Raw genomic sequence first — 57,533 nt, 5'->3', positions numbered from 1 at the left:
ACTGGCCAGCACCCGGTAGCCGTCCGTCATATCGGAGACGGTGAGCAGCAGGTCCGGATCGACGGCCAGGCACAGCGCACTGGTGAGTTTGCGGTCTTGCCCGCCATCGGGTTTGAGCGCGGTCTCCAGCGCGGACAGCAATTGATCGAGCCGCCCGCCGCTGGCGAGCGAGGACGCCAGATCGTCATCGGTGAGCATGGCGGACCCCTGCACGGACCCCGTCGCACCGGCGACCAGGCGCGGCCGGTCGGCCAGCGGCCACAGCATGGTGGTGGCGACCGGCGGCGCGTCCGGGACGGCCGGAACCGTCGGCGTGACAGTGCGTTTCATCGGGTCCGGGGTGGCGATGGGGACACCGAGCACGGGCAGCAGGAAGCGCGCGTCGTCCAGTCGCGCCTGACCGCCGTAACTGGGCGCGCCGTTGACGTTCAGCAGCAGCGGATAGATGCCGGGCGCGGTGATATCGATCGAGGAGATCCCGCTGGGCAATTCGGGCGCTGAGCGCAGTGCGACCGTGAGGCTGAACTGCTTTCGCTGTCCGGTGTCCAAACGGTCTGCGACATCCTGGAATTCGCCGGTGACGTCGAAGCTGTTCTGGTCCAGTCGCAGCGTCGACCGCAGGCCGCTCGGGTTGGTGACAGCGGCGGCGCGCTGAATGCGCACGCTGACATCGTCGACCGGCCGGTCACCGATATTGGTGATGGTGCCGGACACCACGAAATAGGGGTCGCTGCTGGCGGTGATCGCCGTCGGCGTCACCGAATCCAGGGACAGTTTCAGGAATTTCGGTCCGGTCGGCGCCGCGCCGGAGCCGCTGCCGGACGGCTGTGCCGTCGCAGCGGACGGACATACCGTCAGCACGGCGACCACCACCGCGACGAACGACAGGATCCAGCGGTGCAGCGCCGCGGTGTCTTGCCCAGGACGCCCAGACCCCGCACGCGTCATTGTCTGCCGTTCTCCATCCGGTCGATCAGCCGGTTCGCGACCTCCGCCAGCCTCCGTTCGTCAGCGTAGGCGAGCCGGGAATCGAGTTCGCTCAAGGGAACCCAGGCCACCTTGGTGACTTCGACATCGGCATCGGAGAGTTCGCCGTCGAGAAATCGCATCAGATAGTGGTGCACGGTCTTGTGTACCCGCCGGCCCTCGGTCACGAACCAGTAGTCGATACTGCCCAGTTCGGCGACCACACTGCCATTGATGCCGGTCTCCTCGGCAACCTCACGGATAGCGGTCTGCTCAGCGGTTTCGCCCTCTTCGATATGCCCCTTGGGTAGCGACCACAGCAACCGCCCGCGCCGATCGGTCCGCCCGATCAGTGCGGCACACCGCTTCTCACGCGGCCCGTCCAACCCGTCGACGACAAGCCCACCGGCAGAGGTCTCCCGCACCGTGCGCATGCGAGGTTTCGCCGCACTACCGGCCGAACCACGGCGCCGGGGCTGGCGGCGTCGACTGTTCGCGCGATCGGCCGGAGACACGGCGCCAGTCTATAGGGGTGCACTCTCTCCGCCGCTCCGCGACTCTGCACCGGGATACGTATCTGACGTGAGGGCTGATTTCGTGCCGTACGGGTAACTCACCGGGTACGGGCTGACCCCGCCAACCACCGAACCGCAGGCCTGGCGCGAGAGTCCGGACGCACCTGGGTGCCCGCAAGAGTCGCGGGGAGGCGGGGTTGCGTACTCCACTAAGCTCGGATTTCGTGGTTTCGCCGAAGTCCGAGGAAGCAAGCAGCGTGGATCGTCGTACCCGATTGCTGGCCTCGGCGGCGATCACCGTGGGACGGCTGTCGGAGGTTCTGACCCCGCTGGGTGAGTTGTTCGCCCAGCACGGTCACGAGCTGTATCTGGTGGGTGGCACGGTGCGTGACGCCGTGCTGGGCCGGTTGGGTACCGATCTGGATTTCACCACCGATGCCCGGCCCGAGGCGGTGCAGGAATTGATGCGCGGCTGGGCCGATCATCTGTGGGATACCGGCGGGCTGGCGTTCGGCACGGTGAGTGCCGCCAAGGACGGTCAGCAGCTGGAGATCACCACGTTCCGCGCCGACAATTACGACCGCGTCTCCCGCAATCCGGAGGTCACCTTCGGCGATACGCTCGAGGCCGATCTGGTGCGCCGCGATTTCCGCGTGAATGCCATGGCCGTGCGTATCGGCGAGCTCGGTGAGCTGGAGTTCGTGGATCCGCTGAACGGTATGGCGGATCTGCTCGAGGGTGTGCTCGATACGCCTGCGCTGCCGCAGGATTCGTTCCAGGACGATCCGCTGCGCATGCTGCGCGGCGCCCGTTTCGTCTCGCAGCTGGGTTTCCGGCTGGCGCCGCGCGTGCGCGACGCCATTGCCGAGATGGCCCCGGAGATCGACCGCATCACCGCCGAGCGGGTGCACACCGAGCTGGACAAGCTGATCGCCGGCGATCATCCGACCGAGGGCATCGACATCATGGTCGAGACCGGATTGGCCGAGCGCGTGCTGCCGGAACTGCCCGCCATGAAGCTGGAGATCGACGAGCACCACCAGCACAAGGACGTCTACGAGCATTCGCTGACGGTGCTGCGCCAGGCCATCGACCAGGAGGAGGGCGATCCGGATCTGGTGCTGCGCTGGGCCGCCCTGCTGCACGACATCGGCAAGCCGCCCACCAAGAAGAACGAGCCCGGCGGCGGCGTGAGCTTCCACCACCACGAGGTGGTCGGCGCGAAAATGGTGCGAAAGCGCATGCGCGCCTTGAAGTATCCGAAGCAGTTCACCGAGGATGTCGCGCGCCTGGTCTACCTGCACCTGCGCTTCCACGGTTACGGCAAGGGCCAGTGGACCGATTCGGCCGTCCGCCGCTACGTCACCGACGGCGCCGAACTCCTCCCCCGCCTGCACAAACTCGTCCGCGCCGACTGCACCACCCGCAACAAGCGCCGCGCCGCCCAACTCCGCTCCACCTACGACGATCTGGAAGCCCGCATCGTCGTCCTCCAGGAGCAGGAGGACCTCGACCGCGTCCGCCCCGACCTCGACGGCAACGCCATCATGGAATTGCTCGGCATCCAGCCCGGCCCCGACGTCGGCAAGGCCTGGAAATTCCTCAAAGAACTCCGCCTCGACCGCGGCCCCCTCCCCCGGGATGAGGCGGAGGCAGCCCTGGTCGAGTGGTGGCAATCCCAGTCCTGAACCGCAGACGAACCCCCGTAATCCCGCGCCAGGATGACGAATGCGGTCAGAAGATGATCAGTGTGGTTCCGGCGACGATGGCCGAGCGGATCTGCGCCAGGTCGAACGACCCGGCCAATCCGGGTAGGTCGGCGGCGAAGCAGACATGCTGGCCGACCCGCTGCGTGCTGATGATCCGCGCCTGACTGGGCAGGTCCGCCAGCGGAATCGGCTTCAGCCTCGTCATCCGCCGCGGTGCGCGCATTCCGCGCCAGTGCGCGCTCTGCACGGCGATGGTCAGCACATTGTCGGTGATATCGGCGTCGACCAGCGCCCGCACCCGCCTGCGCCGATGCCGCGCCAGAATGAGCCCGTCCGGCCCGGGCGACAATTCCCAGTCCCGCTGCCAGCTGTTGAGCCAGTCCAGCAGCGCCGCAAGGGAAATCACCCCGGTGACGTCGAGTTGCTGTGCCCGCAGTTTGGTCGGCACCCCCGGCACCAGCCGCACCCCGTGTGCGATGACGGTGAGCTCCTCGACCCGGTGCTGATTCCAATACAGCTCGGTGAGAACGGTTTTGGTCTGAAAATGCGCTCCCCGCCGCCGCACCTTGAGCGTGTGCAGCGTGGCCCGCAGATCGTGTCCGAGGAAGGTGGCGCTCACCTCCTGCCCGCCGAACTGACTGAGAATGCCCTCGGACAGCAGTGTCATGAGCACATCGGGCATGAGCGCGGTGACCGTCCCGACCCCGAAATCGGTGACGGGTTCGATCCAGGCGGTGGTGAAGCTCGCCCACTGATCGACCCAGGTCTGGTCGAACAGGCGTTTTCCCAGGTCCATGCCCAGGTCCACCGCCCGCAAAGGTGACCAGGCCTTCGGATCGAAATAGGTGGCCATGATTTTTCGAGCGTACCGACCACCGACGACATCTCCGGATTCTCCGAGGTGACTCGAGTCACTTCTACAATCGGACCCATGACGGTGGACCTGAACAGCGATCTGGGCGAGGGCTTCGGCGCGTACCGCATGGGTGACGATGCGGCCATGCTCGAGGTGGTCACCAGCGCCAATATCGCGTGCGGTTTCCACGCCGGCGATCCGTCGATCATGCGCCGCACCTGCGCGCTCGCCGTCGAGCGGGGTGTCCGCATCGGCGCGCACATCGGTTACCGGGACCTGCCGGGCTTCGGCCGCCGCGCCCTCGCCGTTCCCGCCGCCGAGCTGCGCGACGAAACCCTCTACCAAATAGGCAGTCTCGACGCCTTCGCCCGTGCCGCCGGTGACCGCGTCCGCTATGTGAAACCGCACGGCGCGCTCTATCACGCCGCCGCCGCGGACCGCACCCTCGCGGACGCGATCGTCGCGGCCCTCCGCGAATTCGATTCCAGCCTGGCCCTATTGGGCCCCGCCGCCACCGAAATGGAGCAGGCCGCCCGAGCCGCCGGTACCCCCTTCCTCGGCGAGGGCTTCGCCGACCGCGCCTACACCCCCGACGGCCTGCTCGCCCCCCGCACCGTCCCCGGCGCCGTCCTGCACGAGGACGAAGCAGTGGCCCAAGCCCTTTCGATAGCCCGCACCGGCAAAGCCCGCACCCTGGACGGCGACACCGTAGCCGTCTCCGCCGCCAGCATCTGCGTCCACGGCGACTCCCCCGCCGCCGTACACATGGCCCACCGCATCCGCACCGCCCTCGAAGAAGACGGCATCCCGCTGCGGGCCTTCACATGAGCGGCCGGCCATGACCACCGCCGACCCGACCTGTCGTATCCGGGCCACCGCGGGGGCGGTCGGTATTACATTGGAGGCCTTCGCGCGGGAGGCCCGTTATGACTGATTCGGCGTCCGAGTCGCTCGCCGGCGAGGTTCGCTCGGCGGGTGATTGTGCGCTGCTGGTGATTCCGCCACAGCGCGGCATGGTTCGGGAGTTGGTCGCGGCACTGCACACGCGGCCCGCGGGTGTGGTGGATGTGCTTCCCGCTGCGGCGACGGTGTTGGTGACGCTCTCTGCTCCTGCCGCTGCGGAACCGGTGCGGCAGCAATTGAATTCGCTGCTAGCCCGCTTGGAATCCGAGGCGCGGGTGGCGGCGGGGGCGCGCCGGTTGCCGGGCTGGTTGCCGGATGATCGTCCGGACGATGCGGTGGGCGGCAATGGTTTCCGCGACGAACCCGTCGAGATCCCCGTCCGCTACGACGGTGTGGATCTGCCCGATGTCGCGCGCCTGCTCGGCCTGACTCCGGCCGAGGTGATCGCCGAGCACACCGGCATCGTATGGCGTTGCGCCTTCGTGGGATTCGCCCCCGGCTTCGGCTATCTGGAATCCCCCGACGCCCGCCTGACGGTCCCCCGCCGCACCCAGTCCCGCACCGCGATTCCGCCCGGCGCGGTCGCCCTGGCGGGCGGCTATTCGGCGGTGTACCCGCGCCGCAGCCCCGGCGGCTGGCAGCTCATCGGCACCACGGATATCTCCATGTGGGATGTCGATCGCGATCCGCCCGCCGCGATCCGCACCGGCACCCGCGTGCGATTCGTCGATGTCGAGGAGCGGGGATGAGGATGTGGATCGGCCTGTCTGCCTGCGAGTTTCACCAGTTCCGGGTGACCGTGCGCGGCGGCCTGCCGCTCCGCGGCGCACACCGGCACTCGCATCCCGCCGGCAGCGGTGATCTTCCGTGATCCGGGTCGAGCGGGTCGGCCCGCTGGCGACCATCCAGGATCTGGGCCGCCCCGGCTGGTTCGATTCCGGTGTCGGTATCGCGGGCGCGGCGGATCGCGCCTCCCTGCGGTTGGCGAACCGACTGGTCGGAAACCCTGAGGGCGCAGCCGGAATCGAGGCTTTGTTCGGTGGCCTGGAACTGCTCGCGCAACGCCATCTCACGGTGGCGGTGACGGGCGCGTCCGCACCCGCGACCGTGGACGGCCGTCCGGTCGGCGCGGCGAGCGTGCTGGAAATCGAAGAGGGCCAGCGACTTCGGCTCGGCTGGGCTTTGTCCGGTTTACGAAGCTACGTGGCAGTACGCGGCGGAATAGACGTTCCACCCGTGCTGGGTTCCCGCAGCCGCGACACCATGTCCGGCATCGGCCCCGCGCCGCTTCGCCCGGGAGATGTACTGCCCGTGGGCCTTCCGCCTCGCGTCCATCCGATCGTGGACGTGGCCCCGGTCGCCGCACCGCTCGCGGGCAGGCTCACCATCCGTGTCCTGCCCGGCCCGCGCGACGACTGGTTCGCCAACGCCCCGGCCCTGTACGAGGGCGAATGGACCGTATCCTCCGATACCGACCGCGTCGGCGCCCGCCTCGACCGCCGCACCGGCCCGCCGCTGCAACGCGGCATATCCGGCGAATTGCCCACGGAGGGTATGGCTCTGGGCTCCATCCAGGTCCCGCCGAGCGGTCAGCCCGTGGTCTTCCTGGCCGATCACCCGATCACCGGCGGCTATCCGGTGATCGGCGTGGTGCTCGACGCCGATGTCGATGCGGTCGCCCAGGCCCGCCCGGGTCAGCCCCTGCGCTTCCGCCGCGTCATTTCAGCGACGCGTGCATGAGATACACGTTGTAGCTGTTCCAGGCCGACATGGTGAAGTACAGATCCTTACCGGTCGACCACGGGTGCATGAAGCCGCCGTACGCCGTCGGATAGTCCTCGATATCGATGAGCTTGACCGGATCCGTCCAGGTCCCCTGCGGTTCCGCGGCGGTCCGCAGCACGATCTGATGCCGCTGCAGGTCCAGGTACACCATCTGCCACTGCCCGGTGTCCTGGTCGTAGCGCAGCGACAGTTCGCTGGCGGTGCCGGAAACGATTGGGGTGGCGAGCAATTCGTTGGCCCCGTCGGCGGGGACCCAGTTGCCGTTGGTCCAGTACTGGTAGGCGGTCTTGTTCAGCACCTGCGCGGCGGGCACCCGGGCGAGTCCGATAACGCCCATGCGCCCGTTGGGCGTTCCGAACATGTACACGTAGTCCCCGTGCGGCACCATGGTCGCGACCTGGAAGCGGCCGAGCCCGAACAGGTTGTCCCAGTGCGCCCATTGGGATTTGGTCCAGGTGCTGCCATTGTCGTCGGACCAGGCGATACCGCCGTTGTTGGTCCACCACATGCCGGGGATCTTGCTCCACCGATTGACCGACATGTAGGTCAGGTACTGGCGGTTGCCGACGGCGAAGCCCGAGGTGGGGATGGTGGTGACCTCGAAGTTCTTGATCTTGCGGCTGTCCAGGATCTCGGCGGCGTGGCAGCGGCTGTCCTGCACGAAATTATCGAGGACCAGCCCGTTCGAGAGATCGTGATTGCTGCTGTAGGCCAGGGTGTTGCTGCGCCAGTCCTGATCGCCGGTCCCCGCGCCGATCGGGCTCCAGCCCTTGCCGAAGGTGTCGCCGAAGACGACGGAGACCTGGCCGGGCTTGTTCTCCCAGATCAGGCCGAGATCGGTGCCGTCCACCGACCAGCGGTTATCGGTGCGGTTGACCGACCCGTGCCCGGTGATCTGATTGACCAGCCGCACCGATTGCACATCGCGCGGGGTGATCGCGGCGGCCACGGGCGCGGCGGCGGGCGGCTGCACATCCACGGCCGGCGGGGCCTGCGGTTCGGGCGGTTCGCCGCCCGGCACCGGAATCGGAATGGGTTCGGTCTCCGGTTGCAGTTCGATCTGCGGCGCCGGTCGCGGTGCGTCGCCCCCGGCGTTCGGGGTGGTGGTCGGCGGTGCGCCGCTGCTGGAGACGTCGGGTTCGCCGGGTGTGGCGGGCTCACCGGTCGGATTGCCCTCCGGCGGTGTGGTTTCCGCCGGTTTGGGGCTGCTGCGGACATCCGGGCAGGGCGCCGCGCACGGATCCTCGGGCAGCGCCACCGGTTCGATACGGGTCTTGTCCGGCTTGGGCCCGGGCACCGGCACCGTCGTGATCTGCGGTACCGGAACCTGGATGCGAATGGTCGGATCGGGCTGCGGCTGGGGCTGCTCGGTGGCGGGCGGGGCTTCACGCGCCAGCGGGTCGAATCCCGTTTCCCCGCAACTGTTCATGGGCGGCGGCGCCCACGGCTCGATCGCACCAGCGGGCGCCGCGGGCAGCAGGATCGCACCCACGGTCAGCGCACCCGACAGGATCAGGACATCGGTCGGACGGAATCCCATGCGGTGTGTGTCTCCTCGTCCGGGCCGGGCGAGATCGAATGGCCCCCACCGTAACCCGCCGGGCCGTGGCCCGAGCTCAGCGAAACCGGTTGTCGGCCGGTTGTGATCGAGCCGATATTAGCGCTATGGCGGCAATCCCACAGCAGTACACCCCGGCCGCGGCGATCACCACGGCCGGCGACCGGCCGTCCGCCGGTATCCACAGCGCGGTGCCCGCCAGCGCCAGCACATAGGTGATATTGAAGATGGTGTCCTGCAAGGCGAATACCTGTCCGCGATGCAGGTCGTCGATCTCGATCTGCATGGCCGCGTCGCCGGTGAGTTTGATGGTCTGTCCCGCCAGTCCGAGCAGGAAGGCGGCCGCCAGCAGCAGCAGTTCGGCGCGGCGCTCATCCGTCCCGGTGGCGAGGGTTATGGGCGTGACCAGCGTGATCTGCACCACGATGGCGGTGATCAGCCCGACCACGATGGTGCGTGCCCGCCCGAGCCGCGGAATGAGCACGGGCGCAACCACCGCCGCGGCCAGCATGCCCGCGCCGGTCGCGGTGATGGCCGCGCTGAATTTCGCGATGTGGTGCCCGGTCCCCGCGCCGCGCCTGAGCACCAGCACCATCAGCAGCGTGTCGGCGCCGAACACCATGCGGTGCGCGCCGATGCCGATCATGGCCGTGGTGACCTCCCGCGACCGCCAGGCCGCGGTAGCCCCCGATCGCAAACCCGCAGCAATCGCCCGCAGTGAGCTTTCCCGGTTCGGTTCACCACTGCGGTCATCGGGATCCGGGCCGAGCGCGTGGCGGCGGAATCCGGCCGCCGCAAACGCACCGGCGATCGATCCACAGGCACTGAGCGCGACCGCCACGGCGGAGGCGAAGTCCCCCGCCCCGATCACCGTGATGATTGCGAAGGCCACCCCCGCCCCGAGAATGGCGCAGGCGGACGCGATGGTCGCGAGAATCGAGTTCATGGCCACGAGCCGCTGCTGTGCGAGCACCCGCGGCAGCGACGCCGACACGCCCGCCCCGACGAATCGCGACACCCCGACCACGGACAGCGCGAGCAGCAGGATCGGCGTATCCCGCAACCCGCTCAGCAGGCTCACCGCGGTCAGCGCGATGAGCACGCCGCGCAGCACATTGGCGACGAGCAGGACCGTGCGCCGGTCCCAGCGGTCCAGCAGCGCCCCCGCATACGGCCCGATGATCGAATACGGCAGCAGCAGCGCCGCGAACCCACCCGCGATGGCCAGCGGATCCGTCTCCCGCTCGGGATTGAACAGAATCGCCCCGGACAGCGCCGCCTGGAACATGCCGTCGCCGAATTGCCCGGCAAGCCGCACGGTACTCAGCCGCAGCGCACCCGGACTCTCCGCCAGGGCGCCGCGTATCGACGCCACCGCGCTCCGCACGCCCCTGCGCGGTGCGGCCGCAAGGTCCGGTGGCACTGCAAGCTCGGGTGCGGCCGCAAGGTCCGGTGGGACTGCAAGCTCCGGTGGGGTCGCAAGGTCTGGCTCGGCCGCGAGGTCCCGAGGGGTTGCAAGGTCCCGAGGGTCTGCGGGATGCGGTGCGCCTGAGAGGTGCGGTGTGCGCGGTGCGGCTGCGGACTGCGAGCTATCCGCCGGTGTGTTGTCTTGTGCGTGTCGAGTCTCGGGTTCGCTCACCTGGCGGGGTGGGTGGTGACGAGCGCGAAGACGGCCGCGCGCATATCGTCCGCCATGGGCAGGTTGTCCAGACTGTCGGCGTCAATCCACTGGAATTGATCGTGTTCGCCGGGGGCGAGCAACACTTCCCCGGGTTCGGTATCGACCACGAAGCTGTATTTCCGCACTCGCGATTTGGTGCGGGTGGCGTAGTCGAATCCGCCGAGTACGTCCGTGATGCGCTGGATACGCAGGCCTGTCTCCTCGAAGAGTTCTCGTTCGACGCATTCGGCGAAGCTCTCCCCGGATTCGACGCCGCCGCCCGGGAGTTCGTACATGCCGCCGTGATAATCGTCCGCGACACGCCGCACGACCAGTAGTTTTCCATTCCGGAACACGGCCGCCGCCACCACGAAGTGGTTGATCCCCTCGGCATTGGCCTGTTGTCGGAGTTCGCGTTCGATGCCCGCGAGTACGTCGGGTCGCATCCCCCTGGTCTCCCTCCGGTTTCACTGCGGCACATCATGATACGGTCGCCGACCGAACCCTGTCGGCGGGGTGCTCGTTATCTTGTATTAGCGAAGTGCCTGGTCGGTGGCGTGCAGAGCGGCGTTGCTCGCACGTTAGAATATTTACCGGGAGTTCAGGTTGGGTCGCGGAATGTGCCTCTACTCTGGATTCTGATCGGTGCGCGCCGGTGAGAGGAGTACGGCGGTGTCCACGCTCACGACACCACAGATCCATGTCCATCGTGGCGGTGACCGCATGAAAACGCGTGTGGCGTGGCTGGATTCGAAGCATTCGTTCTCCTTCGGGGAACATTACGATCCCGACAACACTCATCACGGCTTATTGCTCGTGAACAACGAAGACATCGTGCTGCCCGGTGAGGGATTCGAAACGCATCCGCATCGGGATATGGAGATCATCACCTGGGTACTGAGCGGCAGCCTGGTGCATCAGGATTCGCTCGGGCACAACGGGGTGATCTATCCCGGTCTCGCGCAGCGGATGAGTGCGGGTGCGGGCATCCTGCATTCGGAGAAGAACGATTCGTGGCGGTTCAGCGCCGGCCCCGAACACGATGAACCGGTGCATTTCGTCCAGATGTGGGTGGTTCCGGACGAGCCCGGCCTGGATCCCGGCTATCAGCAGCTGGAGATCGACGACGAGCTGGCCGGCGGCGCTCTGGTGACGGTGGCCTCGGGCCTGCCGCGCTATCGCGATCGCACGGCCATCGGCATCGGCAGCAGTCATTCCGCACTGCACGTGGCCCGCATGCCGGGTCTCGGCGAGGCGCCGGAGGTTCGCCTACCGGAAGCCCCTTACCTGCATGTATTCATTGCGCGCGGTGAGGTCGAGCTGGAGGGTGTCGGGACGCTGTACGAGGGTGACGCGGTGCGGCTGGCGCGCAGCGGTGGTCAGCGGGTGACCGCGAGCCTGCCGTCGGAAATTTTGGTGTGGGAGATGCACGCGCGTCTGGGCGGGCAATAGCATCTCGTATAAGACCAGGATTCCGGGCGAACCGGGCGCGTTAACGGCCGGTTCTCCTGTCGGCGATACCGGGAGCAGCACCGACGAAAGGCCCGCCCATGTCGCAGTACCCGCCTCCGGGCAATAACCCGCCCCCCGGCAATTACGGCCAGTACCCCGGGCAGCCGCCCGGCAATTATCCGCCGCCCGGCGGTCAGCAGTACTGGCAGGAGTCCCCGAAGAGCAAGGGCCTGGCCATCACCGCGATGATCCTGGGCATTCTCGCGCTGCTCAGCTCGTGGACGGTGCTCGGCGGCATCGGCTTCGGCCTCTTCGCCGTCATCCTCGGCGTGATCGCGCTGATGAAGGCGCGCAAGGGCACCAGCGGCGGCTCCGGAATGGCCCTCACCGGCCTCATTCTCGGCCTGCTGAGCCTGATCATCGGCATTGTCGTCGGTGTGATCGGCTGGACCTTCTTCAAGGACAACGGCGGCAGCGACTTCGTCTCCTGCGTCCGGGATGCGAAGAACGACCAGTCCAAGATCGATCAGTGTGAGCAGGACTGGAATCAGAAGATCGAGAACAAGTACAGCATCACGCTGACACCGGCCCCCACGAACTGACCGAGAGTCCGTGCCGGGCAGGCACGCTCAGCGCTGCACCGGCCGGCACTCGCGGGTGGCGGCGACGACCTCCGCGAGTTCCGGCCGAAAGTCACTGTCCGGCGGGCAAACCCAGGATCGGTAGCCGGTGTGCTCGTCCGTGGGTGACGGCAGCACGATGTGGCTACCGGGCAGCGCGACCGCCGCGCAGTCCCGGAACAGGTCGGAGAACAGGGCGATATCGAGGTACGAGTCGTCGGTCGGCCCGGTCAGGAAGGTCCACCGGCCGGACCGCGGATGTCCGATGACGGGGCCGCAGCGTTTACGGGCCTGCAGGTGGTCCCGCACGCGCGCGCCGAAGTCGGCGGGCATGGTGACGGCGCCGACCGAACCGATTTCGAGCATGATCCGGCCCAGCGCCGAGTCGACGATCCCGTAGAGGCCGTGCTCCTTGCGGTAGCACCGGCAACGGGCCAGCGCCTCCTGGGTGGCGGTGTACGAGGACGGGTCCAGCGCGCTCATGGCGAACCTCCTGCTACCGACCCTATTCTCCCGCAATCAGTATGACAATAGTCACACGCCGGTGACTTTCAGGCGTAGCATCAGCAGGCATGGCACCCGTCTCGCCCACCGTCGCCCGGTGGGAGTTGGTTCTCCGGCTACGGGAGCTGCGTGAGCAGCGCGGCTTCGATTCGGCGACCTTCGCCAAACGGGTCGGCTTCACGCCGGCCAATTGGTCGCATGTGGAAAAGGGCCGCAGGGTCCTCACGGCCAGCACCATCGAACCGGTGCTGACGCTGCTCGAGGTGGACGGTGAGGAACACGAGGAATTGCTCGAACTCCTGGCCGCCAGCAAGGAACGCGGTTGGTGGGCCAAGGCTTCCGCGCTCATCGGCCCCGAACTGCAGCGCTACTACGGTATGGAATTCGGTGCGGACAGCATCCGCAGTTACGACAGTCTCGTGGTCCCCGGCCTCCTGCAGACCGAGGAGTACACCCGGGCGCTCATCAGCGCCGATGTCATGATCCGCCCGGTGCAGGTGGAACAGCTTGTGGCCGTGCGCATGCGCCGGCAGGAGCGGTTGCGCGATGCCGATCACCTGGAACTCACCGCCGTCATCGGCGAGGCGACGCTGCTGCAGCAGATCGGCGGGCCGAAAGTCCTGCGCGGGCAACTGGAGCATCTGGCGATGCTGTTCGACGAGCTGGATTCGCTGACGGTGCGGGTGATTCCGTTCGCCGCCCCGCGGGGCGCCATGCTGGGCGGCGCCAGTTTCCATCTGCTGGATTTCACTTCGGAATCGCTGCCCACCTTCGGCTGGGCCGAGAGTGCGGTTTTCGGTGGGCCGGTGGAGGATCCCGATCAGATTCGCGATCTGGGTTTTGCATTTGTGCGTGCACTCGACCAATCTCTCAGTCGTGCAGAATCTTTGGACATGATCAAGAGTTATTCGCAAGGGTAGGAGACACATGCGAGACGGTAAAATGCTGCCCATGTTAAATACCGCGCAGTATCGGCCGGATTCCACCGACTGGTTCACCTCTACCCGGACCAATAACGGAAATCAGTGTGTAGAGGTCCGTTTCGATGGTGATGCGGTGCTGATCCGTGACAGCAAGTTCCGGCGCAACCCGGCGCATCGCGGCCAGGCCGAGCCCATCATCACCGTCACCGCCGCCGACTGGATGGCCTTCCTCGCCACGGTGCCGGGTCGCCATACCGGTTCCACCGCTCTCGTCGCGTACCCGTCCCCCCACGGCGGGGCCACGCTGGTTCACGGTGAGACCTCGCTGGTCTACACGCCCGGTGAGTGGGCCGCCTTCGCCGCCGGAGTCCGCGACGGCGAGTTCGACCGGATCGCACTCACCGCCTGAGCGTTCTGTTCCCGTGCTGTGTGTTCCCCGTGAAACCACGCACGGCTCCGGCTCCTCCGAACGGAAATCGGCATACTGGGGAGCGTGACTTCGCAGCTGAACAATCCCTCCGGTATCGACCTGACCTTCCGTAACGAGGGCGTGCGGGTGCAGGACGACCTGTTCGCGCACGTCAATGGTGATTGGCTGGATAAATACGACATACCGTCGGACAGGGCGGTGGACGGTGCGTTCCGCAAGCTCTACGACCAGGCGGAGCTGGACGTGCAGCGGATCATCCAGGAGGCGGCTGCCTCCGATGCCGCGCCCGGCAGCGAGGGCCGCAAGGTCGGTGACCTGTACAACAGCTATATGGACGAGGCCGCCATCGCGGCCGCCGGTCTGACCCCGATCGCGGACGAGCTGGCCGCGATCGCCCAGGTGCGCGACCGCAGTGAATTCGCCGCCCTCATCGGTCGCCTGCAGCGCCACGGCGTCGGTGGCCCGATCGCCTTCTACGTCGACACCGACGACAAGGATTCGAACCGCTACCTGGTGCACACCAGCCAGTCCGGCATCGGCCTGCCGGATGAGTCGTACTACCACAAGGACGAATACGCCGAGATCCGCGACAAGTACGTCGCGCACATCCGCCGCATGTTCGAGCTGGCCGGCGTGGACTACGACGCGCAGCGCGTCTTCGACCTGGAGCAGAAGCTGGCCGCCGGGCACTGGGATGTGGTGCGCCGCCGTGATGCTGAAAAGAGCTACAACCTCACCACTTTCGATGCGCTGGCCGCCGAGCACCCCGAATTCGACTGGACCGCCTGGACTTCCGCGATCGCCGAGGGCGTCGACCGTTCCGGTAGCGAGCTCTTCGCCGAATTGGTGGTGCGCCAGCCGGACTACCTGCGTACTTTCGCGCAGACCTGGGCGCTGGAGTCCCTGGACGACTGGAAGGCCTGGGCGGCATGGCGTGTCGTGAAGGCCCGCGCCTCCTATCTGACCGATGACCTGGTCGAGGCGAGCTTCGACTTCTACGGCCGCACCCTCACCGGCGCCCCGGAGAACCGCGAGCGCTGGAAGCGCGGCGTGTCCCTGGTGCAGGATCTGCTGGGCGAGGCGGTCGGCAAACTGTATGTGGAGCGCCACTTCCCGCCGGCCGCGAAGGCGCGCATGGTCGAGCTGGTGCAGAACCTGCAGGAGGCCTACCGCCGCAATATCTCCGATCTGGAGTGGATGGGCGCCGACACCCGGCAGGCCGCGCTCACCAAGCTGGAGAAGTTCACCCCGAAGATCGGCTACCCGGACGAGTGGCGCGACTACTCGGCGATCGTTGTCGACCCGGCCGATCTGGTGGGCAACTACCGCCAGGGGTACGCCGCCGAGAACGACCGCGACCTGAACAAGCTCGGCGGCCCGGTGGATCGCGCCGAATGGTTCATGACGCCGCAGACGGTGAATGCCTACTACAACCCCGGCATGAACGAAATCGTCTTCCCCGCAGCGATTCTGCAGCCTCCGTTCTTCGATATGAATGCGGACGACGCCGCCAACTACGGCGGTATCGGTGCGGTCATCGGCCACGAGATCGGCCACGGCTTCGACGATCAGGGTTCGAAGTACGACGGCGACGGAAATATGATCGACTGGTGGACCGAATCCGATCGCAGTGAATTCGGTAAGCGCACAAAGGCTCTCATCGATCAGTACAACCAGTTCTCCCCGAAGGACCTGTCGGACGACCACAAGGTCAACGGCGAGTTCACCATCGGCGAGAACATCGGCGACCTGGGCGGCCTGACCATCGCCCTGGAGGCGTACCGGATCTCCCTGGAGGGCAAGGACTCCCCGACCCTCGACGGGCTCACCGGTCTGCAGCGCGTCTTCTTCGGCTGGGCGCAGGTCTGGCGCACCAAGGCTCGCCCCGAGGAGGCCATCCGCCGCCTGGCCGTCGACCCGCACTCCCCGCCGGAGTTCCGCTGCAACGGCGTCGTCCGCAATCTCGACAGCTTCCACGAGGCTTTCGATGTGAAGCCGGGCGACGAGCTCTACCTGGATCCCGCGGAGCGCGTGAAGATCTGGTGACCGCAGCCGTCTATCTGATCACCGGCATCCAGGCCGCCGGGAAATCGACTGTCGCACAGGCGCTGGCGGAGCGACTGCCCCGCTCAGCGCATGTGCGCGGTGACGCCTTCCGCCGTTTTGTAGTGAACGGCCGCGAGGACATGCGTCCGGACCCACCGGAGCAGGCGCTAGAACAGCTGCGCCTGCGCCACCGGCTGGCCGCCCGGACCGCCGACGCCTACGCCGACGCGGGCTTCACCGCCGTCGTCCAGGACGTGGTGCTGGGCGACTTCCTCCCGTACTTCGTCGACCAGATCCGCACGCGCCCAAGATATGTAGTGGTCCTGGCCCCGAGCCCCGACGCGGTCGCCGCCCGAGAAGCCGGCCGGACCAAGAAGGCGTACGGCCCCTTCACCGTCGCAGACCTGGACACCGGATTGCGCACCACCACCCCACGCCTCGGATTATGGCTGGACAGCGCGGATCTCACCGTCGACCAGACGGTGGACGCAATCCTCGAGCAGTCGCACCCCCTGCCCTAGTGGGACTCCCCTAGAGCGAAGTCGAGCCTGGCATAAGCATTACCCGCCATCTCCCCAAAAGCCGACTTCCAGGGCCCAACCCCACCCCGAACCTGCTCCTTCACAAGGTCGAGCTGTGATTGCGAGACAAGGACGCCAGGACGAACGAACGCCGATGCAGGTGCGGCTGGAGTAGTGGTCGCGGCGGGCGCGCACGCAGCCAGCAGTAGAGGCACAGTGGCCGCCAGAGTGCGCCCGAGAAGTCGCAAGCTACCGCCGGAGCGCCGATCCCCAGGAGCTGACCTTGTCGACTCAGACACATACCAGCGCATCGTTCCGTGTTCTGTTCTCGAGAACGGCACCACAGCCGGTCGACTCCGCCGGTACCGCACAGCCCCTCCCAACTCCGGAAGGTTAACCGGGTACGGCTCCCCACGTGCCCAGCACGGCCATCTCGGGCTTTGCCCGCACCCCCTGCCAGATCAACCCTGCTCGGGAGGCAAGAAACCCAGGTGCACCGACCGTTTCGGCATAGAAGCCGTCGGCTCCCGAGAATTGAACAGCGGGTGTCTCAGCGGCACAGCGGTTATCGGGTTTGTGCCGTGTGGACGCCTGCTGTGCGGCCGTCGAGAAGGCGTGTGTGGTGCCCGCTCCGGGTGGATTCGAGGCCGAGACAGCCGGTGCACCTGGGTTGCTTGGGTCGAGGGGTGGTGTTGGGTCTGGGTGCGGGCAGGGCCCGAGATGGCTGTGCTGGTGGCGTCGGGTGGGGTACCCGGTTGACCTTCCGCGGTCACGAGGGAATCTGCGGTACCAGCCGGAGGACTGGTTGTGGTCCGGTTTCAGAGACAAAACGCGAAAAGACGAAGACCCGAAAGACCAAGGGCGCCTGGAGACAAGGGAACGAAGAACAAGAGCCTGAAAACCCGGGCTGGCAACGTTCATGGTGTTCGGGGGGATCGGCGCTGAGGGTAGTAACGGGGTAGTGCGAGGTTCCGGGCGGGCGGTGGGCGATGGCACGGGGGTGCAGGGTGATTCGGCCCGACTGTCGCATCGGCAGGATCAACGCGATGGTCTCTGCGGTGTGAAGCCTGCTGCGCGGGTGGGGTTCCGGGTGGGGGGTGGACTCACGGGGGCGCGAGCTACGCCTGCTGCTGGTCCATCCGGTGCGGGTCCTGCTCTGCTCGTTCGCCGCTCGAGGCCCACTGCCCGTGCAACCTTGGTGGGCAACGGCTTGTAGCACCGCCAGGATCAACCTGACGGTGTCTACAAGGGGGTGTGGTCCGCTATTCGCGGGTGGGGGTGGTTTTGCGGGCATCGAGCCATACCCGCCGTCGCTCGCGTTGGAGTCGTTCCCGGGCCCGGATTTCGCTCAGGGCACCGGCCATCAGCTCACCGGTGTGGTGCAGGTGATTGACCTGCGGGGTGCCGGTGGGGTCGATGTGGGGTGGGGCGATCCACCCGGTCCGGCCCGGAAAATCCGTATCCTCGCCCATGACAATGGTTTTCCAACCACCGGGCCCGTCGTGGATCATGGCGTGGCACCCATCGCACGCGAGGGTCAGGTTGTCGATATCGGTGGGCCCGCCCTCGGCCCACCCGGTGACATGATGGGCCGCCGACACGCTCGCGGGCGCGCTGCACCCGGGTCGGGTGCAACCCTTGTCGGAGGCGATGAGCGCCAGTCGTTGTGCGGGCGTGGCCAACCGGTCCCGACCGCGCCCCAAATACAGGGGCAGCCCGGCCTTGTTCAACACCACCAACAAGGGTCGGGTTCCGGCCGCCAGTTCCAGGGCTTGCGGGATGGTCAGGGTGCCCCCGGTCGCGGTGGTCGCGATCCCCGTACCACGCTCGAGGTCCTCCACACGCATGACGATGATCGCTTCCACGGGCAGCCCGCGGTGGGAGCCGAGTTTGGGGCGGTCGAGCTGAAACCGCAGCACCGCCAGCAACGCATCATGGTTGCGTTGCGCCGCCGAGCGGGTATCACGCTCGGCCGCAGCCTTCAACTTTGTCCGGTCGAGGGTGCGGTCGGCGACCTTCGGGCTGTCCGGATCGGCGGGGTTGCACATGCCCGGGCGGGCGAATTTGGCCAGCAACGGTTCCAGGACTTCCCGCAACGGCTCGGTGATCTCCCCGATCAACGGGGACATCCCATCGGCACGTTTACGACCGAGGGTCAGCCCGCGCATCCGTTCGCGGTCTTTGTCCTGGGTGAGGGTGCCGTCGGGGTCGATGTTCGCCAGGATGACCTCCCCGAGATCGACCAGCTTGTCCGGGCTGCCGGTGCGGGCGTAGGTGGTCAAAACATCCTGGGCCAGGTCTTTCTGACCGGGGTCGGCGGCACAGGGGATGCGCTTGAGGACCTGCGCGATCCGCCGCACGTGATCGACGGAGATGTCCCCGGCCCGTTGGGCTTCGGCAACATACGCCAGTTCCGGTTCCAGCTCGCCCCCGAGCGCCGGTTGCGGGCTCAGTTGCTTGGCGGCGTTGACCCGCGAGGCCGCGTCCGCGTGGCTCAACCGCAGGGTTTGTTCGAGGAATTTGATCGGGGATGCTGATCCGGCGCGGGCGGCGAGGGAGCGGGTGCAGGTTTCGGTGACGAAGCGGTGCTTGACGGCTTCGAGTTTGCGCATGCTGGTTTCGACCTCACGCATGAGGGCGATGAATTCCTCGTCCAGCAGTGGTGTGAGGGAGGCGTCGAGGAGGTTTTCCACGGCGGTATCGAGTGCGTGTGCACTCGATACGATGGTGGTTTCTCCCCCCGGATTCATACCTCTATTCTACCGCTGGAAAACAGACCACAACAGGCGAAAACCATTGTGATATAAGGCTATTCAGAATCCCGATTTGTCCGTTATCGAATTCGCAGTTCGCTCGACGCGTCGAAAAAGAACACCTCTTCTTGCTTGGGCGCAAGTCGCAACTCATCACCCAGTGCAACCTGGAACCGGCGATCTACTCGCGCAACGATTCTGCCGGTGCGACTGGACCATTCATCGTTCACACCGTGTGAATAGAGGAATGACTCCGATCCCAACTCCTCGAGCAACTCGACCTCGACGGCCAGTGAATTCTCCGGATCGGTGGTTACCTCCCATGATTCCGGGCGAATCCCCACCACGACACGGTCCCCTGACACACTGTGCGGCACCGGAATTCGTAGATCGTTCAACTCGGCAACACCGTCCCGCACCGGCGCGGTGAGTAAATTCATCCCGGGCGACCCGATGAACCCGGCGACAAACGTATTCACCGGATCGTCGTAAAGCTCACGCGGAGCGGCGATCTGCTGCAACTTGCCGTCCTTCAGCACCGCGACCCGATGCCCCATGGTCATCGCCTCGACCTGATCATGCGTGACGTACACCGTGGTCGTTCCGAGCCGCTTCTGCAACGCCGCGATCTGCGACCGCGTACTCACCCGAAGTTTGGCATCCAGATTCGACAGCGGTTCGTCCATGCAGAACACCTGCGGGCGCCGAACGATGGCTCGCCCCATGGCAACTCGCTGTCGCTGCCCGCCGGAGAGTTTCGCGGGCTTGCGGTCCAGGAGCTCCTCGAGCTCCAGCATCGCCGCCGCCTCTTTGACTCGAACCAGGGTGTCGGACTTGCTCATCCCGGCATTGCGCAGCGCGAATCCCATATTGTCCGCGACTGTCATATTCGGGTAGAGCGCATAGCTCTGGAACACCATGGCCACGTCCCGGGCGCGCGGCGGCAGCCCGGTCACCTCGGCACCGCCGATGCGAATGTGCCCGGAAGACACCGCTTCCAGGCCCGCCAGCATGCGCAGACTGGTGGATTTGCCGCAGCCGGACGGTCCGACGAGTACCAGGAATTCGCCGTCGGCGATATCCAGGTTCAGGTCTGCCACCGCGGGGCCGGGCGCACCCGGATAACTGAGGGACACGCCCTCGAACTGCACAGTCGCCATGCCGGCGGGTCTCCTGACTGATTACTTGGGCAGCTTGGGGGTGATCTGCCGGTCGATGATGGTCTGCAGCTGGGTGGTGATATCCGCGAAAGCCGCTGTCACATCCCGGTTCTGCAGGCCGATCTGCTCCAGGCCGGTGCCGATGATCTGGTCGCCGCCGGGCACGAAGACGCGGCCGAAGTCCTGCGACTTGGTCAGTGCCAGCTGGTCGATGGCGGTCTTGGAGTTGGGGTTCTTCGCCAGGAAGTCCTGCTCGGTCGGATCCTGCAGCGCCGACTTGCGGACCGGCATGTACCCGGTGGCCTGCGAGAAGTACGAGGTATTCGTGGCATTGGTGATGAACTCGATGAATTTGAGCGCATTCTCCTTGCGCGCGTCCGAGATTCGGGACGGGATGGCCAGGCCCGCGCCGCCGGTGGTCGCACCGGGGCCGCTCGGATGCGGGAGGAACGCCGTGCCGAATTCCAGTTTGCCCGCGGCGTTCTGCTTGACGCCCTTCAGGTCACCGGTCGACGCGATGGCCGAGCCGACCACACCGGTGCCGAAGTCGGTGACGATCTGCGAGCGGATGCTCGCGTACTTCTTCACATTGATCATGTCGCTGAAGAACTTCCCCGAGGCGATCGACTTGGGGTCGTTGAACTTCAGCTTCCAGTCGTCGGAGTAGCCGCCGCCGAAGGTCCACATCGGTCCCTGGAACGTCCAGCCCAGGTAGTTCACGGCGTCGCCCCAGCCGTGCGCCCACTTGTCACCGCCCATGACCTGCTGGATCTTCGGACCCCACTCGTCGAATTCCTGCCAGCTGTTCGGGCCGCGGTCGGGCAGACCGGCCTTGGACCAGACATCCTTGTTGTAGTAGAAGATCTGGGTCGAGCGGGCGTACGGCAGCGCGTAATGCTTGCCGTTGAACAGGTAGTCCGCGGCCAGCGTGTCCACGTAGTCGTCGAGTTTCACACCGGCGGAACCGAAGTGGCTGTCCAGCGGCTCGAGGGTGCCGTTCAGCGCATAGTTGAACCACCAGACATCCGACAGCACAACCACATCCGGCAAGTCCCCGCCGGACAGCGCCGCGTTGAACTTCTGCGACACCTCTTCATAGTTCTTGCCGGCGTCGATCAGCTTGACCTTCAGATCCGGGTACTTGGCCTGGAACCTGTTGATCAGTTCGTTCTCCTGATCCTTGGACGTGCCGGGGTGGTTGGACCAGAAGGTGATGGTGTTCGAGTCACCGCCCTGCTTGCTGCTGCTGCCGGTTCCGGCACAGGCGGTGAGCGCGAGCCCGGCGGCGGTCGCACCGGTGAGACCCAGGAACCCGCGTCGCGACAGGGCGCGGCGGGCCATGGATTCGGCAGAGGTTCGTGCTTCCGACACGGGAATCTCCTTCTGGGACTTAACCCTTGACCGCACCGGAGGTGAGGCCCTTGATCATGTGACGCTGTAGCGCGAGGAAAACGATGAGAATGGGGAGCATGGTGAGCAGGGTTCCGGCCATGACCGGACCCCAATTGGTGACGCTGGGGTTCTCGGTGTTCTGCAGCAGCGTGAGCCCGACCGGCAGCGTCGCGACCCGCGAGTCGTCCGCCATGAGGAACGGCCACAGGTATTCGTTCCACTCGTTCACCATCGTGACCACCGCGAACGCCACCATGGTCGGCCCGGACATGGGCAGCACCACCCGAGTCAGCAGCCGCCACCAGCCGGCGCCGTCCATGCGCGCGGCCTCGATGACCTCGGCGGGCAGTGACAGGAAGTGGTTGCGCATGAGGAAGGTGCCGAAGGCGACCCCGCACAGCGGAACGATGATGCCCTGCAGCGTGTTTCGCCAGCCCAGCTGCGCGATGAGCGCGTAGTTGGAGATGACGGTGATCTGATTCGGCACCATGAGCGCCGCGATGATCACCAGGAACAGCACCGTCTTACCCGGAAACCGCAGGAACACCAGGCCGTACGCGCTGAGCACGCCCAGCACGAACTTCACCGCCGAGATGATGGCGGTGACGATGATCGAGTTCCGCAGGAACGTCGTGAACGGCAGGGTCGTGGTGGCGTCCCGGTAATTCTCCGGATGCCAGCTGTGCGGCCAGTACACCGCCGGATTCGTGTAGATGTCCGGCCGCGCCTTGAACGAGGTGATGAAGATGTAGAACAGCGGCACGCCGACGACGATCAGCACGCACACCATGGCGGCATAGCCGAAAATCGTTGCCCAGCGGGCATTGTCGAGATCCTTGGTCGTCGCCCCGAGCCGCTTCACTGTTCGCCCCGATCCATGATGCGCACCTGTACGAGCGTCACGATCAGCAGCACCACGAACATGATGGTGGCGACCGTCGCGCCGTATCCGGCCCGGAAATTCCGGAACGATTCCTGATAGACCTGGAACACCATGGTGGTGGTGCCGGTGCCGAGCGGCCCGCCGCGCGTCATCACATTGATGATGTCGAAGACCTGCAGCGAATTGAGCAGCACGGTGATGGACAGGAAGAATGTGGTGGGGCGCAATTGCGGCAGCAGCACCCGGGTGAAGGTCGTCCACCGGCTCGCGCCGTCGATCTCGGCCGCCTCCATCAGATCGGCCCGAACCCCTTGCAGCGCCGCCAGATAGATGACGAACGTATAGCCCAGGTTCTTCCAGATGTAGGTGACCGTGATCATGAACATGGCCCAGTGCGGGTCCTGGTAGAAGTCCGGGATGCTGTGCACCCCGACCTTGTGCAGCAGGTCCTGCACCATGCCGATGCTGGGAGCGAAGAGGAAGCGGAAGGCCACGCCGATGGCCGCGCCGGAGATGACGAACGGCGCGAAGACCGCGGACCGGACCACATTGCGGCCGAACAGCTTCCGGTCCAGCAGCAGGGCGAGTGCCAAACCCAGCACCATACTGCCGATGACGGCGGCCAGCGTGAATACCACGGTGTTGCCTACGATTTGCCAAGAATCGTGGCGGCCCCACCACTCGCGATAGTTGCCCAGGCCGACGAAGGTGGAGGTGGTATCGGAGATATTCCAGTCGAAGAACGACAGCCGAATATTGTCGATCAGCGGCCGGTACACAAAAACCGACAGCAGCACCAGGTTTGGCGCGACGAGCACGGTGAAGAGCGCATAGTCCTGCCAGGGTCTGCCGCGCCAGCCACGTCCCGGGGGCTGCGGTAGTACTCGTTCAGGACTCGACTTCACCCGCGCAGCGTGCCGGTTGCGGTCGACTAGCCGGTAACGATTAGATGCTGGGCGGTTGAATAGTCGGCGCACAGGCGCAACCGACTGTTCACCGGACGCACCCGCTGGTGGCGCGGACATGCGCCGAATCGTACGGTGGCACAGGACCTTTCATGTGAGTAATGGCACCGAGGCGACAATCTGGACAATTAGGACGTGACATCCCCGATATGTCGACCTCACTCCCGCGCGCACGCGACGGCAGCCGACGTCACCCCGCACCCACCCCACCGGCCTCGTCATCCCGGCATGCTTGTGGCCGGGATCCACAGAGACGGCTGGTCGGACTGACCTCACCTGTGGTGAAGAACTACGCCCCGGCGCTCCAGGCATACTGACCACCGTGCAGTTCGGGATACTCGGATCCATTGAAGTGCGGCGGTCCGATGGAACCCCGATCGCTGTAGGCGGCCCGCAGGTGCGGTCGCTGCTGGCCCTATTGCTCCTCGATGCCGGGCGGCTCGTCAGCCGCGAGCGATTGATCGACGGCCTCTACGGTGAAGATCCGCCGGGCGATGCGGCACATGCCCTGCAGTCGCAGGTATCCCGCCTGCGCCGTGCGCTGCGGAACGGCTCGAGCGCACAGGAATTCGTTGAATCCTCATCTGCCGGGTATCGGCTCGCGGTGGACCCGCAGGTGGTGGACGTGCACCGCTTCGCCAAGTTGGCCGAGGACGGGCGGAATGCGCTGCGCGACCGGGATGCCGCTGCCGCAGTCACCTTGTTCGATGCGGCGATGACGCTCTGGCGAGGTCCCGCTCTGGCGGATGTCTTGGACTCTCCGTTCGCCGAAGTACAGGCGGCGCGGTTGAACGAGGCCCGCCTGGAAGTCCTGGCCGATCGCGCCGAAGCAGCCCTGACGCTGGGCGACCATCACGCGGTGGTATCCACACTGCCGGAGTTGGTCGCCCTGCATCCGCTGCGGGAGCGGTTGCGCGCCTTGCTCATGCGCGCGCTGTACGCGGCGGGCCGACAGGCGGACGCGCTCGAATCGTTCGAGCAGGGACGGCTGCTGCTCGCCGATGAACTGGGCGCCGATCCGGGCGCCGAGCTGGCCGAAGCACACCTCGCGATCCTGCGGGCCGATGCCGCGCCCACCGCTGCCCTGGGCCGGCTACCCGCGCAGTTCACCAGCTTCGTCGGCCGCGAATCGGAACTGGCACAGCTGATTCCGCTGCTGGCCCAGTCACGGCTGGTGACGCTGATCGGCCCGGGTGGCACCGGCAAAACCCGGCTCGCGCTGGAGGCAGGCGCCGGAGTCCGCGGTGACCGCTGCCTGGTCGAACTGGCCGCCCTCACCGACGGCGCACAGCTCGCCCCCGCTGTCATCGCGGCCCTGGGCGGAAGGGACGCAACCCAATCCGGCCACCGCGACCCCGAGGCCCAACTGCTCGCCCTCCTCACCGACCGTCCCCTGCTGCTCATCCTCGACAATTGCGAGCACCTGGTGCTCGACACCGCCCGCCTGGCCCACCGTCTCCTGCTCTCCTGCCCCGCCCTGCGCATCCTGGCCACCAGCCGAGAACCCTTGAGCATCACCGGCGAAACCGTCTTCCGGGTCCCCCAACTCCCGGTCCCCGCCCCCGAAGCCCGCCTGGCCGGCCAACTCCGCAGCCCCGCCGTCCGCCTCTTCGCCGACCGCGCCGCCGCGGCCCGCCCCGGCTTCACCGTCGACGCCGGCACCATCACCGCCGTAGCCCGCATCTGCACCCGCCTCGACGGCCTCCCCCTGGCCATCGAACTGGCCGCCGCCCGCCTGCGCACCCTCGGCCTCGACGACATCGACGCCCGCCTGGACAACCGCTTCCGCCTCCTGTCCCGAGGTGACCGCACCGCCGACCCCCGCCACCAAACCCTCCAAGCCGTAGTCGCCTGGAGCTGGGACCTCCTCGATCCCCCCGAACAACAACTGGCCCAACGCTTGGCAGTCATCTCCGGCGGCGCCACCCTCGCCGCAGTCACCCGAATCTGCGGCTCTCTCGATCCAACCGGCCATCCCGCTTCCGCGGCCGGTCGGCTGACCGCACCTCCGGCGCATCTGTCGTACGACGCCGACTGGCCCGAAGCCGACGAACTGCTCCCAGCACTGGTCGAAAAATCCCTGGTAACAGTGGTCGACGGCCGCTACCGCATGCTCGAGACCATCCGCGAGTTCGCCCTCCGCCACCTCATCGAATCCGGCGACCACACAACCCTTCTCCGAGCCCACGCCGAGTACTACACCGCCCTGGCCGAACAAGCCGACCCAGCCCTACGCGGCCCCGACCAGCTCACCTGGCTCTCCCACCTCACCGCCGATCACGACAACCTCCAAGCCGCCCTGCACTGGGCAGTTCCCGCCGATCCCCCACTGGCCCTGCGCCTCATCGCCGCACAGGCCTGGTACTGGTGGCTCACCGGCCGCCCTGGCTCCGCCCCGGAACTGGCAAACGTCCTCCTCACCCGCCTCGATTCGCCCCTCGCCAGCCGGATGGATTCAATCGCTACTGCCGAGGAGTACGCCCTGTGTGTCGCGGTCGCCGCTCGCGGGGGCGCGTTGACAGCGCCGCCGATCGAGGACCACGCTCCGCACGCTGAGCAGGCCGGTACCTCTGGTGGTCGCGCGGCGGGAACCACGGCGGTCGAGCGGGCGGCGGCAGGGATAGCCGCACAGGCGGGGCCGCTGCGGCGACCACATGCGGTGCTCCTACTGGCGCTGGCGGGTGGGTTGATGCCCGGTGATCCGGCAGAATTGGTGTTCGGACCCGGTGTCTGGCCGCAGGCTTTTCAGCGGCTGGGGACCGGCCTCGGGCTGCTCATGTCCGGGCACGCTATCGAAGCCGAGCCCGAATTCCGTGTCGCGCTGGCCGGTTTCCGCCGCACCGGTGATCGGTGGGCGATTGCCGCCACGTTGGACAAACTTGCCGCCGTCGCCGATCTGCGCGGCGATCGGGCTGCCTCGCTGGCTCTGATCGATGAGGCAATCACGCTCGGTACCGAGCTGGGGATGGTTGCAGATGCTGCTGACCTGCTGAATCGGCGCGGCGATATCCATGCGCGCAATGCGGATTCGGAGCAGGAGTGCGAAGCCGCTCGGGCGGACTATGAGCGCGCGGCTGAGCTGTCCCGGTCTATCGGCGCAACAGATATGCGCGCCAATGCCTTATGCGGATTGGGTGATATCGCACGCCGCACTGATCAGGACGTGGCGCGGGCGCGATACGAGGCGGCGCTGGCGCTGCCGGGCGATGATTCGTTCGGCTCGGTGGAGGCGCGTGCTCGCGCGCTGATCGGTCTCGGTTGGCTGGCGATCACCGAAACGAGGCAGGTGCAGGCGGTTTCGAGCCACCGCGAGGCGTTGGCGCTTGCGCTCGGGAGCAGTCTGTCGCCCATTGCAGCGGGTGCTGTCGAGGGCTTGGCAGGTGCGGCTCTGGTCGCCGGGGACACGGAACGGGCGGCGACCCTGCTGGGTGCGGCAGAGGCTTTGCGCGGCGTGGCTCTTGCCGGCGCTCCCGAAGCGGCGGATGTGGCGGTGGATGCCCGGAAGGCCCTGGGCGGAGTACTTTTCGATGCCGCCTACCGCCGCGGCGTCGCATTGTCACCGGATCAGGTGCTCGCCCTGGTCGGCAGCTGCGAACTTTAGCTGCCACACCCTGGATCCGCGGAGAGCGCTCTAGCTCTCCCAGGTGGGGATCGGCGTATAGCCCCAGTTCAGCGCCCGGCTCACCACCCGGTGAGCGGCGGTGAGCCGATGGTGAGTGGTTGGTGAGGGGTGCGGCAGATGCTTCTCTCATGACAACGAAGCAGCAGTTCACCAGCAAGACCGTCCTCATCTCCGGCGCCAGCGTCGCGGGCCCCGCTCTCGCCTACTGGCTGCACCGCTACGGCTTCTCCGTGACGGTGGTGGAGGAAGCTCCGGCTCTGCGCGAAGGCGGCTACAAGGTCGACATTCGCGGCACCGCAATGGAGGTCGTCAAGCGCATGGGCCTGCTGCCGGAGATCGAGCGCGCCTCCACCGCCATGCGCGGCGGCGACTGGGTCGACGCGTCGGGCAAGACCCTGGCCACCCTCGGCCCGGACCTGATCGGGCTGCGCGGCCCCGGCGACGACGAGGTGCTGCGCGGCGATCTCGCCCGAATCCTGTTCGACGCCACCAAGAACGATGTGCAGTACCTGTTCGGCGACTCGATCGTCGATCTGACCGAGGAGGCCGACGGCGTCTCGGTGCGCTTCCGGCACGCCGCACCCCGCGTGTTCGACCTGGTGATCGGCGCCGACGGTATGCATTCCACGGTGCGCCGCAGCACTTTCGGCCCGGAGGCGCAGTTCGCCAAGCACACCGGCATGGCCGCCTGCGTGATCTCGGTGCCCAACTACCTGAACCTCGACCACTGGGAGCTGGTGCACCCGACACCCGGGCAGATCGTGCAGGTGTACAGCACGCAGCAGCATTCGGCGAAGGCGCAGTTCATCTTCCGCGCCCCGGAAGCCCTGCCCGAGCGCGGCGATATTGCCGCCCAGCAGCGAGTGGTCGCCGAGGCCTTCGCCGATGCCGGCTGGGAGACGCAGAACCTGTTGCGCCTCATGACGCAATCACCGGATTTCTACTTCGACTCGGTCAGCCAGATCCACCTCGAGCGCTGGTCCAAGGGCCGTATCGCCCTGGTCGGCGATGCCGCCTACAGCCCGTCCCCGCTCTCGGGCCAGGGCACCAGCATGGCCCTGGTCGGCGCGTATGTCCTTGCCGGAGAGCTGAATGCCGCCCACGGCGACCACACCATCGCTTTCGACAACTACCAGACCCGCATGACCGAATACGTCGACCTGAACCTCAACCTCGGCTGGAACAACGCCAACCAGATGGTCGCCGCCGACAAACGCGGCCTCAAGATCCAGACCACCGCCCTGCGCGTCATGCGCCGCCTCCCCTGGAAGGGCATGGCCCTGCGCTCCATCATGAAGCCCCTCAACCACGCCTCCAACGGAATCACGCTCGCGCAGTACGCCCCCACCACCCAGCACCTCGCCTGAGTGTCGGCGCGATGCCGCCCGCCGGCCTCGACCGCACGGCACCCCTGTGTCCCGCCGCGCACTTACAGGTCTGCCGCGCAAGGAATCTGCGGCAATCCGGTGAGCGGCCCACCGAATAAGTGCGCGACGGGCCGTTTGAAGACGTGGCCCGGCCGGTGGGACAGCTACATCCCCCCCGAAACAACCGCAGGCCCCGCCCATTATGGGCGGGGCCTGCGAAAGTTCTTGCTGGGCTAGGACTTCCCCTAGTTCCAGTCGCCCCAGCCGTCGCTGGTGCTGAAGGTGCCGCCGCTGGTGTTCTTCACAACCACCGGATCACCCTTCTTCACATTGTCGAAGTACCACTTCGCATCGTCGGTGCTGACATTGAGGCAGCCGTGCGAGCTGTTGGAGTAGCCCTGCTGCGCGACGCTCCACGGGGCGGCGTGAATGAAGATGCCGCTGTTGGACATACGGGTGGCGTACTCGACCTCGAGCTTGTAGCCCTGCGGATCGGTCGTCGGCACACCGTAGGTCGAGGAATCCATGATCATCTTGCGATTGCGCTCGCTGACGATGTAGGTGCCGTTGGGGGTCTCGTGCCCGGTCTTGCCCATGGAGGTGGGCATGGTCTTCACGACCTCGCCATTGCGGGTGACCACGATCTGGTGGGTGTTGTCGTCCGCGGTCGCGATGAACTCGTCGCCGATCTCGTAGGCGACCTTGGTGCCGCCGCCCTCGACGGTGACCTTGGTGCCCGACGGCCAGAAGTCCTCGGGCCGCCAGCGAACCTGCTTATCGCCCATCCAGTAGAAGTGACCGTCCACCTTGTTGGTCGAGGTGATCCGGATCGCCTTCTCCGCACCGGCGTGATCGCTGACCGGATCCTTGAAGTTGATGATGACCGGCTGCGCGACGCCGACCACGTCCCCGTCGCCGGGGCTGATGTTCGGGGCCGCGAAATTGGCCGGCGGCAGCGGCGAATTGGCGCCGGGCGCGGTCGGCAGATCGCCGGGCGCCGGCTGCGGCATGACAGCGGAGGGCACACCCGGAATCTCCGGGCCGCCCGGCCATAGCGGGGTCGCTGAGGCGGGCGCTGCCACCACGGCTCCGGTCGCCGCAATGACGGCGAGGGAAATCAGTCCGTACCGGGTGATGCGCACAGCTCTCGGTCCTCTCGATCCTCGTTCAACACGCAGATTGCGGGCGCAGTCCGCCCGCTGTAGGTCCCAACCCCGCATCCATTACTACCGTGCGAGCAGAGGCATTCCAATTGGCTTGTGGCAGTTATTCATACCGACCCCCTGGTGTGGTTCAGGTCACTCCACTGTCCACGGGCGAATTGCTGGCGCATTAGCGCCGTTCGCATCGGCGATTCCCGAAACAGGTCGCGGGTGTGTCCGGCGGCTATGCACCCGCATACTCAAACCTGGATGTGAGGCAAATCACTGGAGTCGCATCAGGCTTCGAGGGTCTCGAAGGTAATGGCCGCATGCGGACCGGTCGCAATATTGTGCGGCACGGTCCACGGCACCCGGCCGCGCGCGAAGCGTGGCGACAGCCGCAACCGCACAGCACCGAGCACCGTGGCCAGCACGATCCGCAATTCGAAATCGGCCAGCGACGCACCGACACAGCGCCGGTGCCCGCCGCCGAACGGTGCGAACTCGAACGGACCGTAGCGGCGTTCGAGAAACCGCTCGGGATGGAATCGCTGTGGCTCGCTCCACACTTCGGGGTCGGTGTGCAGCAGCTGTACCGACAGCCCCATGGTGTCCCCCGCCACCAGCGCGGTGCCGCGGAACACGAAATCACCGGTGAGCCTGCGCAATACGATCGGCACCGGTGGATGCAGGCGCAGCGTCTCCTGGCACACCGCATCCAGATACGGCAGTTTCGCGACCTCGATCGGATCGAGATCCGGTCCGGCAGCAGCGAGTTCGGCGCGCAATCGCGCGAGTGTCTCCGGCGACCGGTGCAGCCGGTACAACGCCCACACCAGCACGGTCGCCGTGGTTTCGTGCCCGGCCACCAGCAGGGTGCGCAATTGTTCGCGCAGGTCGGCGTCGGTCATGGCACTGCCGTCCTCGTACCGGGCGTCCAGCAGCATGCCGAGCAGATCCTGGCCGGCGACCGCGCCACCGCTGTCCATCGCGCGTCGCCGCGCCACCTCGGTATCGATCAAGCCGTCGAGCCGATCCCGTGCGGCCAGGAAGCGCTCCCAGCCCGACAATCCGAACACAGTGCGCCGCAATGCCGGAACAGCGAACAGCGGTGTGCCGAACGAGGTCAGGAATTCCGTTGTAGCCGAAGTGTATTCGGTCAGCAGCTCGGGCTCGTCGATCCCGAAGACCGCCGCCAGAATCACCCGTAATGTCATGGCGCGCGCCGCATCCCGGGCATCGATCCGGGCGCCCGCCCGCCAGGCCCGCCCGGTGCGCGCACCCGCCAGCTCGGCCCGCGCCGTATCCCGAATGACAGTGCCGTAGGCATTGATTCGATTCCGGTGGAACGCGGGCACCAGCACCGCGCGCTCCTGCCGATGTCGTTCGCCCCGCGCCAGAATGAGCGAGGCCGGTCCGACCATCGGTTCGATGGGGTTCGGCAGTGGCGGCGCCAGCAGTTCGACCGGCGCCCGGAACAATTCGCGCGCACCCTCGGGCGTGCCGGTGAAGACGACCGAGCCGAAGGACGGGAAGCGCATCAGAAAGGGATCGCCGTGCCGCTCGACCCGGCGGCGGAAGTACCGCTCGAGATCGGCGCCGGCGGCCAGGGCATGCAGCAGCACCAGCCGAGGTTGGTGCAGCGCCTCGGGACCGACCGGTTGGGCGGCGGTACTCATGCTCTCCTATACGTATTCACTACTACCCGGGTTCGACTCGAACCCTGTGTGCGGGCTGTGAGTCGACGGTGTCCGATACGTCGTGTATGCATGGCAAGACTCAAAGCTTGGTGTACCTCAAATTTAGGACAAGTTCGTGTTGCGTCAGCAGATCTCCGCCCGGATCGCCGTCCCGGCCCTCTCCGCCGCCGCCCTGCTGCTCGCAGCCTGCGGTTCCACCATTTCCGGCAGCCCGGTAGCGGCTCCCCCCGGACTGGACTCGGCCATCTCGACGACCAAGGCGCCCGGCACCACGCCGAAGCCCACCGGTAAGCCGGGCCCCAGCGGCAAACCCTCCACTCCGCCCGCCGACCGCGGCGGCGATACCGACTTCCAGGCGAGCATCGGCGACTGCGTGAAACTCGGTGGCACCACCGACAATGCCACCATCAAGCACGCCACCTGTGGAAGCAAGGACTCCAACTACAAGGTGGTCGCCAAGGCGCCCACCAATTCCCAGTGCCCCAGCGACGTCGACCAGGCGTACTACGAGACCCTCTCCGGCGTCGAGACCGGCGCGATCTGCCTCGACATCGACTGGGTCGTCGGCGACTGCCTCGATCTGGGCACCAAGGGCAGCGGTGACGACCCCAAGCGGATCGACTGCACCACCCGCGGCGCGGCCGACGGGGTCAAGGTGCTCTCGATCCTGAAGAACAGCGACAGCGTCGACGACTGCAATGTCGGCAACCAGGGCTATGTATACGACGAGCGCAAACTCGTCGTCTGCGTCACCACCCTCTGAGGCCGCTCCCCCCGAGAACTGCGAAGCCCGGCCGGACGTGTTGTCCGGCCGGGCTTCTCGTCGTTCCGACGGAGCGGAGGCAATCTATACAGGGTTGTATCCGGAGCCGATCTGGCCGCGTCCGTTCAGGTCTCCCATGATCGAGGACATATTCGTCCCGACCTCGGGGCCGAAGCAGGCGAGGGCCAGGTAGGCGTTCACCATGCCGACAAGGGTGGTGCCGACGACGACCGGAGCCCCGGAATCGCCCTCCACCACACACATCTGACTCCACGTCTCGACATTGGTCGCGAAGACGTCACCCCACGAGAGGCCACAGGTATTACCGGTGGTCCGTCCCTCTTTGCACACGATCATCGGGAAGTTCGGCGGCCCGCCGATTCCGGTGATAGCCACATTGCCGATGCGATTCACCGGAATGACCCGATCCGGGAAGAACTCGATGACCGCGTAATCCAGATCGTGATTGGAGTACACGAACTTCCCGATCTGCCCTGCGCCGCGATCCTTTTCGGCGAACACCTGAGCCCCGGGGTCACCACAATGTCCCGCGGTGATGCCGACCAGCCGCCCGGCCCCGTCGTGACCGATGGTGGTCACGGTGCACTCGAACATGTCATCGATGACGATGCCGGAGCCACCACCGATGACTGCCGGTGCGGGATCGGCGTTCGCAGCCCCGGCGCCGAACATTGCGGTGCTCACGGCAAAAGCGAAGACGCCGGCCATACCGGCGAGTTTCCTGATCATGTCCCTCCAGACGTCGGAAGCCGCTCGAAAAAAGCTGCGGAACACATCCTGTCAGTATTCGTCCCGCGAGGCTGCTTGTACTGCCACATGTTGCGCAGCCGTGTCCTGCGCGCGTTGCACAGTGATACCGAGTTGGATGCAGTTATGGGATTTATGCATAACTCGGCCGGATTTCCGATAAATTCTCTCCCATTAATTCTTACCCAATGGGGCTTCACTTCAACCGAAACGTCTCTGCCCATACTCAGAAATTAGAACAAGTTCTAGATGTCTGCCTGGTTCTTTGGGTTGTGAACCAACCGTGATGTGCCTGTTCACAACTGTTCAGAGAAAGTGATCCGCCTCTATGACCGGAACCACAACGCCTGGTGTGTTTTTCCTAACTCCGTAGTAAGGTGCGTCAAGCAAACAGTCGCCGGTGGCGGGTAACCCGGCGTCGAGAGGGGTAGTCAGAGTGCAGTTGACGAAGAGTCTGGACGGGCAGGGGAGCCCAACGGAGTCAAGGGTTAATGCCGCCGTCGGCTGGGCCAAGGGGTATTGGGAGGACCATCCCAAACGGTCGCTCGAGACCGGCGGACGGATGATGGCGATGGGAGTCGCCGCCGTTGTCGAACTGTTCGTGGCGATCTTCCGGAAACGCTTCCCTTACGCGGAGTTCGTCAGGCAGTGCGCCTTCATGGCGAATGTCGCGGCGGCACCCACACTGCTGGTTGCCATTCCGATCGGTGTCATCGTCTCCATTCAGGTCGGCTCGGTCGCCGGACAGGTCGGAGCGACCTCCTTCATCGGCGCGGCCAACGGCCTCGGCATCATTCAGCAGGGTGCGCCACTGGTCACCTCGCTCATGATCGCCGGCGCGGTCGGCTCCGCCATTTGCGCCGATCTCGGCTCGCGCACCATTCGTGAAGAGATCGACGCCATGCGTGTCATGGGCGTGGACCCGCTGCGCCGCCTGGTCGCCCCCCGCCTCGGCGCCGCCATGCTGGTCTCCGTACTACTGTGCGGCTTCGTGGTTTTCGTCGGCTTCCTGACCGGCTACGTCTTCAATATCTTCGCCCAGGGCGGCACCCCCGGCTCCTACGTCGGCACCTTCGCCTCGTTCGCGATCACCACTGATCTTTTTGTGGCGCTGCTGAAGTCGCTCATCTTCGGCCTGCTCGCGGCGATCATCGCCTGCGACGCCGGCCTGAATGCCCGCGGCGGCCCCGGTGGCGTCGCCAACTCGGTGAACACCGCCGTGGTCATGTCCGCCGTCATGCTCTTCGGCGTCAACCTGATCCTCACTCAGGTCTACAACTCCCTCTTCCCACCACAGATGGTCTGAGAGTCGTGTCAGCAACGTATGTTCCGCCGCTGCTGCGGCCGTTCCAACGGATCAAGGGCGTCGCCACGTCGCCGCGCGACTTCATTGCGCGCATCGGTCACCAGGTCTTCTTCTTCCTGCGCTCCCTCGGCTCCATGCCGATGGCGTTCAAGCAGTACCCCAAGGAAGTCTGGCGACTGCTGTCCGATGTCACCTGGGGCAACGGCAATCTCATCGTCGGCGGCGGCACTATCGGCGTGGTGCTCATCCTGTCGGCGTTCGGCGGTATGACCGTCGCCATCCAGGGCTACACCTCGCTGAACCTGCTCGGCCTGAGCCCGCTCACCGGCGCCATCTCGGCATTCGCCACCACGCGTGAGCTCGGCCCCATGCTCGCCACCCTCGCCTTCGCGGCGCAGGCGGGCTGCCGGTTCACCGCACAGCTGGGCGCCATGCGCATCTCCGAGGAGATCGACGCACTGGAATCGGTTGCCATCCGGCCGCTTCCGTACCTGGTGAGCACCCGGATGATCGCGGCCATGATCGCGATCGTGCCGCTGTACTGCCTGGCCCTGCCGTTCGCGTACATCTCCTGCTCGCTGACCGTGCAGTTGATCGGCGGCACCGCGTCCGGGACATTCGAGCACTACTTCTATCAGTTCCTGGTACCGGTCGATGTGCTGTACTCACTGCTGAAGGCGATCATTTTCGTCGCGATCACCACGTTCATCCAGTGCTACTACGGGTTTTTCGCCTCGGGCGGCCCGGAGGGCGTGGGTGTCGCGGCCGGTCGCGCCATCAAGTACTGCATTATCGCGGTGGTCTTCGCGGACCTGTTCATCACCTTGGCCATCTGGGGCGTCAACCCCGGAATCCGGATCTCGGGATAGGGGGCGAACACCATGATCATCGATCCGAGCGGGCGCGGCCCGACCATGCGGCAGTTGCTCATCGCCGGCGTTTCCGGGCTCATCGTCTTCGCGATCATCCTGGGTTTCCTGATGGCGCGATACAAGGGCTACTTCGTCGAGAAGGTCAATGTCACCGCGAATCTCACCACCACCGGTGACGGCTTGCCCTCCAATGCGGACGTGAAGTTCCGCGGCATCCTCGTCGGAGCGGTCAAGGATGTGTCCGTAGCCGACCAGGGTGCGGCGCAGGAGGTGCACATCGAGATGAAGCCGGAGTACACCTCCGGCATCCCCGCGAATGTGACCGCGCGCGTGGTGCCCTCGAACCTGTTCGCCGTCACCTCCGTCGAACTCGTCTACAACGGGGCCGATTCCGCGCATCTGAAGGAGGGTTCGCAGATCGCCGAGGACCGCTCCGAGGGCACCATCGCGCTGCAGGACACGCTCACCACGGTGCGCAATATCTTCACCAAGATCGATCCGGTGCAGTTCGGCCGGGTGCTGGGCACGCTCTCCTATGCGCTCGACGGCAGCGGCCGCGCGCCCGGCTCCACCATTGTGCGGGTCGACGACTGGCTGCAGGGTGTGCGCGGCGCGGTCCCCGATCTCGGTGCGACGCTGACTGATTTCTCCAATTCGTTCCACGCGCTCAACCAGTCCGCACCGGAACTGATGAGCGTGCTGGCCGATTCGGTGAAGACGGCGCAGACCATCTCCGATCGCCGCGCCGATCTGGTCGCGCTCATCACCGGGGCCAGCGGCACCGTGGACAAGGTCAATTCGCTGTTCGCCCGAAACCCCAACCTGGGCAAGGACGTCACCACGGGCACCAGCGCCCTGTTCGGTGCGCTCTCGGACGATCCGTCCTCCATTCCGCAGGCGATCGCGAACCTCAATACCTCCATCCACAAGCTGAACTCGACCTTCAACTGGGGTCCGCAGCGTCAGATGGCCTGGAATATGGGCATCACCTTCACGCCGTACAAGCCGTACACCCGTGACGACTGCCCGCGCTACGGCGACCTCGCCGGACCCAGCTGCGCCACCGCACCGCTGGTCTCCGATCCCGGCACCCTGCCGGAGGCGATGCGGCCCAAGGCCCTCGATTCGGCGGCCGGTCTGCCGAAACTGCCCGCGCCGCCGGGCTTCCCGACCATTCCGGGCCTGAACACCGCCGAATCACTGCTGCCGGATCCGAAGCCGGAGCAGCCGGGCAATCCGTTCGCGGGCACCCCGCTGCAGGGACTGTTCCCGAACCTGTTCCCCGCCGCGCCCGCCCCGGCCGTTCCCGCCGCCCCGGCTCCGGCCGCTCCTGCCGCGCTGTCCGTCCAGCCGGCGGCGGCGCCGCAGCAGGCCGCGCCGATCGCCTTCACCGGCGACGATGCGGTCACCGCGATACTGGGCCGTCGTCCGACAGCGGCCGAATACCTGCTGCTGAGCTCGATCCTGAGGGGTGGAACGTTGCAAGTTTCCGAAAGCGGGGCGGCTAAGTGAGCATTCGCAAGCCGCTGATCGGGTTCGGCATCTTCGCCATCGTGGCCGTCCTGGTGACCGCGGTCATCTGGAACACGCTGGCGCGCACCGTCAACGGACCCACCAATACCTACTCGGCCACCTTCACCGATGTGCTCGGCCTGCGGGCGGGCGATGACGTCCGCATGGCCGGCGTGCGCGTCGGCAAGGTGGAGAAGATCGAACTGGACAAGAAGAACCAGGCGCTGGTCACCTTCATCGTGCAGAACGATCAGACGCTGTACGGCGATACCAAGGCGCTGGTCCGCTACCAGAACCTGATCGGCCAGCGCTATGTCGCACTGGCCCCGGACACCAAGCCGGGCGGTACGCACACCCCGTTGAAGAACAAGGGTGCGATCCCGGTGGAGCGCACCGAGCCGTCCTTCGATATCTCCGCACTGCTCAACGGTTTCCAGCCGCTGTTCCAGGTGCTGCAACCGCAGCAGGTCAACGATCTCTCCAACACCTTCATCCAGGCGCTGCAGGGTGACGGAGTCTCGCTGAGCGGCTTCATCACTCAGGCCGCTGCGCTGGCCAGCGACTTCCAGCGGCGCGATGCCATCCTCTCCGATGTCATCACCAACCTGTCCGGCGTGATGTCGGGTCTGGCCAAGCGCGGTGATGAACTCGAGACCCTGGTGACCCAGACCCGCTCGCTGATCGGCGGGCTCTACGCACAGGGGCAGTCCCTGCAGACCTCCACCGTGCAGATCGCCGATGCGACAACCTCTCTGGTCTCCATGATGAGTCAGATCCAGCCGAAACTGCTGCTGGCGCAGTCCTCCACCACGGACGCGCTGACCCTGCTGCTCGCCAATGGCGCCAAGCTCGATCAGGCGGCGGTAGACCTGCCCGGCATCCTCAGCGATCTCGGCAAGTTCAGCCAGAACGGCGCCTACGGCAATGCCTACCTGTGCAGCCTGGATGTCTCGCTGTACGGAGTCCTCTTCCCGCGCGGTCTGTTCGACCAGATCGGCGGCAACTCTCACTCGGCGGTGTGCCGTCCATGACGAAACTCAAAGCTCGTTTCAGCGCCAACCGTAATTTCTGGCTCGGCCTGTTCGGCGCCGGTCTGATCATCGCGCTGCTGCTCGGTTCCACCGCGTACCGATCACTCGGCATCGGCGAGAACAGCATCAAGGCGGAATTCGTGCAGACCGCCGGCATCAAGACCGGTGACAAGGTGGCCATCTCCGGCGTTTCGGTCGGCACCGTCTCCGGCGCCGAGCTCGAGGGCGACCACGTACTGGTCACCCTCTCGGTCAAGGACTCGGTGAAGTTCGGTCCGGACGCGCACGCGACGATCAAGATGGCGACCCTGCTGGGCGCGCGCTTCGTCGATCTGGTGCCGGGCGACGGCTCCGGGCTCAAGGGCAATCGAATCCCCAAGTCCAATACCGCCGTTCCCTACAACCTGGCCGATGTGGTGCAGGAGGGCACACCGAAGTTCGAGGAACTCGACACCAAGAAGCTGGCGGATTCGCTGAATCTGATCAACCAGCAGATGGGTGACAGCCCGCAGCTCACGGTGCAGGCGCTCGATTCCGTCGGTGCGCTGGCCAAAACCCTGAACGATCGCAAGGATTCGGTCGACAAGCTGCTCAAGGACATGGACCGGGTCACCAAGATCCTCGGGGACAACAGCAACAGTGTGCTGCTGGTGATCACCCAGGGTCAGGCCATCGCCAATCGGGTGATGGAGCGCCAGGGCCTGCTGCGTACGCTGCTCGACAATGTCGCGACCCTGAGCCGGCAGCTGCAGCAGATCGGCGCGGACAACAACAATCAGTTCGGCCCGATGCTGGGGCAGCTGAACACCATGGCCGACGGTCTGCAGAAGAACAAGGACAACTTGGATCGACTGCTGTCGATCATGCCGGTGTCCGTGCGGACGTTCAACAATGTCCTGGGTAACGGCAACTACGGCGATGTCGCGCTGCCGTGGCTGTTCCCGGACAACTGGTTGTGCGGCGTACAGGTGAACGAGGGGTGCCATCAATGACAATCGCAGCCAGGATCACCAAGCTGGCCATGATCGGTGCGGCCGCGCTTGCTGTGGGTAGTTGCTCCCTCGTGCCGCTCGGGGTGAAGGATGCCGTCGGGCAGACCCAGCACTTCACCGCCGATTTCGAGAATATCGCGGGCATGTTCGAGGGAAACCCGATCACCGTGCTCGGTCTCGACGTCGGCAAGGTCGACAAGATCGTGCCGAAGGGTCAGTACGTCGAGGTGCATATGACCGTCGACGGGGGCGTGAAGATCCCGAAAAACGCGATCGCGGCGCTGATTTCGCCCTCCATCGTGACCGACCGGCATATCGAGCTCACGCCGCGCTACACCGGCGGTGACGTGCTGAAGGACGGTTCGCACCTGACCATCCAGCAGACCAAGACCCCGGTCGAGCTGGACACGATGATCAAGACCATCGACACCTTCGCCGCGGCGCTCAAGCCGACGCCGGGGCAGGACGGCATCGGCCCGCTGTCGGGCCGGGTGCTGTACCCGATGCTGAACGGCAACGGCGAGAAGATGCGCGACACCCTCAATGCGCTCTCCGGTGCGCTGAAGGTCGGCGTCGACAACAAGGACGCCGTCTCGACCATCATCATCAAGCTGAACGAGTTGACGACCATGCTGGCCGACAACGACCAGTCGGTGCGCGACTTCAGCAGCAATATCACCCAGATGACCGGTCTGCTGGCCGATCAGGCGCCCGGCCTGCAGGCCACGCTGGATCAGCTGAACAGCTTCCTGGCCAACACCAGTGGCGCGTTCTCGCAGTACTCCGATCAGCTCAACGGCACCCTGACCGGGCTCACCAATGTCACGAACCAGCTGCGCACCAATGCAACCGGTCTGGTCGAGGTCGTCGATGTCGCGCCCCTGCTCATGCAGAACCTGGATCGGGCGGTCAACCGGCAGGGACAATTCGTCCGGCTGCACGGGATCATCGGCACCGCGCTCTCCGGCGAGATCATCAGCACCTTCTGTGAGCGCATCCAGATGCGGTCGGATGGCTGCCGCACCGGGAAGATGGAAGATTTCGGACCTGACTTCGGTCTGACCGCGGCCATGTTGGGACTGACCAAATGAGTAGTCGATTCGTCCGAGATGTGGTGCTCGCCAGGCGCTCTCGCCGCGCATTGGTGGCGCTCGCTGTCACCGCCACGCTGGGCGCCTCCGGTTGCGGCCTGACCGTGGACAAACTGCCGCTGCCCAAGCCCGGCGTCGGCGGCGATACCTATACCGTCCATGCGGTTTTCGACAATGCGCTGAATCTGCCGGACCAGGCCAAGGTCAAGATCGGCGGTTCCGACGTCGGCGTCGTCACCAAGATCACGACCAAGGATTTCAAGGCCAATGTGGATCTGGCCATCCGCACCGATATCTCGCTGCCGGCCAACTCCACCGCCGAACTGCGCCAGGCGACTCCGCTGGGCGACGTCTTCGTGGCCGTGTCCAAGCCGAAGAGCGATACCGGCCAGGCGCTGCTGAAAGACGGTGGCACGCTGACCAATACCTCGGCCGGCGCCACCGTCGAGGATCTGCTGCTCTCGATCTCCATGCTGTTCAACGGCGGCGGTATCGCCAGCCTGTCCAAGCTCACCTCCGAACTGGACTCCATCGTCGGCGGCCACGGTCAGCAGCTCAGCTCGGTGCTCACCCAGATGACCAGCGTCATCACCAATCTCAATAACAACAGCAAGCGGGTGGACAATGTGCTCGCCGGCTTCGACGCGCTCGCGGACACACTGCAGGCGAACCACGATCAGCTCGGCCAGGTGGCGAATACGCTGCCGAGCATGATCGGCGCGATCGCGGAGAACAACCAGGCCATCGGCGATCTGCTCACCAAGGTCTCGACAACCAGTGCCGCCCTGGGCGATTACGCGAACACCACCTCCGATCAGCTGGCCGGTCTCCTCGACAATGTGCACAAGCTCATGAACGCGCTCTCGCAGACCTCGCAGGATCTCGGACCCATGCTCGACGGGTTGCACGAGATCCGGCCTGCGGCCGATGCGTCCTTCAAGGGCAATTCGCTCGCGGTCTCCGCGACCGCCACCATGCTCGACATCGGCCTGCTCACCGATCCGGCCAACAGCAAATTCCCTGATCTGCGCGACCTCAACGACTTCGGCGGCAGCCTGGTCCAGGTGCTGCAGATCATTTACGGACGGATCAACGGGGTGCACAAGTGAACTGGGTGAAGCAGCACCGGAATCTGGTGTCCAACGGTGCGCTCGTGCTCATCCTGCTGGTCGGCGCCGCCTACCTGGCGGTGAGTGTCATGCGGGTGAATCCGCTGCGCGAAACGTACCGGGTGACAGTGAATCTCGACCGCTCCGGCGGTCTGCAGGCCGGCAATGACGTGACCCTGCGCGGCTATCGCATCGGCAAGGTCACCGGCATCAAGCTGATCGACAGCGGTTCGGCCATCGCCGCCACCGCCGAGATCGACACCAAGTACAAGATTCCCGCCGACACCGTGGTATCGGTGGGTTCGCTCTCCGGCGCGGGTGAGCAGTACATGGACTTCCGGCCCGAGTCCGATCAGGCCCCGTATCTCGGCAATGGCGCGACCGTGAAGTTCGACCCGGACAAGGTGAAGACGCCGACACCGGTGTGGTCGGTGCTGGACAATTCCAGTGCCCTGATCGCTCAGGTCGATCCGGACAAATTCAGCACCATCCTGACCGAATTGGATACCGCGCTGTCCGGCGGTCCCGATCAATTGCGCTCGCTCATCGACGGGATCAGCACGGCCACCACCGGTCTGGACAATCTGCTGCCGCAGACCGTCAACCTGATCAAGAATCTGCAGACCATCACCTCGACCACGTCGATGGCGCAGCCGGATCTGGCTACGCTGACGCGCAATTCGGGTGTGCTGTTCCAGCAGTTCAACGATGCGAACGGCGAACTGCAGAAGCTCCTGGAGCAGTCGCCCGCGCAGTTCCAAGCTCTCGGTGCGGTGCTCGACAAGACCGCCGACCCGATGTCGAGCCTGCTCAATAATTTCGCGGCCGTCACCAAGGCCGCGCAATTGCGACTTCCGGCGCTGCGCGCGCTGTTCCCGTCGCTGGTGATCGGCACCTCGGCCATGGGCGTGCCGGCGCACGACAATGAGTTCTATACGGTTGTCGATATCTGGCCACGACCTTTCTGCGACTACAGCACCCCGAAGATCCGCACGGAAGTGGCCACCGACAACACTCTGTCCCGGTGGGGCAGCTACTGCACCGACCCGAATTTCGATCAGCAGGTTCGTGGTTCGGGCAACGCACCGCGACCGGATGTGCCGAACAACGGCGCACTGCCGCCCGCTGGCGCTGACCCGAATGAACGCACACTGCCGCCCGTCAAGTGACGAGCAGGGTACACAAACTCCACCGCTGGTGCGGTGAGACAAATCCGGCCTGGCGGCGCTGCCGCCGGGTTCGGCATACTCGCTGAACTGAACCTATTTGGCGCGTCCGCAGCGCGCCGGGAAAGTGTGGGGATCGATCCAATGTCGGATGACGCCGCCCAGGACAAGAAGAATGATGACGATGCCGCCGAGGCCGTCGCCGTGACACCGGGGGGCGATGCCGACACGGGAAAGGTTGATGCCGAGAAGACGGCAGCTGCCCCTGAGGCAGAGCAGGCCGAGACCACGGACCTGACCAAGAAGGCCGAGCCAGAAGAGGCTGCCGAGCCCGCAAAGGTCGAGGACGCGGCTCCCGCCGCCGAGGTTCCGGTCGCTGCGGCCACACCCGCAGAGGAATCGGCCAAGGTCGAGGCCGACGCGAAGACCGAGAAGCCCGAACGCTCCGGCATTCCCGGCGGCAGCCTGGCGGTACCGGTCCTCGCACTGATCGCCGCGGGCGTCGTGCTCATCGCGGCCGTCGCCGCCGGCGTGGTGTTCTGGCTCAAGGCCGACGACCGCAAGACCGAAATGTCCGAGCGTGATTCGGCCACCGCCACCGCGTGTGACTTCGGCACCACGGTCACCAATTACGACGCGGCGCACCTGGACGACTACTTCACGAACGTGAAGAACCTCTCCACCGGCGACTTCGCCAAGATGTTCAACTCCACCACCGACGGTCTCCGGGACGCCATGGTCAGCGTCAAGGTCAAGTCCACCCTGAGCGAGATTCACTGTGGCTGGGTCTCCGGTGACAGCGATAAGGCGAAGGTCATGGTGGTGCTTACGCAGAACCGCACCAGCCAGCTTGCCGCACAGCCCGATTCCCTCACCATCGGCGCGATCGCCGAGATGGAGAAGGACGGCGGCAAGTGGAAGGTAGCCAACTTCGACAACCTGCCCTCCCAGGGCAACAATGCCCAGAACCCGCTGGTCCCCGGCGGCGCCCCCTCCGGTAGCGGGCAGCCCACCGCCCCGGCCCCCTCGGGCGCCCCGGCCCCCGCGCCGACAACCCCGGCAGCTCCCAAGTAGCCCGAGCCGAATGGTCCGAGCCGAAAAGAACCGCCCCAGGTGATCTCTCACCTGGGGCGGTTCTCTTCGACAGGGCCCCCTTGCTCGCTAGAACAGGGTGAGTGCGTCGGGCGCCGGAGTTTTCGACGCGGCGACCCGCCGGCGCGGCGTGGCGGGCGCGGGGCGCGGCGCACCACTTGCCGCGACTTCGGGAGCAGCCGAAACCGTTTCGACAGGGCTGATCACCGGAATGGGTTCGGTGGTCGGTTCAATCGGAATGGGTTCGGTGACGGGCTCACTGGGGAGGGGCGCGGGTGCCGTCACCACGGGGTCGGTGCCTATCCCGGAGGCGGCGACCTCACGGGCTGCCTGACCGCAGAGCTGATCGGCCTGCTCATTGAAGTAATTGCCGACATGACCGCGTACCCAGCGGAAACGCACGGGTCCGGGCCGCGTGGAGATGGCACTGTCGATCTGCTGGATCAACTCGAGGTTCTTCACCGGACCACCGGTGGAGGTCTTCCACCCATTGCGGCGCCAGCTGTTGATCCATTCGGAGGCGCACTTGATCGCATAGAGCGAGTCGCTCTCGATGAGCAGTGGTTCGGAGCTGCTGTGCGCGCGTATGGCCTCCAATAGGGCGCGTAGCTCCGCGATCTGATTGGTGCCCGAAGGCGCACCGCCGCTGGCCGATCCGCCTGCGTGATTGACCCACGCCCAGCCGATGGCCCCGCCCGGGTTACGCAGGCACGATCCGTCGGTGCTCACGATGATCATGCTCGCAACCCTACGCAATCCGGCCGACAAGATCCGTTCCGTGGAATTCCTCTATCTCCCTTCGCAATTGCGATTCGGTGCGTCGCACGGCTGATTGTACGGCGGCAGCCAGCATTCGGGAGAGCAGGCGGCCGGTGAGCCCACGTGGGGTCCAGTACTCGATTTCCGAGGTCAGCACCGCCCGGCCGTAGCCGAGCGGGTCGAATCGCAGGGTGATGACGCACAGGGGTGAACAGCAGGCGCCGGTGTCCTGCACACCGCCGCCGTTCTCGATCGTTCCATCACCCTGCGCGGGCGCTGACTTCCCCGTCCTGCGTCTGCGCAGCGTGTACTCGATAACCGCGTTGCGGCGGTAGCCGGTGATCTCACACTCGACCGTGGGATGCCAGAGACCTGCCCGCAGCGTGGCTGCGAAGACCGTGCCCGCGCCGTGATCGCTGTCTCCGAGTGGTTCGAAGGCGGCGACGGCGAAGGCCCAGTCCGGCACGAACTGATGGTTGTCCGTGTACGTGAACGCGACCTCCACCGGTGCCCCGACGTCGCTCGCGTATTTCATGTGGCCCATAGGCTGCTCCCTGTCCCACGGCTGCCAACAAAAGTACTACAGCAGTCCTATTTAATGAACGGATACCCGGATATGTAGTCCGGGTAACCGTCATCCACAACCGGATTGCGGTAATTCACAGAATGGTCAAGCGTCCAATTGTGCGGCGATATGCGCGGCAATCGGCAGGGCCGACGTCGCCGCCGGAGAGGGAGCATTGAGTACATGCACGGAGCGCGCAGTTCGTTCGAGGAGAAAATCGTGCACGAGCGTCCCGTCCCGCCGCACCGCCTGCGCCCGGATGCCCGCCTCCCGCGGCAGTAGATCCTGCCGCGTCAACTCCGGGCAGTAGCGCCGGCACTCGGCCAGATAACCGCGCTTGAACACCGAATTGCGCATCTCGCGCAGTCCGGTGCGGACATTGGCCGCCGCCACCCGATGGAATCCGCGGTATCCGAGAATCTCCCGCGCATCCCGCAGATCCACACTGCCCTTGCGATAGCCCTCGCGCGCCAGCCCCAGCACGGCATTCGGCCCGACGGTGAGTCCGCCATCGATGGTCGGGCTCAAATGCACGCCCAGGAACGGCAATTCGGGATCCGGGATCGGGTAGATGAGGGTGTGCACCAGATCGCTGCGGTCCGGCGGCAACTGGTAGTACTCGCCCCGGAACGGCACGATGCGCAGATCGGTGTCCACCCCGGCCAGTCGCGCCAGGCGATCGGCCTGCAGCCCGCCGCACACCACCAGCCGCGCCGCGCGCCAACTACCCGAGGGTCCGGAAACCGTTACCGCGTCGGCGGTTTCGTCGATGGCGGTGATCTCGGCGCCCAGCACGATCTCGCCGCCGGCCGCGCGCACCTCGTCCGCCAGCGCCTCGGTGACGCGCTGGTAGTCGATGATTCCGGTGCTCGGCACGTACAGCGCGCCGACCCCGGTCACCCGCGGTTCCCGGCGCACCAGTTCGGCGGTGCCGAGCAGCTCCACCTCGACGCCATTGGTCACCGACCGCTCGTAGAGCGCCAGCATGCGGGCGTGTTCGGCGGAATCGGTGGCCACCAGCAGTTTTCCGCACACTCGGAACGGAATGTCGTGCGCGGCCGCGAATTCCTTGGTCTGCTGTGCACCGGCCCGGCACAGTCGCGCCTTCAGGCTGCCGGGTTCGTAGTAGATCCCCGAGTGGATGACTCCGCTGTTGTGGCCGGTCTGGTGGACGCCGAGCGCGTCCGCCTTCTCGACCAGCAGCAGGCTGGCGCCCGGATGCCGGTCGAGCAGGCGATACGCGGTGGCCACCCCGACGATTCCGCCGCCGATCACGCAATAGTCGTACACAGCGGAAAGTCTCACACAGTGGAGGTGCGCGAGCCTCCGTCGGAGGTGAGCGTGCCGGTGCGGGCGCTGGTCTGGCCGCCGGTGGTCTGGCCGACCGTCGTGGACGGGTCGGTCGCGGCCGGTGGGGTGAGCTCGGCGGGCGCCGTCTCCGAGTCGGCCGGTGCGGGCGCGGTATGCGGTGCGAACTGCACGCCGTAGCGCCCGAGCGCCGGATCGGAGAAGGTCACGGTGACCTCACCGCGCCGGGTGTCCACATCGGTGCGCAGCTGGGTATTGGCGGACGGATCCGAGCCGATGCCGAGCTGCTGACCCAGCGGACTGTGCAGCACCAGATCGGCGACGGTCGCGAAGACATTGGTGTCCAGCGTGACCGATATCGAATTGAGCTGCGCCGGAACGATTGCCGCGCCCACGTAGGCATTGCCGAGCCGAATCTGCCCGGCCAGCGCGCTGGGTCGCTGCCCGGCGGCCGGCGCGCCGGCGGAATTGCCCGGGTTGGCAGCCGGAATCGGCTCCAGCCCAGTAGCTTCCGGCTTGTGCGAGGTGAAAAATGAAGCGAGACCGATGGTATCGGCGCTCGGCGTGACAGGTCCGGGCAGCGGGTCTCCGGCACCGGTGAGTGGTGGCGAGAACTGCCCGTGTGCGAGGCTGGGTGTGGCGGTCATGGTGCCGGACTTCTGCGTTCCGGCCATTTCATTGGCGACATAGGATCCGGCGGCGACGGTCAGGCCGATGCTGGCCATGCCCGCGGTGACGATGGCGCTGAAGCGGAGCACCTGTGCTGCGCGCCGCGACGTCCGGGCGGCCTGCGTCGCGAGTTGATGCGACATGACTGGTGCGTTCCTTTCCCTCTCCCCTGGTCCCCCTGCGTCTTTCGACGCCCACGACCCGCACCATTGAAAGTCGTACGCCCGTCCAGGTTACGGCGGCACGCGGCAGGACCCCTCGCCCTCGAGACCAGGATCACAGGGACTGTACCGCCAGGCGGGACTCAGGAGTCCGAAATGAGAAAGTCGAATGCCGGCGCACAAGCATGTTTCCGGCATCTAAAGGCTGGGTAATTAGCGGATAGCGGCGAGCGCCAACTCGACTGCCATCGAGGAACCTCCGGCCAATGTCGTCCGGTCGGCACCAGGCACGGCGCACCTACGGTGGCGCTCGCTCGCTCCAAGCCCAGACGGCAGGTCAGTCGAACTGACCTGCCGTCCGGCCTGTTCCGGGCGGCCCGGCGAAAGCCTGTGCCAGGCCCAGCCATTCGAGCGCGTCCGCGCCTTCCACCTGCAGCGCGAGATCGTCCAGGTGGCGGCGCTGGGTGACGGCGAGGCAGAAGTCCAAGGCGGGTCCGGTGATTCGCTGCGGCGCGTCCTGCGGCCCCCAGGCCCACGTGCTGCCGTCGGGTGCGGTCAATTCCACGCGGAACTCCTGCTCGGGCGCGCTGCGGCCGTGCGTGATGTACGCGAAGTTCCGGGTCCGGACACCCAGGTGGGCAATGTTCCGCAACCGAGCGGTCGGTACTCGGGTGACACCGAGCGTGTCCGCCACATCCTGGCCGTGCGCCCACGTCTCCATCAGCCGCGCGGTCACCATGGAGGCCGCGCTCATGGGCGGGCCGAACCACGGGAGCTTGGCGCCGGCCGGCACCGTGCGCAGTGCCCGCACCAGCGTGTCGCGATCGTGCCGCCAGGCGGCGAGCAGTTCGGGCGCGGGGGTCTTCGCCTCTTCCTCGGCGGCCTCGTCCACGAAGGTCAGGGCCTTCGGCAGGGCGGCCTGCACGAGTGCGTCGAAGGCCACGGCATCGGTGGCGGCAATGGCGGCCACACGGTCGGTCCAGGTGAGGTGGCCGATCTGATGTGCGATGGTCCAGCCGGCCGCGGGGGTGTCCCGCTGCCAGTCGGCGGGATCCAGATCGGCGACGAGCCGATCCAGATCACCGCATTCGGCGGTGAGGTCGGCGAGCAGCGCTTCCAGGTCGGCCATCGCAAGTCCTTGTCGCAGAGTGGAACAGGCATGCACGCCGATGGCGGATGCCGTCGCCGGTCAGCATCGCAGCGCGGTGGAAAAAATGCAAGCGTGCGTGCTTGTATTTGCCGAGGCGCTCCTACCAGCCGAAAATCACCAGGTGCACCGCGCCGACACCCAGGCCCAGCAGGGCGCCGTGCAGGTAGAGCAGCCAGGCGTCCTGTTCCACCGAGGCGTAGAACATCTCCATGAACTCGCCGGGTGTGAGTTGTTTGAGCTTGCGGGCGGCGAATTCGTCGATCTTCTTGGCCTGGGTGGCCGCGAATTCCTCGTCCTCGACCAGGGTCGGGGCGAGTCCCGCCGCCGCGTCCGCCGCGCCGATGGTCAGATTGTCGAATTGCCGTGCGCCGAAGACGGTTCGGACGAAGGTGTGGGTGGGACCGAGCTGGCGGTGGATCTCGGCGGAGATGAGCCGCTCCAGCAGCTGCCGGGTCTTGTCGCCATTGGTGCCGTCAAGCAGCTCCTTGGCCAGGTTCGGCAGCGTGAGCACCTGGTAGGCGAGCAGATGTGCGAGATCGGCCGCGGCCTCCGGCTGCCGCTTGGCCAGCAGCGCCTGCTTCCACAGGTACTTGTAGCGCGGCTGCGGATCGCCGGGCTCGAACACCATTTTGACGGCGATGACGTTCACGGTCACGCCGATGGCGGCCGCGGCGGTCAAGATGACCGCCCAGTTCGGAATCCACCCGATCACCGGAATGCTCTGGTGCACATGCATATACAGCGCCAGCAGCAGACCGAACGGCGCGCCGAGCAGGCCGATGCGCACCATGAACTTGAGCTCGGGCGCGGCGATGGTGGTGGTGAGGTCCTTCAGAATGTGCGGGTTCTCCCGCAGATACCCGATGACGAAGCCCTTGATATCGATGAGCTGATCGACATTGTCGCCGAGCTCCTCGAAGGCGCGCCGGGCCAGCGTCGGCAGTTCGCGCTCCACCCGCTGGTAGAGCACATTGCGGACCGCCCCGGGCACCGCGCCCCACAGATCCGGGTTCTCCCTTTTCATGATCTCGTTGACCATGGCCGGCACCTGTTTGCGTCCGACATCCGCGATGTAGTCGGAAATACCGTCCAGATCGAGTTCGTGGATGAAGTCCTTGGGACTGCCGATTCGCATAATGGCGACATCGACACAAATGCTCGCCATCTTTTCGGCGCGCGCGGGAATGAAGCCTTGGAAGCCGAGCTGTTTTCCATCGCCGGAGAAGGTGGGCAGCACCTGGACGCGGCGCGGCAGATACGGGTAGAGGATGTCCAGGCCCGGGACGCGGAATCCGCGAAAGTACAGCGGCCAGAACAACATCAGGACGCCGGTCCAGTTGGTCAGCCAACCGGCGATGGCGCTGAAGATCGGGAAACTCACCAGATCGACGACGAGTTTCGGCTGGCCGATCAGCTGCTCCCAGTCGATGAAAGCACCCGAGGCCAATGTCGTCATTGTGGCGTCCCCCTGTGGCCGAGCAGATTGTGAGATAACGGACAACCAACACTCTCATCGGCGAAGGGTGCTGTCAAAAGGTCGATGGCCTTGGCGAACGTGTCATATTGTGCGGAGTTTTCGGAGACCAGGAATACTGGTCAGTCGACCAGAAACGTAGCTGAGGAGAGCTGGATGACTGTGGACCGCCGCGGCTTTCTGACCGGTGCCGCAACCGCCGCCGGCATTGCGACGGTAGCCGCGACCGCCGGGCCGGGCTGGGCCGAACCCGCGCCCGCGCCGACCGTCACCAAACTGCCCTTCCCCGACACCGCCGAAGTGCGGATTCTCGTCACCGGCGATGCGGGCACCGGCGCCCGGCCGCAGTGGGCCGTCGCCGACGCCGCCCGCGCCCTGCACGCCGAGCAGCCGTTCTCCTTCGCGCTCGGCCTGGGCGACAATGTCTACGAACAGGGCCCGTGGTCCGATGACGACGCCCAGTTCAGCGCGAAATTCGAGGACCCCAACCACGATCTCGACTTTCCCTGGATCATGGTGCAGGGCAACCACGACAACAGTTCGATCCTGCCCGGCGACGGCGGCTGGCTGCTGCGCGGTGATCACGAGGTCGCCTATCACGCGCGCTCGCCGCGCTGGTTCATGCCGTCGCGCTACTACACGGTGCCGATCGGTTCGCTCGTCGAATTCTTCGTGCTGGACCTGAATCCCATTGCCGCATACCTGCCGCCGCTCTTCGCGCCGTACTGGGCCGCGGACGGTCAGTTCATGACCGAGCAGGCCGCCTGGCTCGACCGCGCGCTCGATGAATCCACCGCCAAGTGGAAGATCGTCTGCACCCACCACCCGTATCTGAGCAATGGCAGTCACGGAAATGCCGGGCAGTACGAGGGTTTGAACATCAGTCCCATCGACGGGACGCATGTGAAGGACTTCTTCGAGGCGCACGTGCTGGGTCGTGCCCAGTTCTTGCTCTCCGGGCACGACCACTGCCTGCAGGTGCTGGAACCCACCGTGGCCACCAGGGGCACCCGCCAGATCGGTTCCGGCGCAGCGGCCAAAACCAATTCCGGCGCGCACGCCACCGATCCGGCCAGGATCACCCCGTCGCTGTACGAGAATTTCACCGACCTCGGCTTCATGATCCTGAACCTGACCCAATCCTCGGCAGACCTCACGGTCTACACCGTCGACCCGTCAACCGCCCAGCCCACCAACGCTTTCCAGCGCCGCCTGGCCTGACTCAGGGCTTCAGCACAATGCGAATCGGATTGCCCTCCTTGGCATCCAGCGCGTGCACGGCCTTGGCGGCATCGGCCAGCGGCACCACGGCGCTGACCGACCGGGAGAAGTCGACCCGCTGCAGCCCTTGCAGTTTCACCAGTTCGGTGACGTGCTCCGGCGCCGAACCGTAGTGCCCGCGCAACTGCTGCTGGAAGAAACTGAAAGCCGTCCCGTGCGCAATGGTGATCGGCTTATCGGTCAGCCCGACCAGCACCAGCCGCCCCTTGGGCGCCAGGCAGATCGCCGCCTGCTCACGCACCGCGGCCACTCCCGCGAAGTCGAATGCGGCGGCGAGCCCGGTCCCGGAGGCGGCCCAGATCTTCTGCCGCAGCTCGGGATCGGCCGGATCGAAGGCGAAATCCGCACCGAATTCGAGTGCCCGTTCCCGCGCGGCCGGCAGCGGATCGATCGCGATAATGGGCGCCGCACCGACCAGGCGCAGCAACTGCACCCCGTGCGCACCCAGCCCGCCCACACCCCAGACACCCACCGCCTCACCGGCTTTCACCTCGGCGGTAGCGGTAATGGCGGCCCACGGCGTGGACACCGCATCCGGAATGAAGCACGCCTGCTCGAACGGCAATTCATCCGGAATCGGCACCAGCGTGTCGACCCGTGCGAGCGTGTACTCCGCCCACCCGCCGTCGTAATCCACCCCGCGCGTGAAGGTCGCGCCATTGCGCAACTCCCCCGCCTGCAACAACACCCGATCCCCGACCTTGGCGCCGGTCACCCCCGGCCCCAACCGGTGCACGGTCCCCGCGACCTCGTGCCCCAGCGTCACCACATCGCCCTTCAAGAACAGCGGCGACAGCGTCCCGTCGATGAGATGCACATCCGACAGGCAAACCCCGGCGGCCTCCACCTTCACCAGCACATGATCGGCCCCGGGTTCCGGCACCGGCACCTCATCCAATTCCAGCCTGCGGTCAGGTCCCAGATGTAGTCGCGCCGCCAACATATTCATCGACTCCTATGGCAATCGGATCGGACATTCCGCCCCGCCGCCATGCTAGGCCGCGCCCTGCCGCCACCCAACCGAATCCGCGCCCCGCCTGGTCTATGCGAGGGCTGTTCGGGGGTTGGGTTGGGCGAAGGCTTCTGCGAAGAAGCCGGTGACTATGGCGGTTACCTCGGGGGCGCGTTCGAGCATGGGGACGTGGCCGGAGCGGTCCAGCCATTCGGCGCGGTCGGGGCGGAGCTGGGCGTTGAGGGTGCGGCCGGCGGCGGCGGAGAGGATGCGGTTCTCGGTGCCCCAGATGGTGCAGATCGGGGGGAGCTGATCGCGGTCGGGCCAGTGGTCCAGTGCGGTGAAGGCGGAGAGGTCGCGGACCAGGCCGACCAGGGCGCGGGCCGGGAAGCCGGCGGAGAGCGGTGCGACGTAGGGGCATTCGCGATAGGCGCGGCCACTGGAAAACCAGGAGCGAATGGTGCTGCGGGCGAACCACTTCGGGGTGTGCCAGCCGCCGAGGATGCGGGCGCCGAGGGTGGGGAGGCCGCGGGTGATGCGCGCCAGTGCACCCAGATCGCCGTGCATGGCGGTGGATTCGGTCAGCGGATTGATCGCGACGACCGCGCGGACCAGTCCCGGATTGCGCCGCGCCAGGGTGAGGCTGATGGCCGAACCGAGGCAGTTGCCGACCAGGCCGACGTCGGTGAGCTCATGTGCGAGCAGGAATTGCCGCACCAGTTCGGTGTACCGCTCCAGGGTGAATCCGTCGGCCGGCTGATCGGAGCTCCCGTAGCCGGGCAGATCGAGCGCGTACACCCGGTATCGCCCTGCGAGAGCGGTGATCTGCGGTGTCCAGATCAGATGTGAGGACCCCGCATTGTGCAGGAACACCACCGCTGGTCCCTCGTCGCCGTGCTGTAGGTAGGCGATGCGAATACCGTCGAACTCGAAGTTTTCCATGATGCTCCCCGTGGCCACACTGCCGGTGATGTACTCATGGTCCGCCGAAAACCGCTGCTGTCTATGCTTTTCAGCCGATCAATCCGCGGCCGCGTCGCTGAAACCGCGGTCGAGGAAGCGGATCATCCAGTCGAAGCTGTCCTCGGCGTCGTCACTCCACTGGAATCCGTCGGCGGCCTGCAGGCTGGCGAACCCGTGGAAGGTGCAGCGCAGGGTGCGCACCGCGTGCACCATCTCGGATTCGGGAATGCCGTAACCGCGCAGCACCACCTGAATGGATTCCATGACGCGGGAACTCGATTGCAGCAGTGGGTCGTCCGGCCCGGTGAAGACCGCGCCGACGGTGGCGGCGTAGCGCCCGGGATGTTCCACCACGTAGTGCCGGAAGGCGTCCGCGAAGGCCGCGAGCGCCGCACTGCCCGAGCGCCCGTGCATGGCATCGCGGACGCGCTGATCGAGTTCGTTCATGGCGAGCGCGGCGACCCCGTGCTGCAGATCCGCCAGTCCGTCGATGTGCTTGTAGAGCGAGGGCGTCCGGACGCCGAGCCGCTGTGCGAGGGGACTCAGCGCCAGGTTCGCGAAACCCACGTCGTCGGCGAGCGCGGCGCCCGCCGCGACGACATCGGTCTTGCTGAGCCCGACTCTAGGCACTACGCATGCTCCTTCAGGAAGGGCAGGATCAGGGCTGCGGTCTGATCAGCCAGCTGTGCATGAGGGTAGTGGCCGCCGTTCTCGATCAGGCCCAGGCTGCCCAGCCCGGCGGGCAGTGCGGCGATGACGGCCTTGCCCTCGGCCTCGGGGCTCGGGAAGTCGGGATCGGCGGTGCCCATGATGATCAGCGCCGGCTGGGTCACGTTCGGCAGCTGCGCCTGCGCATCGGCCGGGGTCGACTTACCGGTCTTCATGAATTCGGCCATGCGGCCCGGCTCACGCAGCTTGGCGGCGAGGTCGGCCATGTACTGGTCGTAGTCGGCGGGCTTGGTCGGGTAGGCCACGTCGAGGTACTTCAACCACTGGTTGATGCTCTTGAAGATCATGGTGCCCATGAGCGGGACCATGCCGCGGCGGTGCCGCGAATTGGTGATCAGCGCACCGATATTCACCTTCTGCTCCAGGGTGAACGGGTTGATCTCGACAATGGCCCGCACCAGCTCGGGCGACTTCGCCGCCGCGATGGTCACGGCCCCGCCGGAGATGGAGTGCCCCACCAGGATCGCGGGCCCGCTGTTCAGTCCGGCGACGAGGCCGAGCAGATCGTTCGCCACGTCGGTCCGGCTGATGGCTTCCTTACCGGTCTCGGACGGCCAGTCCATGCTCGATTCGCCGTGTCCGCGCAGATCCGCGCTGACCACCCGGTACCCGGCCGCCGCGAGCTGCGGTGCCAGGAAGCGGAAGGCCTTGCGGCTGTCGCCGATGCCGTGCGAGAGCACCACCAGCGGCCCTTCGCCGATCGAGTCGTAAGCGATCCGGCCGCCGTCGATGTCGATGTACTCGGTCATGTTGTTCTCTCCTCGTTAAAGCTAACTGCGATAGCCATAAAGCTAATTGCTTTAGCCAACATCGTCAACCCCTCAATTTTCGATCGATCCAGGCCAGATAGTTGCCATATAAACTGTCCGGCGTGGCGGGCATGGAGAACGCGGATACCGAGGATGAAGTGGGCGCGAACGTCGGCTACCTGGTCTGGCGGCTGTCGACCCGCTGGCGCGCCACCCTCGACCGCGCCCTCGCGCCCTACGGACTCACCCAGGCCCAGTACTCGGTGCTGGCCCCGCTCTACGGCCTGACCAGGGATGGCACCCGCCCGAGTCAGCGGCGACTGGCCGATCTCACCGGTCTCGACGCCGTCTACATCTCGAAACTGGTGCGCGCCCTCGAACGGCTCGGCCTGCTCACACGCACCGCCAGCACCGCCGACCCGCGTGCGGTGGAACTGGCCCTGACCGACTCGGGCGTCGAAACTGCCCAGCGCACAATAGAACTCGTCTACAACCTGCGGGATCGATTGACCGCCCCCCTGGGCGGCAACAACAGCGGGCGCACCGCGGAGCTCGCCGCCATGCTGCGGGAACTCCTCGATGCGCCCGAGGGTGTCGAATAGCTTTGTGGTTAAGGCGTTTTCACAGCGCCTGTCCCGCGCGGAGCTTCTTCGCCCGCTCGATGACCGAAGCCAGCACCCGATGCGCGGTGGCAAGCTCCTCCGGATCGGATCCGCCGAAGATGGGCCGGGTCAGCGGCCCGACCGTCTGCATCAGGGTCTTCAGCTCGGCGGCCCCCGCGGCGGTGAGCTCCACCGGCCCCGGGCCGTCCACGGCGGCACCGCCGACGAACCCCTTGGCTTCCATTCCGCCGAGTAGTGCGCCCGCGCCCGCCGCATCGATGCCGAGCTGCCGCTGCCCGGCCAGATAGGCGTGGAATTCGGCCGGTACGGCGACCGGCCCGCGCGTCGCCAGTGCGCGCAGCACGGCGTATTCCTTGCTGGTGGTGCTGAATCCGTTGGCGGCGAGCGTCGCCTCGAGCAGGGCGGTGACCGCCCCTTCGGCCTCGGCGATGTCCTGGCCGGTGAGTGTGGGTGCGGTGGTCATGGCTGACTCCTGGGTGTGACGGAAGTGCGTCCGATATTTACTGTACATAGAAACTATGTCCATGGAAACAATATTCCCGGGCACACCCGTCACCGTTCACGCGTCGCGGTAGTCCCGCAGGTCGGCCAGGAATTTCCGGCGCAGGGCGGGGATCTTGGCGGTCAGGCTGAAGTACCGGCGCGCGGCGAAGAGCGCGAACCGGCCCATGATCGGGCTGTAGAGCGGATCGTCGGCGCTGGTGCCATTGTTGTCGAGCGAATCGGCGACCCGGGCGAAGCCGTAGGGCACGATCTCGGCCTCGTACTCGCCGATCGCGGCGATCAACTCCTGCTCACCGCGCGCCGCCGCGACCAGCCTCCGGCACAGCAGTGCGGCATCGCGCAGCGCGGTGTTCGCGCCGACGCCCTGACCCGGCGTCATGGTGTGAATGGCATCGCCGAGCAGCGTGATATTGGTCGGCTGCCACGCGTCGATCGGCACCGAAGTCGAAATCCGCAGTGGGAAAGCGGCATTCGGATCGGACAGTTCGATCATGCGGCGCAGCTTGGGATCCCAGCCGGTGGTCGCGCTCAGCACCGCCTGCACGAGTTCCCGGCCACGCAATTCGGTGACGCCCTCGGGGAAGTGGTCGTGCGCACTCCACACCGAGAGGTTCACGTAGTCGCGAGTGTTGTCGTACTGCAGGCCATCCCAGACGTCGAGGAGCCCAGCGTCCTTGCCCGCCTTGGGCTTACCGTTCTCGTCCCAGGGAAACTCCATGACGTGCAGCATGCCCATCATGCCGCCCCTGCCGAAGATGAGGTTGATGCCCTGTTCGAATTCGGTGCTGAGCATCTCCCGAATCTCGGGTGTCAGGGGGGTTTTCGTGGCCAGCGCGGTAATGCCGGAGTCCTTGATCTCCGCATGCGGCAGGTACTGCTGCCGGATGGCCGAGCGGGTGCCCTCCGCCGAGACGAGCACATCGCCCTCGGCGCTGGTCCCGTCCGAAAAGTGTGCGGTGACTGTGCCATTGGAATGCTGGGTGTAGTGCGTGTACACCTTGCCGTACGTCACGACATCGTCCATACCGGTGAACAGCACCTGGCGCAGGGTGGAGCGGGAGACCGAACGCTCCCCGTCGCCGGCCTCGCCGAGCGCAATGCTGGCCGTGGTCCGCATCTTCTCGGTCAGCACATTGAAGTAGCGCGGTGCCCGGGCGCAGGTGGCGACGAAGGTTTCGTACAGCTTCGGCGGCAGGCACTGCTCGAGCGCCCGCCCGCCGGTGGCGTCCAAGCCGACGCGGTAGCCGTAGAGCCCGTCGCTGCGGGAACCGTAGCGCTCGTAGACCGCGACGGAAACGTTCGCCTGACGGAGGCCGTGCGCCAGGCACATACCGCCGGTACCGGCTCCGATGATGATGACGTGCATGGTGACGACCTCCTGAAACCTGAAGCTCTCGAATATCGATGGCGGGGATCTCGACCGCGCCAATAGATATATCTTGAACTTCAAGTCACTTGATTGTCAAGCTTTCTGATCGGACAGGGCCCGTAACCGCTGGACGTGCTCGTTCTGGGTGGTCCGGCTGGCGTCGAGGAAGCCGATGATCAGCTCGAGCTGCTCGGGGGTGTACTTCGCCACGATGTGGCGGGAGTCGTCGAGGAAGGGCGCCATCAGCCCGAGGGCGCGTTCGAGCGCGCGCGGTGTGATCCGGACCAGGGTCTTGCGCCGGTCGGTGGGGTGCGGATGCCGGCTGAGGTAGTCGAGCTTCTCCAGCCGATCCAGCATGGTGGTGACGCTTCCGCTGGTCAGTCCGAGCCGGACGGCGAGCGTGCTCGGCGCCGCGTCCTCCCCGTTGATCAGGATTTCCAGGCAGCGCAGGTCCGTCTCGTTCACCCCCATCAGGCGGGCGAGCTCGCGGTCGAAGTCGTCGACCGATGCCTGATATGCCTGCACGGCCGCTCCCAGCCGGGCCTCGATGTCGCTGGACATGCGGATGAGCTCCCTGTTGGTTTGAATTTACCTTGACAATCAAGATACAACGACCGTTCGCTGGGGGTGAACGGGCGTGCGGAATTAGTCCAGGGGTAGTGAGGTTGACAAGGTAACGCTCAACCTGAGTTGAGTGATAGACGCTCAATCTTGGAAGGGTCGAAGACGTGACTGATTCACAGAACCTGCCGGTCCTGTTCCTGACCGATCCGATCGTGCTGCCCGGCATGGTCGTTCCGATCGAGCTGGACGAGTCCGCACAGGCCGCCATCGATGCCGCGCGGGCGGGCAAGGTCAACCAGGTGCTGGTCGCGCCGCGCCTGGACGAGGGCTACGCCACCTACGGCGTGGTCGCCACCATCGAACAGGTCGGCCGCATGCGCGGCGGCGCACCCGCCGCGGTGCTGAAGGCCGAGGGGCGCGCGAAGATCGGGCACGGCGTGACCGGTCCGGGCGCGGCGCTCTGGGTCGAGGCCGAGCCGGTCGAGCTCCCCGAGGCCGATGGCCGCACCAAAGAGCTTGCCGCCGAATACAAGAAGCTCGTCGTCGCCGTGCTGCAGCGCCGTGAGGCGTGGCAGGTCA

The 57,533-nt window shown here is 66.1% G+C and carries 54 protein-coding genes (2 of these 54 running past the window's edge); 26 read left to right on the top strand and 28 right to left on the bottom strand.

The annotated features are described in order from the left end of the window. On the bottom strand, positions 1-948 hold the beginning of the coding sequence (locus ABZX86_RS19580) for a DUF6049 family protein (RefSeq protein ID WP_355125306.1). It extends 1,587 nt beyond the left edge of the window; the window shows 948 of its 2,535 coding nt (coding positions 1-948); its start codon is at positions 946-948; the stop codon falls past the left edge of the window. Next, positions 945-1,481 (bottom strand): NUDIX hydrolase, encoded by a 537-nt coding sequence (locus tag ABZX86_RS19575; protein WP_309230343.1) that lies wholly within the window; start codon positions 1,479-1,481, stop codon positions 945-947. Before ABZX86_RS19575 ends, ABZX86_RS19580 begins: the two co-directional genes overlap by 4 nt. 224 nt (positions 1,482-1,705) lie before the next feature. Here ABZX86_RS19575 and ABZX86_RS19570 point away from each other — a divergent pair, with 224 nt between their 5' ends. Then, positions 1,706-3,169 carry a CCA tRNA nucleotidyltransferase gene (locus ABZX86_RS19570; protein ID WP_355125304.1) on the top strand — a complete coding sequence of 488 codons (1,464 nt, stop codon included), beginning with the start codon at positions 1,706-1,708 and terminating at the stop codon, positions 3,167-3,169. 46 nt (positions 3,170-3,215) lie between these two features. Here the strand turns inward: ABZX86_RS19570 and ABZX86_RS19565 are convergent, their stop codons facing one another. After that, positions 3,216-4,043, bottom strand: coding sequence for a hypothetical protein (locus ABZX86_RS19565; protein ID WP_355125302.1), 828 nt, complete (start codon positions 4,041-4,043; stop codon positions 3,216-3,218). 78 nt (positions 4,044-4,121) lie between these two features. Between ABZX86_RS19565 and ABZX86_RS19560 the strand changes: the two genes are divergently transcribed. From ABZX86_RS19560 to ABZX86_RS19545, 4 genes are all read left to right on the top strand, one after another. Beyond that, a complete protein-coding gene (locus ABZX86_RS19560) occupies positions 4,122-4,874 on the top strand; it encodes a 5-oxoprolinase subunit PxpA (protein WP_355125300.1) in 753 nt (250 codons plus the stop codon). Between the two features lie 98 nt (positions 4,875-4,972). After that, positions 4,973-5,698 carry an allophanate hydrolase subunit 1 gene (locus tag ABZX86_RS19555; protein ID WP_355125298.1) on the top strand — a complete coding sequence of 242 codons (726 nt, stop codon included), beginning with the start codon at positions 4,973-4,975 and terminating at the stop codon, positions 5,696-5,698. After that, complete coding sequence (locus ABZX86_RS19550; protein WP_355125296.1) at positions 5,695-5,820, top strand: hypothetical protein; 126 nt, start codon at positions 5,695-5,697, stop codon at positions 5,818-5,820. Before ABZX86_RS19555 ends, ABZX86_RS19550 begins: the two co-directional genes overlap by 4 nt. After that, positions 5,817-6,689, top strand: a complete 873-nt coding sequence (locus tag ABZX86_RS19545) for a biotin-dependent carboxyltransferase family protein (protein ID WP_355125294.1) — start codon at positions 5,817-5,819, stop codon at positions 6,687-6,689. The genes ABZX86_RS19550 and ABZX86_RS19545 overlap by 4 nt, the downstream gene beginning before the upstream one ends. Here the strand turns inward: ABZX86_RS19545 and ABZX86_RS19540 are convergent. The 3 genes from ABZX86_RS19540 to ABZX86_RS19530 form a co-directional block, all read right to left on the bottom strand. Further along, on the bottom strand, positions 6,667-8,274 hold the full coding sequence (locus ABZX86_RS19540; protein ID WP_355125292.1) for a DUF4185 domain-containing protein: 1,608 nt from the start codon (positions 8,272-8,274) through the stop codon (positions 6,667-6,669). The two genes, ABZX86_RS19545 and ABZX86_RS19540, sit on opposite strands and share 23 nt — an antisense overlap. A 76-nt stretch (positions 8,275-8,350) precedes the next feature. Then, positions 8,351-9,667: an MFS transporter gene (locus tag ABZX86_RS19535; RefSeq protein WP_355125290.1), complete on the bottom strand. Its 1,317-nt coding sequence runs from the start codon at positions 9,665-9,667 to the stop codon at positions 8,351-8,353. Between the two features lie 260 nt (positions 9,668-9,927). Beyond that, positions 9,928-10,398 (bottom strand): NUDIX domain-containing protein, encoded by a 471-nt coding sequence (locus ABZX86_RS19530; RefSeq protein ID WP_327142934.1) that lies wholly within the window; start codon positions 10,396-10,398, stop codon positions 9,928-9,930. Between the two features lie 226 nt (positions 10,399-10,624). On the opposite strand from ABZX86_RS19530, the gene ABZX86_RS19525 reads away from it, so the two are divergent. Together ABZX86_RS19525 and ABZX86_RS19520 are read left to right on the top strand one after the other, a co-directional pair. Then, positions 10,625-11,404 (top strand): pirin family protein, encoded by a 780-nt coding sequence (locus ABZX86_RS19525; protein ID WP_355125288.1) that lies wholly within the window; start codon positions 10,625-10,627, stop codon positions 11,402-11,404. 98 nt (positions 11,405-11,502) lie between these two features. Beyond that, complete coding sequence (locus ABZX86_RS19520) at positions 11,503-12,006, top strand: DUF4190 domain-containing protein (RefSeq protein WP_355125286.1); 504 nt, start codon at positions 11,503-11,505, stop codon at positions 12,004-12,006. A gap of 27 nt (positions 12,007-12,033) precedes the next feature. On the opposite strand, the gene ABZX86_RS19515 is transcribed toward ABZX86_RS19520, so the two are convergent. Further along, positions 12,034-12,507, bottom strand: coding sequence for a hypothetical protein (locus ABZX86_RS19515; protein ID WP_355125284.1), 474 nt, complete (start codon positions 12,505-12,507; stop codon positions 12,034-12,036). Between the two features lie 89 nt (positions 12,508-12,596). Here ABZX86_RS19515 and ABZX86_RS19510 point away from each other — a divergent pair, with 89 nt between their 5' ends. From ABZX86_RS19510 to ABZX86_RS19495, 4 genes are all read left to right on the top strand, one after another. Next, positions 12,597-13,448, top strand: a complete 852-nt coding sequence (locus ABZX86_RS19510; RefSeq protein WP_355125282.1) for a Scr1 family TA system antitoxin-like transcriptional regulator — start codon at positions 12,597-12,599, stop codon at positions 13,446-13,448. Between the two features lie 7 nt (positions 13,449-13,455). After that, positions 13,456-13,860, top strand: a complete 405-nt coding sequence (locus ABZX86_RS19505; protein ID WP_355125280.1) for a DUF397 domain-containing protein — start codon at positions 13,456-13,458, stop codon at positions 13,858-13,860. Between the two features lie 84 nt (positions 13,861-13,944). After that, complete coding sequence (locus ABZX86_RS19500) at positions 13,945-15,927, top strand: M13 family metallopeptidase (RefSeq protein WP_355125278.1); 1,983 nt, start codon at positions 13,945-13,947, stop codon at positions 15,925-15,927. Further along, positions 15,924-16,448, top strand: a complete 525-nt coding sequence (locus ABZX86_RS19495) for an AAA family ATPase (protein WP_355125276.1) — start codon at positions 15,924-15,926, stop codon at positions 16,446-16,448. The genes ABZX86_RS19500 and ABZX86_RS19495 overlap by 4 nt, the downstream gene beginning before the upstream one ends. A 1,262-nt stretch (positions 16,449-17,710) precedes the next feature. Here ABZX86_RS19495 and ABZX86_RS19490 read toward each other — a convergent pair. The 5 genes from ABZX86_RS19490 to ABZX86_RS19470 all read right to left on the bottom strand — a co-directional run bounded on the left by ABZX86_RS19490 (position 17,711) and on the right by ABZX86_RS19470 (position 23,541). Further along, the gene (locus ABZX86_RS19490) at positions 17,711-19,198 is read right to left on the bottom strand and encodes a DUF222 domain-containing protein (protein ID WP_355125274.1); all 1,488 of its coding nucleotides are present in this window, start codon (positions 19,196-19,198) and stop codon (positions 17,711-17,713) included. An 83-nt stretch (positions 19,199-19,281) separates the two neighbouring features. Next, positions 19,282-20,361 carry an ABC transporter ATP-binding protein gene (locus tag ABZX86_RS19485; RefSeq protein WP_355125272.1) on the bottom strand — a complete coding sequence of 360 codons (1,080 nt, stop codon included), beginning with the start codon at positions 20,359-20,361 and terminating at the stop codon, positions 19,282-19,284. 21 nt (positions 20,362-20,382) lie between these two features. After that, on the bottom strand, positions 20,383-21,702 hold the full coding sequence (locus ABZX86_RS19480; RefSeq protein WP_355125851.1) for an ABC transporter substrate-binding protein: 1,320 nt from the start codon (positions 21,700-21,702) through the stop codon (positions 20,383-20,385). Positions 21,703-21,751: 49 nt separating this feature from the next. Then, the gene (locus ABZX86_RS19475) at positions 21,752-22,543 is read right to left on the bottom strand and encodes a carbohydrate ABC transporter permease (protein ID WP_355125849.1); all 792 of its coding nucleotides are present in this window, start codon (positions 22,541-22,543) and stop codon (positions 21,752-21,754) included. Between the two features lie 68 nt (positions 22,544-22,611). Then, complete coding sequence (locus tag ABZX86_RS19470; protein ID WP_355125270.1) at positions 22,612-23,541, bottom strand: sugar ABC transporter permease; 930 nt, start codon at positions 23,539-23,541, stop codon at positions 22,612-22,614. Between the two features lie 382 nt (positions 23,542-23,923). On the opposite strand from ABZX86_RS19470, the gene ABZX86_RS19465 reads away from it, so the two are divergent. Beyond that, on the top strand, positions 23,924-27,202 hold the full coding sequence (locus tag ABZX86_RS19465) for a BTAD domain-containing putative transcriptional regulator (RefSeq protein WP_355125268.1): 3,279 nt from the start codon (positions 23,924-23,926) through the stop codon (positions 27,200-27,202). 149 nt (positions 27,203-27,351) lie between these two features. Continuing rightward, the gene (locus tag ABZX86_RS19460) at positions 27,352-28,590 is read left to right on the top strand and encodes an FAD-dependent monooxygenase (RefSeq protein ID WP_355125266.1); all 1,239 of its coding nucleotides are present in this window, start codon (positions 27,352-27,354) and stop codon (positions 28,588-28,590) included. Between the two features lie 245 nt (positions 28,591-28,835). Here ABZX86_RS19460 and ABZX86_RS19455 read toward each other — a convergent pair whose 3' ends face one another. Together ABZX86_RS19455 and ABZX86_RS19450 are read right to left on the bottom strand one after the other, a co-directional pair. Beyond that, entirely contained in the window at positions 28,836-29,726 is an 891-nt protein-coding gene (locus tag ABZX86_RS19455; protein WP_327146333.1) for an Ig-like domain-containing protein, read from the bottom strand. A 302-nt stretch (positions 29,727-30,028) separates the two neighbouring features. Beyond that, positions 30,029-31,411 (bottom strand): cytochrome P450, encoded by a 1,383-nt coding sequence (locus ABZX86_RS19450; protein ID WP_355125264.1) that lies wholly within the window; start codon positions 31,409-31,411, stop codon positions 30,029-30,031. Positions 31,412-31,547: 136 nt separating this feature from the next. Between ABZX86_RS19450 and ABZX86_RS19445 the strand changes: the two genes are divergently transcribed. Beyond that, positions 31,548-32,195, top strand: coding sequence for a hypothetical protein (locus tag ABZX86_RS19445; RefSeq protein WP_355125263.1), 648 nt, complete (start codon positions 31,548-31,550; stop codon positions 32,193-32,195). Positions 32,196-32,279: 84 nt separating this feature from the next. Here the strand turns inward: ABZX86_RS19445 and ABZX86_RS19440 are convergent, their stop codons facing one another. Further along, complete coding sequence (locus ABZX86_RS19440; RefSeq protein WP_355125260.1) at positions 32,280-32,945, bottom strand: serine protease; 666 nt, start codon at positions 32,943-32,945, stop codon at positions 32,280-32,282. A gap of 472 nt (positions 32,946-33,417) precedes the next feature. Here ABZX86_RS19440 and ABZX86_RS19435 point away from each other — a divergent pair, with 472 nt between their 5' ends. The 9 genes from ABZX86_RS19435 to ABZX86_RS19395 all read left to right on the top strand — a co-directional run bounded on the left by ABZX86_RS19435 (position 33,418) and on the right by ABZX86_RS19395 (position 43,116). Then, positions 33,418-34,269, top strand: a complete 852-nt coding sequence (locus ABZX86_RS19435; protein ID WP_297610132.1) for an ABC transporter permease — start codon at positions 33,418-33,420, stop codon at positions 34,267-34,269. Positions 34,270-34,274: 5 nt separating this feature from the next. Further along, on the top strand, positions 34,275-35,138 hold the full coding sequence (locus tag ABZX86_RS19430) for an ABC transporter permease (protein WP_355125258.1): 864 nt from the start codon (positions 34,275-34,277) through the stop codon (positions 35,136-35,138). A 12-nt stretch (positions 35,139-35,150) separates the two neighbouring features. Further along, positions 35,151-36,653: an MCE family protein gene (locus ABZX86_RS19425; RefSeq protein WP_355125256.1), complete on the top strand. Its 1,503-nt coding sequence runs from the start codon at positions 35,151-35,153 to the stop codon at positions 36,651-36,653. Continuing rightward, on the top strand, positions 36,650-37,684 hold the full coding sequence (locus ABZX86_RS19420; protein WP_355125254.1) for an MCE family protein: 1,035 nt from the start codon (positions 36,650-36,652) through the stop codon (positions 37,682-37,684). Before ABZX86_RS19425 ends, ABZX86_RS19420 begins: the two co-directional genes overlap by 4 nt. After that, on the top strand, positions 37,681-38,676 hold the full coding sequence (locus ABZX86_RS19415) for an MCE family protein (RefSeq protein WP_355125252.1): 996 nt from the start codon (positions 37,681-37,683) through the stop codon (positions 38,674-38,676). The genes ABZX86_RS19420 and ABZX86_RS19415 overlap by 4 nt, the downstream gene beginning before the upstream one ends. Next, positions 38,673-39,767 carry an MlaD family protein gene (locus tag ABZX86_RS19410; RefSeq protein ID WP_355125250.1) on the top strand — a complete coding sequence of 365 codons (1,095 nt, stop codon included), beginning with the start codon at positions 38,673-38,675 and terminating at the stop codon, positions 39,765-39,767. Before ABZX86_RS19415 ends, ABZX86_RS19410 begins: the two co-directional genes overlap by 4 nt. Continuing rightward, entirely contained in the window at positions 39,764-40,876 is a 1,113-nt protein-coding gene (locus ABZX86_RS19405; protein WP_355125248.1) for an MCE family protein, read from the top strand. The genes ABZX86_RS19410 and ABZX86_RS19405 overlap by 4 nt, the downstream gene beginning before the upstream one ends. Next, positions 40,873-42,045 carry an MlaD family protein gene (locus tag ABZX86_RS19400; RefSeq protein WP_355125247.1) on the top strand — a complete coding sequence of 391 codons (1,173 nt, stop codon included), beginning with the start codon at positions 40,873-40,875 and terminating at the stop codon, positions 42,043-42,045. Before ABZX86_RS19405 ends, ABZX86_RS19400 begins: the two co-directional genes overlap by 4 nt. Positions 42,046-42,186: 141 nt before the next feature. Beyond that, the gene (locus tag ABZX86_RS19395; protein ID WP_355125245.1) at positions 42,187-43,116 is read left to right on the top strand and encodes a hypothetical protein; all 930 of its coding nucleotides are present in this window, start codon (positions 42,187-42,189) and stop codon (positions 43,114-43,116) included. An 87-nt stretch (positions 43,117-43,203) separates the two neighbouring features. Here the strand turns inward: ABZX86_RS19395 and ABZX86_RS19390 are convergent, their stop codons facing one another. The 6 genes from ABZX86_RS19390 to ABZX86_RS19365 all read right to left on the bottom strand — a co-directional run bounded on the left by ABZX86_RS19390 (position 43,204) and on the right by ABZX86_RS19365 (position 49,202). Next, positions 43,204-43,872, bottom strand: coding sequence for an RNase H family protein (locus ABZX86_RS19390; protein ID WP_355125243.1), 669 nt, complete (start codon positions 43,870-43,872; stop codon positions 43,204-43,206). A 10-nt stretch (positions 43,873-43,882) separates the two neighbouring features. After that, the gene (locus ABZX86_RS19385) at positions 43,883-44,437 is read right to left on the bottom strand and encodes an SRPBCC family protein (RefSeq protein WP_355125241.1); all 555 of its coding nucleotides are present in this window, start codon (positions 44,435-44,437) and stop codon (positions 43,883-43,885) included. A 126-nt stretch (positions 44,438-44,563) separates the two neighbouring features. After that, positions 44,564-45,748, bottom strand: coding sequence for an L-2-hydroxyglutarate oxidase (lhgO, locus tag ABZX86_RS19380; RefSeq protein WP_355125239.1), 1,185 nt, complete (start codon positions 45,746-45,748; stop codon positions 44,564-44,566). Positions 45,749-45,759: 11 nt separating this feature from the next. Then, entirely contained in the window at positions 45,760-46,578 is an 819-nt protein-coding gene (locus ABZX86_RS19375) for a hypothetical protein (protein WP_355125237.1), read from the bottom strand. A gap of 355 nt (positions 46,579-46,933) precedes the next feature. Continuing rightward, positions 46,934-47,725: a TIGR03084 family metal-binding protein gene (locus ABZX86_RS19370; RefSeq protein ID WP_355125235.1), complete on the bottom strand. Its 792-nt coding sequence runs from the start codon at positions 47,723-47,725 to the stop codon at positions 46,934-46,936. 121 nt (positions 47,726-47,846) lie between these two features. Next, complete coding sequence (locus ABZX86_RS19365) at positions 47,847-49,202, bottom strand: hypothetical protein (RefSeq protein WP_355125233.1); 1,356 nt, start codon at positions 49,200-49,202, stop codon at positions 47,847-47,849. A 174-nt stretch (positions 49,203-49,376) separates the two neighbouring features. Here ABZX86_RS19365 and ABZX86_RS19360 point away from each other — a divergent pair, with 174 nt between their 5' ends. Continuing rightward, positions 49,377-50,441 (top strand): metallophosphoesterase, encoded by a 1,065-nt coding sequence (locus ABZX86_RS19360; protein WP_355125231.1) that lies wholly within the window; start codon positions 49,377-49,379, stop codon positions 50,439-50,441. A 1-nt stretch (position 50,442) separates the two neighbouring features. Here ABZX86_RS19360 and ABZX86_RS19355 read toward each other — a convergent pair whose 3' ends face one another. The 4 genes from ABZX86_RS19355 to ABZX86_RS19340 form a co-directional block, all read right to left on the bottom strand. After that, entirely contained in the window at positions 50,443-51,450 is a 1,008-nt protein-coding gene (locus ABZX86_RS19355; RefSeq protein ID WP_355125229.1) for a zinc-binding dehydrogenase, read from the bottom strand. 93 nt (positions 51,451-51,543) lie between these two features. After that, positions 51,544-52,395 (bottom strand): alpha/beta hydrolase, encoded by an 852-nt coding sequence (locus ABZX86_RS19350; RefSeq protein WP_355125227.1) that lies wholly within the window; start codon positions 52,393-52,395, stop codon positions 51,544-51,546. A gap of 78 nt (positions 52,396-52,473) precedes the next feature. Next, positions 52,474-53,046, bottom strand: coding sequence for a WHG domain-containing protein (locus ABZX86_RS19345; protein ID WP_355125225.1), 573 nt, complete (start codon positions 53,044-53,046; stop codon positions 52,474-52,476). Next, a complete protein-coding gene (locus ABZX86_RS19340; protein WP_355125223.1) occupies positions 53,046-53,894 on the bottom strand; it encodes an alpha/beta hydrolase in 849 nt (282 codons plus the stop codon). The genes ABZX86_RS19345 and ABZX86_RS19340 overlap by 1 nt, the downstream gene beginning before the upstream one ends. A gap of 131 nt (positions 53,895-54,025) precedes the next feature. On the opposite strand from ABZX86_RS19340, the gene ABZX86_RS19335 reads away from it, so the two are divergent. Next, on the top strand, positions 54,026-54,496 hold the full coding sequence (locus ABZX86_RS19335; RefSeq protein WP_355125846.1) for a MarR family transcriptional regulator: 471 nt from the start codon (positions 54,026-54,028) through the stop codon (positions 54,494-54,496). A 19-nt stretch (positions 54,497-54,515) separates the two neighbouring features. On the opposite strand, the gene ABZX86_RS19330 is transcribed toward ABZX86_RS19335, so the two are convergent. The 3 genes from ABZX86_RS19330 to ABZX86_RS19320 form a co-directional block, all read right to left on the bottom strand. Continuing rightward, positions 54,516-54,980, bottom strand: a complete 465-nt coding sequence (locus ABZX86_RS19330; protein WP_355125222.1) for a hypothetical protein — start codon at positions 54,978-54,980, stop codon at positions 54,516-54,518. A gap of 96 nt (positions 54,981-55,076) precedes the next feature. Continuing rightward, complete coding sequence (locus ABZX86_RS19325) at positions 55,077-56,387, bottom strand: NAD(P)/FAD-dependent oxidoreductase (RefSeq protein ID WP_355125220.1); 1,311 nt, start codon at positions 56,385-56,387, stop codon at positions 55,077-55,079. Between the two features lie 96 nt (positions 56,388-56,483). Further along, complete coding sequence (locus ABZX86_RS19320) at positions 56,484-56,951, bottom strand: MarR family transcriptional regulator (protein ID WP_355125218.1); 468 nt, start codon at positions 56,949-56,951, stop codon at positions 56,484-56,486. A gap of 167 nt (positions 56,952-57,118) precedes the next feature. On the opposite strand from ABZX86_RS19320, the gene lon reads away from it, so the two are divergent. Beyond that, positions 57,119-57,533, top strand: partial view of an endopeptidase La gene (gene lon, locus ABZX86_RS19315; RefSeq protein ID WP_355125216.1) — the 5' portion only. 2,054 nt of this gene lie beyond the right edge of the window; only the first 415 of its 2,469 coding nucleotides appear in the window; its start codon is at positions 57,119-57,121; its stop codon lies beyond the right edge, outside the window.

The organism is Nocardia sp. NPDC006630, assembly GCF_040611495.1.
In the GTDB taxonomy this organism is placed as follows: Bacteria; Actinomycetota; Actinomycetes; order Mycobacteriales; family Mycobacteriaceae; genus Nocardia.
Note: the sequence above shows the minus strand (reverse complement) of the source record. Positions and strands in the feature narration are given on the sequence as shown.

Bases quoted from the DNA above. Each gene is read 5' to 3' on its own strand.
- ABZX86_RS19565 (WP_355125302.1), bottom strand. From the start codon at position 4,043: ATGGCCACCTATTTCGATCCGAAGGCCTGGTCACCTTTGCGGGCGGTG.
- ABZX86_RS19560 (WP_355125300.1), top strand. From the start codon at position 4,122: ATGACGGTGGACCTGAACAGCGATCTGGGCGAGGGCTTCGGCGCGTAC.
- ABZX86_RS19555 (WP_355125298.1), top strand. From the start codon at position 4,973: ATGACTGATTCGGCGTCCGAGTCGCTCGCCGGCGAGGTTCGCTCGGCG.
- ABZX86_RS19550 (WP_355125296.1), top strand. From the start codon at position 5,695: ATGAGGATGTGGATCGGCCTGTCTGCCTGCGAGTTTCACCAGTTCCGG.
- ABZX86_RS19540 (WP_355125292.1), bottom strand. From the start codon at position 8,274: ATGGGATTCCGTCCGACCGATGTCCTGATCCTGTCGGGTGCGCTGACC.
- ABZX86_RS19530 (WP_327142934.1), bottom strand. From the start codon at position 10,398: ATGCGACCCGACGTACTCGCGGGCATCGAACGCGAACTCCGACAACAG.
- ABZX86_RS19520 (WP_355125286.1), top strand. From the start codon at position 11,503: ATGTCGCAGTACCCGCCTCCGGGCAATAACCCGCCCCCCGGCAATTAC.
- ABZX86_RS19515 (WP_355125284.1), bottom strand. From the start codon at position 12,507: ATGAGCGCGCTGGACCCGTCCTCGTACACCGCCACCCAGGAGGCGCTG.
- ABZX86_RS19510 (WP_355125282.1), top strand. From the start codon at position 12,597: ATGGCACCCGTCTCGCCCACCGTCGCCCGGTGGGAGTTGGTTCTCCGG.
- ABZX86_RS19505 (WP_355125280.1), top strand. From the start codon at position 13,456: ATGCGAGACGGTAAAATGCTGCCCATGTTAAATACCGCGCAGTATCGG.
- ABZX86_RS19490 (WP_355125274.1), bottom strand. From the start codon at position 19,198: ATGAATCCGGGGGGAGAAACCACCATCGTATCGAGTGCACACGCACTC.
- ABZX86_RS19485 (WP_355125272.1), bottom strand. From the start codon at position 20,361: ATGGCGACTGTGCAGTTCGAGGGCGTGTCCCTCAGTTATCCGGGTGCG.
- ABZX86_RS19480 (WP_355125851.1), bottom strand. From the start codon at position 21,702: ATGGCCCGCCGCGCCCTGTCGCGACGCGGGTTCCTGGGTCTCACCGGT.
- ABZX86_RS19475 (WP_355125849.1), bottom strand. From the start codon at position 22,543: ATGGTGTGCGTGCTGATCGTCGTCGGCGTGCCGCTGTTCTACATCTTC.
- ABZX86_RS19460 (WP_355125266.1), top strand. From the start codon at position 27,352: ATGACAACGAAGCAGCAGTTCACCAGCAAGACCGTCCTCATCTCCGGC.
- ABZX86_RS19450 (WP_355125264.1), bottom strand. From the start codon at position 31,411: ATGAGTACCGCCGCCCAACCGGTCGGTCCCGAGGCGCTGCACCAACCT.
- ABZX86_RS19440 (WP_355125260.1), bottom strand. From the start codon at position 32,945: ATGATCAGGAAACTCGCCGGTATGGCCGGCGTCTTCGCTTTTGCCGTG.
- ABZX86_RS19425 (WP_355125256.1), top strand. From the start codon at position 35,151: ATGATCATCGATCCGAGCGGGCGCGGCCCGACCATGCGGCAGTTGCTC.
- ABZX86_RS19415 (WP_355125252.1), top strand. From the start codon at position 37,681: ATGACGAAACTCAAAGCTCGTTTCAGCGCCAACCGTAATTTCTGGCTC.
- ABZX86_RS19410 (WP_355125250.1), top strand. From the start codon at position 38,673: ATGACAATCGCAGCCAGGATCACCAAGCTGGCCATGATCGGTGCGGCC.
- ABZX86_RS19405 (WP_355125248.1), top strand. From the start codon at position 39,764: ATGAGTAGTCGATTCGTCCGAGATGTGGTGCTCGCCAGGCGCTCTCGC.
- ABZX86_RS19395 (WP_355125245.1), top strand. From the start codon at position 42,187: ATGTCGGATGACGCCGCCCAGGACAAGAAGAATGATGACGATGCCGCC.
- ABZX86_RS19390 (WP_355125243.1), bottom strand. From the start codon at position 43,872: ATGATCATCGTGAGCACCGACGGATCGTGCCTGCGTAACCCGGGCGGG.
- ABZX86_RS19385 (WP_355125241.1), bottom strand. From the start codon at position 44,437: ATGGGCCACATGAAATACGCGAGCGACGTCGGGGCACCGGTGGAGGTC.
- ABZX86_RS19375 (WP_355125237.1), bottom strand. From the start codon at position 46,578: ATGTCGCATCAACTCGCGACGCAGGCCGCCCGGACGTCGCGGCGCGCA.
- ABZX86_RS19370 (WP_355125235.1), bottom strand. From the start codon at position 47,725: ATGGCCGACCTGGAAGCGCTGCTCGCCGACCTCACCGCCGAATGCGGT.
- ABZX86_RS19365 (WP_355125233.1), bottom strand. From the start codon at position 49,202: ATGACGACATTGGCCTCGGGTGCTTTCATCGACTGGGAGCAGCTGATC.
- ABZX86_RS19360 (WP_355125231.1), top strand. From the start codon at position 49,377: ATGACTGTGGACCGCCGCGGCTTTCTGACCGGTGCCGCAACCGCCGCC.
- ABZX86_RS19355 (WP_355125229.1), bottom strand. From the start codon at position 51,450: ATGAATATGTTGGCGGCGCGACTACATCTGGGACCTGACCGCAGGCTG.
- ABZX86_RS19350 (WP_355125227.1), bottom strand. From the start codon at position 52,395: ATGGAAAACTTCGAGTTCGACGGTATTCGCATCGCCTACCTACAGCAC.
- ABZX86_RS19340 (WP_355125223.1), bottom strand. From the start codon at position 53,894: ATGACCGAGTACATCGACATCGACGGCGGCCGGATCGCTTACGACTCG.
- ABZX86_RS19335 (WP_355125846.1), top strand. From the start codon at position 54,026: ATGGAGAACGCGGATACCGAGGATGAAGTGGGCGCGAACGTCGGCTAC.
- ABZX86_RS19330 (WP_355125222.1), bottom strand. From the start codon at position 54,980: ATGACCACCGCACCCACACTCACCGGCCAGGACATCGCCGAGGCCGAA.
- ABZX86_RS19325 (WP_355125220.1), bottom strand. From the start codon at position 56,387: ATGCACGTCATCATCATCGGAGCCGGTACCGGCGGTATGTGCCTGGCG.
- ABZX86_RS19320 (WP_355125218.1), bottom strand. From the start codon at position 56,951: ATGTCCAGCGACATCGAGGCCCGGCTGGGAGCGGCCGTGCAGGCATAT.